This window comes from Rhizobium sp. RU36D, assembly GCF_900176345.1.
Taxonomy (GTDB): Bacteria; Pseudomonadota; Alphaproteobacteria; order Rhizobiales; family Rhizobiaceae; genus Allorhizobium.
This window is the reverse complement of the sequence record NZ_FWXU01000032.1, coordinates 1-56255: the sequence shown is the minus strand read 5'-3', so window position 1 is coordinate 56255 and position 56255 is coordinate 1. Positions and strand designations below refer to the sequence as shown.

The window sequence follows — 56255 nt, the reverse complement described above, 5'->3', positions numbered from 1 at the left end:
GGGCTTTTCGGCTACTTCTTGGAGATCGTGAGGAATTTGGTGCCGCGCACGCGCACGGTCATTTCGCAGGGCTTGCTGTCGGTACGCTCGCAATATTTCGGATGCATCTGCATGACGAAGACCATGTTGCCGAAGCGCTGGATGAAGTCGTAGGCATACATATGCGCGGTGGCGATCATGAAGTAACCGCCTTCCTTGACCTGCAGGTAGAAATTATAAGGGCAACCCTCTTCCGTGCAGTCCGGTCCGCGTTCCCCATCGCAGACGACGTCACCCTGGTTGACGATCGCATCGACAATGCCGTCATTGTTGATGTCGATGCGGCGAATGAAGTCCGCGTCATATTGGGGAATGTTGCAGCGGCCGGCGAAGTATTTCTTCTCGTATATTTCCGGATCGCTCAGCAGTTCCTGCTGGGCAGTGGCGGGAAACGCCAGGCACCCGAAGAGCAGGGCCTGCAGTGCAAGCAGCGGAAAATATTTCACGGCGAGAGCCTCCTGTCGACCAGATTGCCGGACACGCAAATCTTGCAGGAGAATACACATCGCCCCTTGCCACGCCCTTAACGAGCAAGGTCCGTAAAGACGGGACAGTGGTTGGCTTAGGCGCTCTTGGGGCGCAAACGGATCACGACATCGACATGGGCGATTTCCATGCCTTCGGGGGCAGGGGGAAGATTGCCGATCTCGATATTGCTGATCGGGATATCCAAAACCCGGTTCTCACCCTCGATGAAGAAGTGATGATGATCCGAAACATTGGTGTCGAAATAGGTCTTGGCGCTTTCGACAGCGAGCACGCGGATCAGGCCGGCTTCGGTGAATTGATGCAGGGTGTTGTATACGGTGGCAAGCGATACCGGCACGCCGGCATCGGTCGCTTCCTCGTGAAGCTCCTCGACGGTGAGGTGCCGGTCACCCTTGGCAAACAGCAGGCTTGCGAGCGCGATACGCTGACGAGTCGGCCGCAGGCCAAAGCGCCGCAGCTTCACCTCAGCATCAATGCTCATGTCTTTGCCCATGCCAGCGTTCTCCGATCCGTCGTTATACTGGACGGCACTTGTCCGCATATAACTTTAAAGACGGGTCCTTTCAATAGTTTCCGTGGAGCAATGGCCTCATGATCGTGCTTTTTGGCCCATTCCTTGCGTTTGCCTCTGGTCCGGGCGCCGGGCTTCCTGTATGCGACTGCGATTCAACAGGGGATCAAGACCGGGGCTGGCGCCCGCCACAAAATCTGAGGCCTATTGTTAGACTTCATTTTGTCCCTATCTTGGTCTAAAGCTCCGAGACTGCCTGGCCTAGGGGGAAACAGAATAAAATGGAAAAAAGACAGTCCAGCTACAATTACGAAGAAATCATCGCCTGCGCCAACGGCGAGCTCTTCGGTCAGGGCAATGCTCAGCTGCCGCTCCCGCCGATGCTGATGGTTCATCGCATTACGGATATCTCCGAGACAGGCGGCGTATTCGACAAGGGCTATATTCGCGCTGAATATGATGTGCGCCCAGATGACTGGTATTTTCCCGTTCACTTCAAGGGCAACCCCATCATGCCGGGCTGCTTGGGGCTCGACGGCATGTGGCAGTTGACCGGCTTTTTCCTTGGCTGGCTCGGTGAGCCCGGCCGCGGCATGGCGCTGTCCACCGGCGAGGTGAAGTTCAAGGGCATGGTGCGTCCCGAGACCAAGCTTCTTGAATACGGCATCGACTTCAAGCGCGTGATGCGCGGCCGCCTGGTGCTTGGCACGGCCGATGGCTGGCTGAAGGCGGATGGCGAAACCATTTACCAGGCGACGGATCTGCGTGTCGGCCTGTCGAAAGACAAGACGGCCTGAGCGGCCGCCTGTCCAACTCACTTTATCTAGAAGGTCTTCGAAATGAGACGGGTAGTCGTAACAGGTCTGGGCATCGTATCGTCAATCGGAAGCGATGCCGCTGAAGTCACCGAATCGCTGCGTCAGGCAAAGTCCGGCATTTCCTTTTCCAGCGATTTTGCCGAGCATGGCTTCAAATGCCAGGTCTGGGGCAAGCCCACTCTCGACCCGACCGACCTCGTTGACCGCCGCGCCATGCGGTTCCTGTCCCAGGGCGGCGCCTGGAACCACGTGGCCATGAAGCAGGCCATTGCCGATTCCGGTCTGGTCGAAAAAGATTATTCCGAGAATGAGCGCGCCGGCATCATCATGGGTTCGGGCGGTCCGTCCACCCGCCAGGTTGTCGAAGCGGCCGAAATTACGCTCAAGAACAACAGCCCCAAGCGCATCGGTCCGTTTGCCGTGCCGAAGGCCATGTCGTCGACGGCCTCGGCCACGCTGGCGACCTGGTTCAAGATCCACGGCGTCAACTACTCCATCTCGTCGGCCTGCTCGACATCAGCCCATTGCATCGGCAATGCGGCCGAGATGATCCAGTGGGGCAAGCAGGACATCATGTTCGCCGGTGGCCACGAGGATCTGGATTGGACCATGTCCAACCTGTTCGATGCCATGGGCGCCATGTCGTCGAAATACAACGACACGCCTTCCAGCGCATCGCGCGCCTATGACGTCTCGCGTGACGGCTTCGTCATCGCCGGCGGCGCGGGCGTGCTGGTGCTCGAGGAACTGGAACACGCCAAGGCCCGCGGCGCCAAGATCTATGCCGAGATCGTCGGTTATGGCGCGACCTCTGACGGCTACGACATGGTGGCCCCCTCGGGCGAAGGCGCGATCCGCTGCATGCGGCAGGCGCTCGCCACGGTGAAGGGCGATGTCGACTACATCAACACCCATGGAACCTCCACTCCGGTGGGCGACAGCAAGGAAATCGGTGCGATTCGCGAAGTCTTCGGCGACAAGATCCCGCATATCCAGTCGACCAAGTCGCTGACCGGCCATTCGCTCGGTGCTGCCGGCGTCCAGGAGTCCATTTACGGCCTCCTGATGATGCAGTCCGGCTTCATCGGCGAGAGCGCCCATATCGCCACGCTCGATCCGGAATTCGAGGGCGTTCCGATCGTCCGCAAGCGTATCGACAATGCCAAGATCGATACGGTGCTGTCCAATTCCTTCGGTTTTGGCGGAACCAACGCCACGCTGGTCTTCCAGCGCTTCAATGGATGACACCATGACCTCCATCATGCAGGGCAAGCGCGGGCTCATTATGGGCGTCGCCAACAAGAATTCGATTGCCTGGGGCATTGCCAAGGCTCTCGCCGGCGAGGGCGCTGAACTGGCCTTCACCTATCAGGGAGAGGCGCTCGGCAAGCGGGTCAAGCCGCTGGCCGAAGAACTCGGTTCGGATTTCCTGCTGCCATGCGATGTCGAGGATATCGCTTCGGTCGACGCCGTCATCGAGGAAATCAAGGCGCGCTGGGGCAAGCTGGATTTTGTCGTGCATGCCATCGGCTTCTCCGACAAGAACGAGCTGAAGGGCCTCTATGCCGACACCACGAGGGACAACTTCGTCCGCACGATGGTGATCTCCTGCTTCTCCTTCACGGAAATCGCGCGCCGTGCTGCGGAATTGATGGAAGAGGGCGGCTCGATGCTGACGCTCACCTATGGTGGCTCCGTCCGCATCATGCCGAACTACAACGTCATGGGCGTCGCCAAGGCCGGCCTGGAAGCCTCGGTGCGTTACCTGGCCAATGACTACGGTCCGCGCGGCATCCGCGTGAACGCGATTTCCGCAGGGCCTATTCGCACGCTCGCGGGTGCTGGCATTTCGGATGCGCGGGCCATGCTGTCCTGGCAGCAGAAGAATGCTCCCCTGCGCCGCACCGTGACCATCGAAGATGTTGGCGCCTCCGCGCTCTACCTGCTGTCGGGCATGTCGCGCGGCGTGACCGGCGAAATCCACTACGTCGATGCCGGCTACAACATCACCTCAATGCCGACGCTGGAGCACCTGAACAAGGCCGACACGGCTGAGTGAGCGGATACCCGCTATTGAAATGAAATAGCCCGACGCGAATGGGAGTTCGTGTCGGGCTTTGTAACCGGAACAGTGGTCCGCCAACCGGGCTTTCGCCGGTCCGCTCCGATTTTATTCAGGCACGTCCTCGATCAGGCCAAGCCTTATGGCCATGATGATCGCGTGAAGCCGGTTGCGAGCACCCAGCCTGATTTCCGCTGACGTGATCGCGGACAAGGCAGCCTCAGGCGTCAACGACAAAGCCAGGCACAACTCATCAACCGAATGCCCCTGCGCCAGATGGTGAAGGCATGCGAGTTCGATCGATGAAAACTGATCGGCAGACACGGTGATGTCGACCGACTGATGCTTGATCTGCATATTGACACGCGGGGGTCCAGGTTTTTCGGCAAGTCCGAGACAACACCAGCCGAGCCCTCGGGCTCTGGGACTTCAATCACCGGACGAGCGGGGCTTATATATCAGGAGATTCCACGGGTAATTCACCCTGCGCGCCAAATTCTTGACCACGCGCACGCATCTTGGATAAAGCCAAGATCAAAGCGGTTTGAGACACTCAATTTTTCCGCTTTGCCGGGTCCTGTCAAGGCCCCTTAGCCAGTCTTCGTCTCCCGCATGCTCTTCGGCGTCTGGCCGAACCAGCGCGACACCGAGCGCGTGAACGCGCTGGGCGCGGAATAGCCCAGGCGGAAGCAGATCTCCGAAATCGACAGGTCGCTATTGGTCAGGAGATCATGGCTGATGTCGCGGCGAACCTCGTCACGCAGCTCGGCCAGGCTGGTGCCGCGGTCCGCCAGCCGCCGCTGGAACGTGCGCTCGGAGACCCCGAAGTAACCGGATATGTCGCTGAGGGAAAGCTCCTGCTCGCTGATGCGCAGGCCAAGATAGTGGCGGACCTGGTCAACGAAGTCCCGCTCGTTTGGATCGTTTTCCGGCCTCATGGCCTGGCACTGAAGATCCATCAGTGTGAACAGACGGTGATCCCCCTTGGGGTTGCGCACGTCGAGCAGGCTTCGCGGCACATGTATCGCATTGATTTTGCAGCCGAAGCTGACCTGTCGGTTAAGGTGGTCGCGAAAGACCTGCAGGTTGCGCGGCTTGGGCCGCTCCAACTCGATCGAGATCATGTCGATCTTGTCGCCGATGATATCGCGCAGGCGCTGGATCAGCAGCCCCATGGACATGTCGATATACTGGTCCCGCTTGATGATCGCCGGCGCAAATGCCCATTCAATGCGAATGCCCCGGGCATCGGGATGGGACTTCACATAGCTGGTATGGGTCGCATATTGCGAATGCGCCTCCAGAAAGCGCAGGAAGTCGTTCACGTCAGGCGCGCAGATCAGGCCATAGCCGAAGGGACCCGAGGCGCCGGCGACGAAGCGGGCCGTGCATTTTAGCCCGAAGGCTTCGTCGTTTGCCAGAAGGGCGCAGGCTTCGAGCAGCCGACACAGGCGATCAAGACTGACCCTGCCGGTCATGCTTTGAAACAGCTCCGGATCAAGATCCAGTGCCTGACAGATCGGGTTTATATCGATGCCATAGGATTGCGCATGGCGAGCCACGGCGGACGCAAGTCCCGCCACCACCGTATAGTGATCGGCAATGCTGCTGCTATGCATAGTCCGATGGCGCCTGAAGATAATTAATTGACGCCAAAAGTAAAAGCCTAAAGCCGGCAGTTGTCGAGTGTGATCTGTCACTGCAAACGGAAAATTGATGCTGCAATGCACTCGAAACACCTTGTGCAGGCGCGCGCCAACACACTCTTATTTATAGGAAATTTTTTACTATTTCCGGCCGGTCAACAGCTTGAAACGCGCGTTGCGGCAGACCTCCGTATGCTCCCTCAGGCCTTCCGCCAGGAGGGGCTCATAGGGCAAGCCGCGATTGGCGACCAGCATCAGTCTGCCGCCGCCTTTCAGCGCTGAAATGGCGGCGCGCACGAAAGCCTGACCCAGCCCGGGCTCGGCCGCATGGCCTTCGTGGAACGGCGGGTTCATGATGATCAGATCGTATTTTTCCTTGACCGGCTCGGCCGCAATGTCCTGCCAGAAGAAGCGCGCATTCAGGCGAGGGCATATCTCCGCCAGATTGCGCTTGGCATGCTCAAGCGCATTATAATCGGCTTCAAACAGGTCGATGCGGGCTGTCCGAGGTGAACGTTCGGCCAGCATGACGGAGAGATAACCCCAGCCCGCTCCAAAGTCTGCGGCATTGCCGTCGAAGTCGGTAGGCAGCCGCTCGGCCAACATCTGCGAGCCCGGATCGGGCCTATCATGGGAGAACAGTCCAGGCAGGGTGTGAAAGCGATCCTCGACCAAAACAGGTTTTGCTTCGAGCGCGGCAATGGCCGCCGCCACGTCGTCAGGGCGATAAAGCCAGATGGCCCACCCATGATATTTCGGCAGCGCCTCGACCGACAGGCCGAGCTGCGTCAGTCGCTTGCGCAGCGGCTGGATGCCATCCTCCTTGCCACCAGCGATGACCACAAGGCCGCCCGCAGGAACCTGCTGGAGCGCCTTTGCGATGCGGTCCTCATTCTCGCCTCGGTGTTTGCCGCACAGCACCAGAGCCCCCGTATAGGCAGCTTCTGGGAGGGTCGGCGTCGGCTCCCGGCCGCTTGCCTCAAGACGACGGTATTCCGGCCTCAGCGACTGCACGCAATCCAGCGCCGCGGCGAAGTCCGCAGGCAAGGCAAAGCCCGCTTCGGCGCCCAGGAAGAGAAAGCGACCGCCATCCGGCGCGGCGATATCGCCGGAGTGGAAGGGATGAAACAGGGTCTTGATGCTGTCGCGGCTCATGGCGTGTCTTTCGGTCGATCGGCGGGCTGTGCCGAGAGGGAGTCGGGAGCCGTAACGTCGGCGTCCATCAACGAAAAAAGGCGCGGATCGATCTCCGCGCCTTCGGTGTCGGGAAGAGACCGATTACTCGGCGGCGGCTTCGCCGTCTTCCTTCTTCTTTTCAGCAACGACTTCCTTGCCGGTGGCCTGGTCGACAGCCTTCATGGACAGACGAACCTTGCCGCGCTCGTCGAAGCCCATCAGCTTGACCCAGACCTTGTCGCCTTCCTTGACGACGTCGGAGGTCTTGGCAACCCGCTCGGAAGCAAGCTGCGAGATGTGAACCAGACCGTCACGCGAGCCGAAGAAGTTGACGAAGGCGCCGAAATCGGCGGTCTTCACCACAGTGCCTTCGTAGATCACGCCGACTTCCGGCTCGGCCACAATCGAATGGATCCACTTGCGGGCCGCTTCGATTTCCTTGCCGGAGGCAGAGGCGATCTTGACGGTGCCGTCATCCTCGATGTTGATCTTGGCGCCGGTCTTCTCGACGATTTCGCGGATGACCTTGCCGCCGGAGCCGATGACTTCGCGGATCTTGTCGACCGGGATGTTCATTACTTCGATGCGCGGGGCGAATTCGCCAAGCTGGCCACGGCTTTCGGTGATCGCCTTGGACATTTCGCCGAGGATGTGCTTGCGGCCACCCTGTGCCTGGTTCAGCGCGACCTTCATGATCTCTTCGGTGATACCGGCGATCTTGATGTCCATCTGCAGCGAGGTAATGCCATCGGCAGTACCGGCAACCTTGAAGTCCATGTCGCCGAGGTGGTCTTCGTCACCGAGGATGTCGGAGAGAACGGCGAAACGGTCACCTTCGAGGATCAGGCCCATGGCGATACCGGCAACCGGCTTTGCCAGCGGAACGCCCGCATCCATCAGCGCAAGCGAAGTGCCGCAGACGGTTGCCATCGAGGACGAGCCGTTGGACTCGGTGATCTCGGAGACGACACGCAGCGTGTAGGGGAACTGCTCTGCAGCCGGCAGCATCGGATGAATGGCGCGCCATGCAAGCTTACCATGGCCGATTTCGCGACGGCCCGGGGAGCCCATGCGACCGGTTTCACCGACCGAGTAGGGCGGGAAGTTGTAGTGCAGCAGGAAGCGTTCCTTGTACATGCCGGTGAGGCTGTCGACATACTGCTCGTCTTCGCCGGTGCCGAGCGTGGCAACCACGATCGCCTGGGTCTCGCCGCGGGTAAACAGCGCCGAACCATGGGTACGCGGCAGGATACCGACTTCCGAAACGATCGGACGAACGGTTTCCAGGTCACGGCCGTCGATGCGGCTCTTGGTGTCCAGGATGTTCCAGCGAACGATCTTCGCCTGCAGGTGCTTGAAGACAGCGCCGACTTCTTCGGCAGAATACTTCGCTTCGCCTTCCTCGGGCAGGAAATGCGCCTTCACCTTGGCCTTGACGGCGTCGACGGCGGCGTAGCGGTCAGCCTTCTGGGTGATCTTGTAGGCTTCGCGAAGCTCAGCTTCGGCAATGCCGAGCATTTCCGTCTCAAGGGCGGAATGATCTTCCGGCGTAAAGTCGCGCGGTTCCTTGGCGGCAACTTCCGCCAGTTTGATGATCGCGTCGATGACAGGCTGGAAGCCGCGATGGCCGAACATGACGGCGCCGAGCATCACGTCTTCGTTCAGTTCCTTGGCTTCGGATTCAACCATCAGGACGGCATCCTGCGTGCCGGCCACGACCAGGTCGAGAACCGACTCGTCCATCTCGTCGAGATGCGGGTTCAGTACATATTCGCCGTTGATGTAGCCGACGCGGGCGCCGCCAACCGGGCCCATGAACGGAACGCCGGAAAGGGTCAGGGCAGCCGAGGTGGCAACCATCGACAGGATGTCAGGGTTGTTTTCGAGGTCATGCTGGATGACGGTGACGACGACCTGCGTGTCGTTCTTGTAGCCTTCCGGGAAAAGCGGGCGGATCGGGCGGTCGATGAGGCGCGACACCAGGGTCTCGTTCTCGCTCGGGCGTCCCTCGCGCTTGAAATAGCCGCCCGGGATACGACCGGCGGCATAGGTCTTTTCCTGGTAGTTGACCGTGAGCGGGAAGAAGTCCTGGCCCGGCTTCGGCGACTTGGCCGAAACAACGGTCGCGAGAACCACGGTCTCACCATAGGTAGCCAGAACGGCGCCGTCGGCCTGACGGGCGATCTTGCCCGTTTCCAGCTTCAGCGGCCGGCCGGCCCATTCAATTTCAACGCTGTGAGTATCAAACATATCTTGTCCTTCTTCCACGAATCCCGGAACGCGCCATTGAAGGCGCAGGCCGGTTCACCGCGGAGATAGTGACGCATCACGGGCAAGACAGCGGGAGGCTTCGAAACGTGCAGCCCGTCCAACAGACGGTGCGTGGCTGTTTCCCGCACGAGGGAGCCCTGTCGGGCTTTTCGCGCTTGCCGAAACCCATTCGGCAAAAGCATCCGGCAATCCTGCCCCATGACAGGTCATCGGTTGTTCATGGCAGCACCGGCCCATCCGGCCTGCCCTTGATTGGTTCTGCGGAGCCTGGCTCCCGGAACCGTTGCGGGACATGGTCCCGAAAAACGACCGGCGGACTTTCGCAATCGAAAGTCCGCCGGATGTGATTAGCGGCGAATGCCCAGGGCAGCAATGATCTTGCTGTAGCGGGCTTCATCCTTCTTCTTGAGGTAGTCAAGAAGCGAACGGCGCGTTGAAACCATCGTCAAAAGGCCACGGCGGGAGTGGTTGTCCTTCTTGTGGCCCTTGAAGTGTTCGGTCAGGTTGTTGATCCGCTCGGTCAGGATCGCAACCTGGACCTCCGGCGAACCGGTGTCGCCTTCGTTGGTTGCGTATTCCTTGATGAGGGCAGCCTTGCGCTCTGCAGTGATCGACATCGTGTGATCCTTTCCATGACAGGAGAAATAAGTCGCCACGCACCGGGATGTCGTCCAGGACGGGCCGCGAAAGCAGGCGCATCAGCGCCATGCTGGCGTCGCTATACATGATCCGTCCAGCGAAGGGAAGAGCGGAGTTTGGCGGCCAAAATGCGTACTCCAACGGCACGAAATCGCCGGTACCAACATGCGGTGACCTAAAAACCAAATGATCTGCCTATCCTCTTTAGGTCGCTGGAGGCGAACCAATCACGATACTACACAATATCCAACCAACCACAGGTCGCATTGACATGCTCCCTTCGAATCGGATTAGTATACCTGATGTTGAAGTAGACCAATTTGGAACAACTTATATTAGAAGGATACGTGATATTGGGTCTGTTGTTATGCCATGCAAAATATTTCGCCGATCAGTGCCGAAAGCACAATATAAGCGGTAGCGTCATCAGCCTTGGCCGTCTCGATTTCTTTGTAACTGTTCCTGAGTTTTTCAGGATAATGGTGGACGCGGGATATGCCGACGAGACTGACAATGGTCCAATTTTCCGCGATCCTGAAACTCAAGAACGGGTTGCGAAAATTTTCGCGGAGGAGCGGCACATCAATGCCCAGTTCCGCTATCCCAAGATCATCGCTCAGCCCGTTGTAAGCGACGAACTGTTTTACACAGCGCTCGGATTTCGGGAGGTCTTCAGCCTTGAGATCGCCGATCGCGATGGGCCGCTAACCTATCGTTTCGATCTCAACGACAGTGACGTTCTCTCGGTGACCGGGCGGAGTTTCGATCTTGTGCTTGACGCGGGTGTGATGGAACATGTGTTCGACGTGCGTCAGGTGATGATCAACATCGGCGATCTCACCAAGGTCGGCGGTCATGTCATACATATCATGCCGGGCAACAACACCTATGACCACGGCTTCTACCAATTCAGTCCAACCATGTTCCGCGACTACTATCGTGCCAACAAGTTCGATATTCACGACATCTCGGTGATGCGGATTACGGAAGATCCGTTCATGTCCCGGTCGGCGAGCTTCAGTGAACGGTGGTCTGCGGCCAGCATTTGGCCCTACGATCCGGTGGAGTTCTGCCGCAAATCATTCGGCGGCTTGAATGAGGGCGTCTATTATACCTGCGCCTGCGTTCGAAAGGACGAGGCCTCGACGGTAGGCGTCAATCCCATGCAATACCTTTTCGATAAGCCCAATCCGCCTCTCATCACCCCGTGGTGAGGCGAGGCGTGCCGTCATGTGGCTGTGACATCCTACCAGTCCGGCGATGCCACAGCCATGATGAGCTCGATCGCTAGGCTCAGTTAAACACCCGCCGAGGCCGGAACTCGCCTTCGCCGATTTCGCCGATGGCGATCAGCTTGCCGCCAGCGGTGGCAACAGCGTCCGGTTCGGCCACCGGGGCATTGCGGCCCCGCAGCAGGATCGGATTTCCCATGCGCAGGCGATGTGCCTGGTCCTCGGTAATGGCGATCTGCGGCAGATTCGACAACGCCTCGCCGGTATCGATCAGGAACGCGTCCAAAGCCGCAATCCGCTCGTCTCGATCTTCGATAGATTCCAGTGCTGTCAGCGTTGCCAGCGGCACCATCGTCTCCTCCGCGAAGGGAGCGACGAAGCTGCGGCGCAGCGATGAGATATGGCCGAAGCAGCCGAGTTCGCGGCCAAAGTCGCGCGCCAGCGAGCGGACATAGGTGCCCTTGCCGCATTCCACTTCGAAATGCGCCTTGTCGGTCTCGACCTTCAACAGCGTGATGCGGAAGATCTCGACCTCGCGGGAGGGGATCTCGACCGCCTCACCCTCACGGGCGAGATCATAGGCGCGCTCTCCTGCGATCTTGATGGCAGAGAATTGCGGGGGTACCTGCTGGATCACGCCGGTATAGGCGGGAAGCAGCGCCCGGATGGCTTCTTCCGTCGGGCGCGCGTCGGAGCGTTCGGTGACCTCGCCTTCCAGGTCGTCGGTGGAGCGCTCTTCGCCCCAGGTCACGGTGAATTCGTAGATCTTGCGGCCGTCCATGACATAGGGAACGGTCTTTGTGGCGTCACCAAGCGCAATCGGCAGCATGCCGGAGGCGAGCGGATCAAGCGTACCGGCATGGCCGGCCTTCTGGGCGTTGAACAGCCATTTGATCTTGGAAACGGCCTCGGTAGAGCCGAAATCGACCGGCTTGTCGAGGATCAGCCAGCCCGAAATCGGACGGCCCTTGGGTTTGCGTGGCTTGGACATCAGTCTCTATTCTTGGTCTTCGTTGTCGGCTGCGGGTCCGAGATCGCGCTGGACTTCCGGCGAGCGCAGCAATTCGTCGATCTTGCGGTAGTTGTCGAAGCTAGTGTCGTCGCGGAACCGCACTTCGGGCATATATTTCATCTGCCTGAGCTGCGGGCCGAGCCTGCCCCGGATGTATTTCGCATGATGGTTCAGGGCATCGATCACGGACTGATGGTCCGAAACCCCGAGCGGAGAGACATAGGCGGTCGCGATCTTCAGGTCGGGCGACATGCGCACTTCCGAAATCGAGATCACGGTCTTCTCGATGATGTCATCGCGCACTTCGCCACGCTGCAGAACCTGCGTGATCGCGGCGCGCACCTGCTCGCCAACGCGCAGCATGCGCTGGGAGGGGGCGGATGAGGTTGGTCTTGTCATGGTCTTCTCGATTTTTGTCTGAATTTGAGAGCGACGACTGCGGCCCCAACTGCCAGAGGGATGGTGGATGAGAGCAATAAAGCCATGCGGTCCATTTCGTGTCTGCAGCCCTCAGCAATCATGGACCGAATGATCGGATCAGCCGGATCCTCTGAAAATCCTGCCCATACCATGACGATGAGAACGCAGCAGACCAAACACGTAAACACGCGCCATCGCTTCATAACGCCAAGCAACAGAATCGATGTTGCAATGGCGGTAAAGCAGATGCCCCCGATCAACACGTCCGCAAGCGTCGTGCGGCCATCTTCCGGTACCCAGCCTGCCTTGTCGCAAATTTCCGCAACTGCACCCGGCGCATTAAACAAACAGACGATGGCTGTTGCCACCGCCTGTTCGAAGAGTTTGCCACCGAAGGCAGTCACGTGGATCAGAGCGTGCGCGTGATATGCTCGACGCGGAAGCACTCGATCGTGTCGCCGGCGCGGATGTCTTCGTAGTTCTCGAAGGCCATGCCGCATTCCTGACCCATCGGCACTTCGGACACTTCGTCCTTGAAGCGCTTGAGCGTCTTGAGCTTGCCTTCGTGGATGACGACGTTGTCGCGGATGAGGCGCACGCCTGCACCACGCTCCACCTTGCCATCGACGACGCGGCAACCCGCGACCTTGCCGACCTTGGTGATGTTGAACACCTCCAGGATCTCGGCATTGCCGAGGAAGGTCTCGCGACGCTCCGGAGAGAGCAGGCCCGACATCGCTGCCTTCACGTCATCCACCAGATCGTAGATGATGTTGTAGTAGCGGATCTCGATGCCCGAACGATCAGCCGCGGCCTTCGCCTGGGCATTGGCGCGAACGTTGAAGCCGATGATGGCTGCGTTCGACGCTTCTGCCAGCGAAATATCCGACTCGGTGATGGCGCCAGCGCCCGAATGGACGATGCGGGCCCGGACTTCGTCGGTTCCGAGCTTGTCGAGTGCGCCTGCAATGGCTTCGATCGAGCCCTGCACGTCGCCCTTGATAACAAGCGGGAATTCCTTGAAGCCGGTATCCTGCAGCTTGCTCATCATCTGCTCGAGCGAGCCACGCTGACCGGACTGGCGTGCAGCCGCCTTGTCGCGGGCCAGACGCTGGCGATATTCCGAGATCTCGCGGGCACGGGCTTCGTTCTCGACGACGGCGAACTTGTCACCGGCAGCAGGCGTACCCGACAGGCCGAGGATTTCGACCGGCATGGCCGGACCCGCTTCCTTGACGTGTTCGCCCTTGTCGTTGACGAGCGCGCGAACGCGGCCCCACTGGTCGCCGGCCACGATGATCTGACCAGGCTTCAGCGTGCCCTTCTGGACGAGGACGGTGGCAACCGCACCGCGGCCGCGATCGAGCTGGGCTTCGATGACGGTGCCTTCGGCGGTTCGGGTCGGATCGGCCTTCAGGTCGAGAATTTCGGCCTGCAGCAGCACCGCTTCGAGCAGCTTGTCGAGGTTGAGCTTGTTCTTCGCCGAAACCTCGACATCGAGAACTTCACCACCCATGGATTCCACGAAGACTTCGTGCTGCAGCAGCTGCTGGCGCACCTTCTCCGGGTTTGCCTCGTGCTTGTCGATCTTGTTGATCGCCACGATGATCGGCACGCCGGCCGCCTTCGCGTGGTTGATCGATTCGATCGTCTGCGGCATCACGCTGTCGTCTGCGGCAACCACGAGGATCGCGATGTCGGTCGCCTGCGCACCACGGGCACGCATGGCGGTAAACGCGGCGTGGCCTGGCGTATCGATGAACGTGATCTTGTGACCGTTCTGTTCGACCTGATAGGCGCCGATATGCTGGGTAATGCCACCGGCTTCGCCTGAAACAACGCTGGTCTTGCGGATGGCATCCAGCAGCGAGGTCTTGCCGTGGTCGACGTGACCCATGATGGTCACGACAGGCGGACGCGACGTCATTTCGCCTTCGTCGTCCTTGATGTTGAAGATGCCTTCTTCAACGTCGGATTCCGAAACGCGCTTGACGGTATGGCCGAATTCGCTGGCGATGAGTTCTGCGAGGTCGGCGTCGATGACGTCGCCCGGCTTCATCATCTGGCCTTCCTTCATCAGGTACTTGATCACGTCGACGGCCCGTTCGGACATACGCTGCGACAGTTCCTGAATGGTGATGGTTTCCGGCAGGATGACCTCGCGCATGACCTTTTCGCGGGTTTCCTGCATCTGGCTGCGGCGGAACTTTTCCTGTCGGCGGCGCATCGCCGACAACGAGCGGCCGCGGGCCGAGCCGTCCTCGTCGTCGCCGACGGTGGTGATGGTCAGCTTACCCTGGCGGCGGCCATCGTCAGCCTTAGGACGAGCGGGAACCTTAGCCGGCTCAGGACGAACGACCTTGCCGCGGACGGGACCGCCACGGCTTGCGCCGCGGTCATCATCCTCATCATCGGCCTTGCGGCCACGAACGGCGCCTGCCGGTGCAGCGGGCTGAGCGGCTGCGGGGCGGGTGGTTGTACCCGGGCGGGCGTCATTGGAGCGGGGGGCAGCGGCTGGTGCCGCAGCAGCAGGGGCTGCTGCGGGTGCAGCGGCGACCGGCGCCGGCTCCACAACCGGTTCGGCCGGTGCCGGCTCGTTTGCACGGCGCAGGGCTTCCTCGGCTTCCGCCTTGCGACGTGCCTCCTCTTCAGCCTGACGACGGGCCTCGGCCTCGGCGCGCTGCTTGGCTTCCTCGATATCCCGTGCCTGGGCTTCCATCAGGGCGCGACGACGCGCCTCCATCTCGCCGGCAGACAGATCGTGCAACACGTTGCCGCGCGGACGATCCCGGTCGGGCTGACGCGAGGGCTGCGACGGACGCTGCTGGTGATGGGAATTCGATGGCTGGTGAATGCGCGGTGCCGGAGCCGAGGGCTGTGCCGGACGCGCTACCGGTGCTGCAACCGGCGCAGGTTCCTGCGCACGTGGAGCAGAAGGAGCGGCAGCGACGGGCGCTGCTACTGTTGGCTTTTCGTCTTCCGGGCGCAGTGGGCGGCGCTTGCGCGTCTCCACCACCACGGCCTTCGTGCGACCGCGACCCATATCCTGGCGCACGGTACCCTGGCTTACCCCTGACGGCTTCAGGGTGAGGGTCTTCTTCACGCCGAGTGTCTTGTCGTCTTTGTTGTCGGTCATTCCGTTCCGTTCCTTGGGACAAGGAAGGATGCGGTGACATCAGACCTCGTCGTTCAATTCCTACTAGTCTTTATGCGTCCGGCTGAAGCCGGTGACCGCGTCATTGCTTCGGCATGTCAGAGACATCCTTTTGCTGGGACAGGCCGCCATTGCGGTACTGTTCAAGTAGCTTTGCGCGCTTCACTACACCCTCACCCGCCTGCCCCGCAAGCGCACAAGCATGGATAAAAGCATTCTGGCCCAAGAGTTCGTCCATTTCACTCCCGCTCAGGAGATGAAAAGCGGGAATTTCCGCTTCCGCTCCCGTTCCGAGGTGCCAGGCCTTGCGGGCCTGGTCGATCTTTCGCACGCCGTCCGCCGCCGCATCGGTCGAATGGAACACAGCGAGGGCTTCCCCGCTGCGCACCGCAAGCTCGACCTTGCCAGCCCCGTTGATGAACTGGCCGGCCTTGCGCGCCATGTTCATCATGCCGGCAAGCTGTGCCGCCAGAAGCCTGTCGACCACGGCGCCAAGCGCCGGATCGGCCTTCACATCCGTCTTCAGCGCCCTGGCGAAGAGCTTCTTCGCCACGGCCTTGTCCACTGCCTCGCGGCTTAACGACACCCAGCAGCCTCGTCCCGGCAATTGCCGCTTGAGGTCTGGAACCACGCTGCCGTCAGGCCCCTTGACGAAGCGGATCAAGCTGTCGGGCGACCCGCTTTCACGGGTCACGATGCACATGCGGCCGTTCATTTCGTCGGTTCCCAGATCCTGGTCATCGGACTCTTGTTCGGGCCGCAGGATATCGCTCATGCCTCCTGCTCTTGCTCGGCGTCTGCGTCACCTTCGGCGCTGTTCGCCAGGTCTTCCTCGGTGATCCAGCCGGCCGCCAGACGCGCCTGCACGATCATGTTCTCGACCTCGGGCCGCGAGATGTCGAACTTGGAGAACAGGCCTTCGAACTTCTTCGTCTCGCCGTTCTTGCGCTCGCTCCAGCCGACCAGGTCGTCCGCGGCGCAGCCTGCGAAGTCCTCGATCGTCTTGATGCCGTCTTCGCCGAGAGCGACCATCATCTGGGCGGTCATGCCGTCGATCTGGCGCAGGTCGTCGGAGACGCCGAGCTGCTTGCGCTTGGCATCCATCTCCGCTTCCAGCTTTTCCAGGTATTCGCGGGCGCGGGTCTGGATTTCGGTCGCGGTGTCCTCGTCGAAACCGTCGATCGACGAGATTTCGTCGAGCTCGACATAGGCCAGCTCCTCGACGGCGGCAAAGCCTTCGGAGGCGAGCACCTGGCCAACCATTTCGTCAACGTCAAGCGCATCCATGAACAGGTTGGTGCGCTCGTTGAATTCCTTCTGGCGGCGCTCGGACTCTTCCTGCTCCGTCATGATGTCGATGTCCCAGCCGGTCAGCTGCGAGGCGAGACGCACGTTCTGGCCGCGACGACCGATGGCGAGCGACAGCTGCTCGTCAGGCACCACGACTTCGATGCGCTCTGCATCCTCGTCCAGAACCACCTTGGCGACTTCGGCCGGCTGAAGGGCGTTGACGATGAAAGAGGCCGGGTCGGCAGACCACGGAATGATGTCGATCTTCTCGCCCTGAAGCTCGCCGACGACGGCCTGGACGCGCGAACCGCGCATACCGACGCAGGCGCCGACCGGATCGATCGAGCTATCGTTCGAGATGACGGCGATCTTGGCGCGCGAACCCGGATCGCGGGCAACCGACTTGATCTGGATGATGCCGTCGTAAATCTCGGGCACTTCCATGGTGAACAGCTTCACCATGAACTGCGGATGGGTGCGCGACAGGAAGATCTGCGGGCCGCGCTGCTCGCGGCGCACGTCGTAGACGAAGGCGCGCACGCGGTCGCCATAGCGGAAGGCTTCGCGCGGAATCATCTCGTCGCGACGGATGATGCCTTCGCCGCGGCCGAGATCGACGATCACATTGCCATATTCCACGCGCTTGACAGTGCCGTTGACGATTTCGCCCACACGGTCCTTGAACTCGTCGAACTGGCGGTCGCGCTCGGCCTCGCGCACCTTCTGCACGATCACCTGCTTGGCGGACTGGGCGGCGATACGGCCGAAATCCATCGGCGGCAGCGGATCGGCGATGAAGTCGCCGAGCTTGGCGTCGACATTGCGGTCGCGCGCCAGTTCGAGCGCGATCTGGGTCGAATAATCCTCGACCTTCTCGACCACTTCCAGCAGGCGCTGCAGGCGGATTTCGCCGGTCTTGGAATTGATGTCGGCGCGGATATTGGTCTCGGTGCCGTAGCGCGAGCGGGCTGCCTTCTGGATCGCATCGGCCATCGCAGCCAGGACGATCTCGCGGTCGATGACCTTCTCGCGCGCGACGGCGTCTGCGATCTGAAGAAGCTCGAGCCGATTAGCAGTGACTGCCATTGTCTTAAATCTCCGTCTTCCTGCCGGGGTCGCCTGACCCTTCTGGCGATGGTTCTAGGTCTGTGGTTACTCGTCTTCGCCGTCGTTCTGGTTGGCGGCTTCGCGCGCCAGCTTGTCAGCCTTCAGCGCATCGCGAATAAGGTCATCGGTCAAAATAAGCTTCGCCTCCGCCAGAGCGGAAAACGGCACCGTCACACGCGGTTCCTCGCCATAGGCGATCTGGTCACGCTCCAGCGTGAAGTCATCCTTGGTCACGGCTACGATCTTCCCGCGGAAGCGCTTGCGGTTCTCGACAAGAACAGACGTCTCGCATTTGACGATATGGCCCTGCCAACGTTCGAAATCCGAAACGCGAACCATGGGCCGGTCGATGCCAGGCGAAGAAACCTCCAGATGATAGGCCTTGTCGACGGGATCCTCGACATCGAGAACTGGCGAGATCGCCATCGACACTTCTTCGCAATCCTGGACGGTCATTGTGCCGTCGTTGCGTTCCGTCATGATCTGCAGCGTGAGCCCATTCTGGTTCATCAACCGGACCCTGACAAGCCTGAATCCCATCGATATCAGCACGGGCTCGATGATATCGGCAACGCGACGGTCAAGGCCGGTCTCGACGATAAGGCGGGGTTCGTTTTCGTGGTCGGTCTGCATGCGCTCCGGAAATCCTGTGACGCTCCGGCATCTGCCGGCAAGGCTCGACCGCCTAAACAAAAAAGAGCGGGTCCTTGCGGCCCCACCCTTCATCTGACGATCAAGAATTTCCTCTCATATACGCTGCCGGCCGCACAATTGCAAGCTTTCCGCGTTCACATGGTTCGAGCGTCCGGCCGGGGATGCCATTACCGATGGCCACCGGTGAAAGCCTGGGCGTATAGTGTGACGAATCGCAAGAACGGATGATGAGACGTGCCGGACAACAGATCCCTTTTGGCGCCGCTGTCGAACGAATTTTATCGTAATATCTGGTTTGCCAGCCTGGCCTCCAATATGGGCGGCCTGATCCAGGCGGTCGGTGCGGCCTGGATGATGGCCTCCATCTCCACCTCGGAAAACATGGTGGCCCTGGTGCAGGCCTCGACCACCCTGCCGATCATGCTGTTTTCCGTCATCTCCGGCGCGGTGGCCGACAGTTTCGACCGGCGCAAGGTCATGCTGGCCTCGCAATTCTTTATGATCTGCGTCTCTGCCGGCCTTTCGCTCTGCGCCTATCTCGGCGTGTTGACCCCCTGGCTGCTTCTCTCCTTCACCTTCCTGATCGGATGCGGCACGGCACTCAACAACCCGTCCTGGCAGGCCTCCGTCGGCGATATGGTCCCGCGCGAGGTCCTGCCGGGCGCCGTGGCGCTCAACAGCATGGGCTTCAACATCACCCGCAGCGTTGGCCCGGCCATAGGCGGCATGATCGTCGCCGGCGCTGGAGCGGCGGCGGCATTCATGGTCAATACGCTCAGCTATTTCGCCCTGATCTACGCGCTTTTCCGCTGGAAGCCTGACCTGCCCAAGCCGGCGCTGCCGCGGGAACACCTCGTGGATGCGATCAGCGCCGGGCTGCGCTATGTCGCCATGTCGCCCAATATCGGCAAGGTGCTGTTTCGCGGCTTCGCCTTCGGCCTGACGGCAGTGGCCATACTGGCCCTGTTGCCGATCGTCGCCCGCGATCTCGTCGCCGGAGGACCGCTCACCTATGGCGCCCTGCTTGGCGCCTTCGGTGCCGGTGCGATCGGCGGTGCCCTGGCCAGCCGGCGCGCGCGGGAGATCATGTCGAGCGAAGACATCGTCCGCTGTTCGTTTGCCGGCTTCGCGGTAAGCGCCGCCGTAACCGGCATCAGCACATCCGCCCTACTGACGGGGCTCGCCATGATGATCGCCGGCGCCTCCTGGGTGCTGGCGCTTTCGCTCTTCAACACTGTCGTGCAGCTGTCGACGCCCCGCTGGGTGGTCGGCCGGGCGCTGTCGCTTTACCAGATGGCGACATTCGGCGGCATGGCCTGCGGCAGCTGGCTGTGGGGCCATCTGGCGGAAACGCAAGGCGTTGGCCATGCGCTGATCGCGTCGAGCGTGCTGATGATGGTGGGCGTGGCCATCGGCTTCTGGCTGCCGATGCCGGCCTTCGGAACGCTCGACCTCGATCCGCTCAACCGCTTCAACGAACCGGCGCTGCGCCTCGATATCCGTCCGCGCAGCGGACCCATCGTCATCCTGATCGACTACGAGATCCGCGACCAGGATCTGCCGGAATTCCTCAAGGTCATGGTCGAGCGCCGGCGCATCCGTATCCGCGATGGTGCACGCAACTGGACGCTGATGCGCGACCTCGAAAACCCGGATATCTGGACAGAGACCTACCACACCCCCACCTGGCTGGACTATGTCCGGCACAACCACCGCCGCACCAAGGCGGATGCCGAAAACTTCGACCGGCTGCTGGCCCTGCACCAGGGACCCGATCGCCCGCGCGTCCATCGCATGATCGAACGGCAAGCGATACCGCCGGCGGATGACGTGTTCCACCAGACCAATATCGAGCCGCATTGAGCAATTCCAGCAAAGGTGGGAACCGGTTTTGCGTCCGGAATTGCGTTCGGTAAAAACGCGCTGCTGAAATGGTGAACGCTATTTCAGCTTCGCCTTCAGCGAGGCATCCGGATAGCAGGTGACCGGAAGACCGCTCTTCGCCTGCCAATCGCCAAGGGACCGACGGGTCTTGAAGCCCGGCAGGCCATCCACATTGCCGACGTCATAGCCCTTGGCGACCAGCGCCTTCTGCATGGCCAGCACGTCGGAGCGCAACATCTTGCCGACATCGCCCCAGGGCGCCGAGAAGGCTCCGCCGCCATGGGCGATCCGATCAGCGAGGTTGCCGATGAACAGAGCGTAGAGATCGGAGTTGTTGTATTCCTTCAGCACGTAGAAGTTCGGCGTGACGATGAATTCCGGCCCGTGCGTTCCGGCCGGCACCAGCATCATGCCTTGCGCCTTCAGGTCGGCGGCCGGAAAGGGCTTGCCGGATACTCGGGCAATACCCGTCGTGGACCACTGCGAAATCGGCTGGGCACGATCTGGCCCTTCCTGGGCGCAGCTGACGCCAGCGGGAATCCGAACTTCAAAGCCCCAGTCCCGGCCCTTCTGCCATCCGCTCTTCACCAGATAATTGGCGATCGATGCCAGGCTGTCCGGTACCGATTGCCAGATATCGCGCTTGCCATCGCCGTCAAAATCCACGGCATATTTCAGGAAGCTGGTCGGCATGAACTGCGGCTGACCGAGCGCACCTGCCCAGGAGCCGCGCATGGCGGCGGCAGAGAGCTCGCCGCCATCGACCATATGCAGCGCCGAGATCAGCTCACGCCGGAACATGTCCTTGCGGGTCGACATGAAGGCCTTGGTCGCTAGTACCTCGATGGCCGAATAGGGAAGCTTCGCACTGCCGAAGCCGGATTCCCGGCCCCAGATGGCGACAATGATTTCTCCGGGCACGCCATAGGTAGTCTCGATCCGGCGCAGCGTCGCGGCATGCTTGGCGGTAAGCGTGCGCCCGGTCGCCGCAAGCCCCTGCAACCGCTTCTCCGAGAAATAGGCGCCCGGAGAGGAAAACTCCGCCTGGCTCTGCTTCTGATCCTTGGGCGGCGCTGACCCCGGCGGCACGAGGTCCGGCAGTTCCCAGTTGAGTTTCACCCCGGCAACGGCGCTGTCGAAACTCCCGCGGGTAATCCCGCTCTTCTGGGCTTCGGGCCACAGGCTGGTCTGTAGCCAGCTCTGGAACTGCTGCTCGACCTGGGGTCGGGACTGGGCGTGCGCGGGTTGGGAGAGGCCGAGGATGAGGGATGCCAGCAGCAACGTTTTCGCCAGGATACCCCCCTCTGGCAAGATACCCCCCTCTGTCCTGCCGGACATCTCCCCCTCAAGGGGGGAGATCGATATGCAGCGCCCGCTCGCTCCAAAACGGGCGTGGTCGCCATGGATGTTACCAGAGGACAGCGGCTCTTGCCGATCTCCCCCCTTGAGGGGGAGATGGCCGGCAGGCCAGAGGGGGGTATTCTTGCGCAACAGGAGCCTCCCTTTAAGGACGATTAGATTGCAGTCCGTGCCCTCAGCGCGGCCGAAAGCGTGCCCTCGTCGAGATAGTCGAGCTCGCCGCCCACAGGCACGCCATGCGCCAGCCGGGTGATCTTCACGCCGAGGCCATCGAGATGATCGGTGATATAATGGGCGGTAGTTTGTCCTTCGACCGTCGCATTGACGGCAATGATGATTTCCTTGATTCCGCCGGCCTCGACGCGGTTGATCAGGCCGCGGATATTAAGGTCATCAGGACCGACCCCGTCGAGCGGCGACAGCGTACCGCCGAGCACGTGATAGGCGACATTCATCGCGCCGGCCCGCTCCAGCGCCCAAAGGTCGGAAACATCCTCCACCACAATCACGGTCGACTGGTCGCGGCGCTCGTCCGTGCAGACGGTGCAGGGATCGATCGTATCGACATTGCCGCAGCAGGAGCAGATCTTCACCTTGTCATGGGCCTCGCCCATGGCATTCGCCAAAGGGCCTAGCAACTGCTCCTTCTTCTTGATGAGGTGCAGCGCCGCCCGCCTTGCGGATCGGGGGCCAAGACCGGGCACCTTTGCCAGAAGCTGGATCAGTTTTTCAATTTCGGGACCGGTGACTCGCTTTGCCATTGGCGGCTTTTAGCCCATATCTTCCGGGAACGGAATCGCCGGAAAGGTCAGATCCATGAAAATTGCCGCCATATGCCTGGGCCAGGCCGAGCCGCTTCCGGGCAAGAGCTACAAAACCGGCATCTTCAAGATCCCGGTGTCGCGGCCAGTCCAGGTCGATCAGCAAGGCCTTGTCGGCGACCGCATCTGCAATCGCAAGCATCATGGCGGGCCTGACCAAGCTGTCTATATCGAGGGTGGTGCAACGCTGGACTGGTGGTCGCAGGAACTGGGGCATAAGGTCGAACCCGGCACCTTCGGCGAAAACCTCGTGATATCAGGGCTAGACAATCGCGATGTCGCAGTGGGCGATCGCTTCGTCATCGACGACGTGATCCTCGAGGCGACGGCGCCGCGCAGCCCCTGCGCCACGTTCGCGGCGCGCATGCAGGCCCCGAAATTCGTGAAGCGCTATACCCAGGCTGCGCGTCCCGGCATCTATTGTCGGGTGCTGTCAGCGGGTTTTCTCGAAGCCGGCCAAGCCGTCGGGTTCGAACAGTATGGCGCCGACCGCGTGACCATTCCCGAGCTGCTGGCGTCTTACGGCCGCAAGGTGCAGGCGCAGGAGATTGAGCGCTACCTGTCAGTCCCGCTCGCCAGCAGGATCCGGGAGCACTTCACGGCGAAGGTCAGCGCCGGCCCGTGACGATGCATGCGCAATCAGCGACCTGGCCGCAGCACCTGCGGACTGCATATAGCTTGCATCCCGATGCAGCATGGCGACCGAAAAGCAGCCATCGAGCAACAGCATGATCTGCCGTGCGAGAAGCACCGGCTGTTCCAGGCCGTCCGCTGCAATCACGTCGGCAAGCCAGGATTCGAAAGCCTTCTTGTGCGCCCGGCCAACCTGTAAGGCGGGATGCCCCGGCAAGTTGGCAAGCTCCGCCGATGTCCGCAGAAAACCGCAGCCTTTCCAGTCGGCCCGGGCCGCTGCCTTCGCGAGGTGGTCGAAGATCGCGTAGATCCTGTCGCCAAGGTCGCCATCGGCCTGCGCAAACCATTTGCGATAGGCCGCAAGATTGGGTTGGTCCCGATGGGACAGATAGGCCGCGATCAGGTCGTCCTTGCTCTTGAAATGGTAATAGAGGGATTTCTTGGTGATACCGGCCTCATCGGCGACGGCATCGACGCTGACCGCCCGGATGCCCTCCCGATAGAAGAGCCGGTTTGCAGCGACCACGATCCGCTCACGGGTAGGGATGTCGTTCATTCAATCAAGGTATACTGACCAGTGAGTATACACAAGTCTTTCAATGTCTCACCCTTCCTCCGACAGTAACCTGAGGAGAGGTGGCATGACAGAGGAGCGAATCGACATCGTCTGCGCCGATGGCGTGGAACTGGGCGGTCATTGGTGGCCGAACCGGAGCCCTCAGTGCCATGGCGCAGTCGTCGTGACCTCAGCGACGGGCGTGCGTTCCCGCTATTACCACCGCTACGCAGCCTTTCTGAGCAGCCATGGTTTCCATGTGCTGACCTTCGACTATCGCGGAATCGGCCTTTCCCGCCCGGTAGAGCTGGAAACCTGCCGCTACGACTGGACCCAATGGGGAGAACGAGACATCGATGCCGCCCTCGGCTTTGCCGCCGCCCGTGCAGGCGGTCTACCGCTGCTGATGGTGGGCCACAGCATCGGCGGGTTTCTGCCCGGCTATGCCCGGACCGCCGGCAGTATCAAGCGCATGCTGACGGTTGGCGCACAATATGCCTATTGGCGCGACTACGCGGCGGATCACCGATGCGCCATGCTGCTAAAATGGCATCTTGCGATGCCGCTCCTGGCGCTGTTGCGGGGCTATTTTCCGGGAGAACGCCTCGGCTGGCTGGAAGATCTGCCGGCGGGCGTCGCCTATGAATGGGCCTTTCGCCGGTCCCGCATCGAAGCCCGGCTCGGGGCTGCCGCCAAACGCGATCTGGTGACGCGCTTCAAGGCCGTTTCCGCACCGATCCTCGCTGTCAGCCTCACGGATGATCCGTTCGCGACGCGGAAGGCTGTTTCACGGGCGCTGAGCTATTACGGCTCGGCGAGGCACACCAAAGTCATGCTGGAGCCCGCGGATTTCGGACAGAGCCAAATCGGGCATTTCGGCCTGTTTCATGACCGCCATGCCGCCGGCTTCTGGCTCGATACGCTGCTTTGGCTTCGCGATGGCATCAATCCGTGGCCGCAGCGGGTCTATGCCTGATCAGAACGGTAGCTTCATGCCGGGCGGGATCGGCAGGCCGGCGGTCATTTCCTTGGTCTTCTCGGCCATCACGGCTTCCGCCTTGTCCTTGGCGTCCTTGTGGGCGGCAACGATCAGGTCTTCGAGGATTTCGACCTCGTCTTCCTTGAACAGCGAGGGGTCGATCTTGAGGCCCTTCAAATCGCCCTTGCCGGTCATCCTGACAATGACCAGCCCGCCGCCGGAACGGCCCTCGACTTCGAGAGCGGCGATTTCCGCCTGCATCTTCTCCATCTTGGCCTGCATTTCCTTGACCTTGCCCATCATGCCCATGATGTCGCGCATCTCGTGTTCTCCTGGATGTGATTGGTCTTTGATATAGGGTCTCAGTCGTCGATGTCATCGCCGGGCAGGATATCGCCCTCGGCGGATTCGGCCGTCGCGGGGCGATGCAGCTCTTCCTCGACGCTGTCACCCTCGCCTTCGCGCACCCGCACGTCGATCACCTTGGCGCCTGGAAAACGGCTGAGAATGGCGGCGACATCAGGATCCGACCGGGCATCGGTGAGCCGCGCCTCGCGGGTCGAGCTTTCCGCTTCGGCAAGCGTCGGCTGTCCGGCCTCGCGGCTCACGATCACCATCCAGCGGATACTGCTCCATTCCTCCAGCCGGCGCTGAAGATCGCCGGCCAATGTCTTGGGCGCTTCCGCCGGCAGGTTGATTTCAAGCCTGCCGGGCTCGAGCTTGACAAGCCGAACATAGGTCCGCAGCAGGGCCTTGAGCTTGGGATCGCGGTTTTTCGAGCAGAGATCGGAAATGTCATCCAGGGAGCGAACCGGCACGCTTGGCACCGGCTTGTCCTGTGGCTCACTTTCCGTCCGGCCCAAAGCCATCGGCTCCGGCGCTGCAGCCGGGCGGCTGTCGGGAACCACCTGCAGGCGGGCTGTCGGCTGGGCCGCGGGCTGCGCGCGTGCGATGGTCTCACGAACGGGCGCCGCCGCAAGTTGGGAGGCAGCAGAGGCCTGGGGCGCTGACGAAGCGCTGCCGCGCCCGCCGCCAACAGGTCCGCCGGCGCGTTCCTCGCTCGACATTTCCAGGAGCCGTCGCGCGGCATCCTCGGGGGAGGGAAGGCTTGCCGCATGGGTAAGCCGGATCAACACCATCTCGGCCGCACCCGCCGGACGGGCCGCCGTTTCCGCTTCCGTAATGCCCTTGAGCAGCATCTGCCAGATGCGCGACAGCGTCGAGACGGCGACGGCATTGGCGAATTCCGCGCCGCGAACCCGTTCGGCTTCCGTCAGCGAGGGGTCTTCCACTGCTGTCGGAATATATTTGAGGCGCGTCACCAGATGGGTGAAGTCGGCGAGGTCGGTCAGCACGACAGTCGGGTTGGCGCCTGCCTCATACTGGCTGTTGAACTCGCTGAGTGCCGCCGACACATCACCGCCGATGATATGGTCGAACAGGTCGACGATGCGGGCGCGGTCGGCAAGCCCGAGCATGGCGCGGACAGCTTCGCTGCGCACCACGCCGGCACCATGGGCGATGGCCTGGTCCAGCAACGACAACCCGTCACGGGCCGAGCCTTCGGCCGCACGTGCGATGAGCGACAGCGCCTCGTCCTCGGCCGTAATGCCTTCCTTGGCGGCGATGGTCGAAAACAGGCCGACCAGATCGGCAGCGCTGATGCGGCGCAGATCGAATCGCTGGCAGCGCGAGAGAACCGTGATCGGGACCTTGCGGATTTCCGTGGTGGCGAAGATGAACTTGACGTGCTCCGGCGGCTCTTCGAGCGTCTTCAGTAGGCCGTTGAAAGCCTGCGTCGAGAGCATGTGCACTTCGTCGATGATATAGACCTTGTAGCGGGCAGAAACCGGGCGGTAGCGCACCTGCTCGATGATCTCTCTGATATCATCGATCCCCGTATGGGAGGCGGCGTCCATCTCGATCACATCGACATGCCGGCCTTCCATGATCGCCTGGCAATGAATGCCGGGGATCTTCAGGTCGATGGTCGGGCGGTCGATTTCATCCGTCTTGTAGTTTAGCGCGCGGGCGAGAATGCGCGCGGTGGTCGTCTTTCCCACTCCGCGAACGCCGGTCAGCATATAGGCCTGGGCGATGCGGCCGGTCTCGAAGGCATTGGTGAGCGTGCGGACCATCGGCTCCTGGCCGACCATGAGGTCCGAAAAATCCTTGGGACGGTATTTGCGGGCCAGCACCCGGTAGCCGTTTCCGGCATTGGCTATGGTCGGTGCTGTCGGCTCGGATTCGCTCATGCCCCTGCCAGCGTCTGGTTCGGCCCGCAGGACGGGCATTGCATGGCCCCGCCAGGCGGAAGCCGAAGGAATGAAGGTGGGAGGCTGGCACGATGACCCGTGCCGTGCTCGTTGGGGCTGCTTCCTTCCGGACCTGACCCGGTTGGCGAGTGGCTCGTCCACCACCAACCTCCCGACGCCACATATCGTCAATTGCGCACACAATTGCAAGCGACGCTTCCAAAAAACTGTTATGACCGGAAAAACGACAGGGCCATGAGCTCAAAAGGACGGGAGGACGCCGGTGGCTGAATTCGAACTGGACGAGCGGCTCGCTCGCGACAGTGTTTCGCTGACGAAACTCGGGCTCTGTGATCTCCGATTGTCACGCGACAGCCGCTGGCCCTGGCTGATCCTGGTGCCGCAACGTCCCGGATTGACGGAACTTTTCGAAATGACACCGCTCGATCAGGCCATGCTGACCTTCGAGCAGACACTGGTTGCCAGCGCCCTGAAAAAGGCAACGGGCGCCGACAAGATCAATATCGCCGCTATTGGAAATATTGTGCGTCAGGTCCATGTTCATGTCGTCGCCCGGTTCGAGGCCGATGCCAACTGGCCTGGACCGATATGGGGTTTTGGCCAGTCGGTCGCCTATGAAGACGATCGCCAGCGCGAATTCACGACATCCTTTCTCGAAGCACTCAACACATGACGAAATCTCTTTTCGACAGCCGCGTTCCCCATCCAGAACCCAGCACCCTCTCAGCCTTCGCCAGGAACGGACTTTCGCGACTGGCCGAGGGCCGCGCAGAAGATTGCCTGGAAACCGCTTTTGCGGTCGAGGGCGCTCATATCCTGGCCTTCGCCGGCAACAAGTTGATCCTGAAGCATGACAGCCAGGTGCTCGATCCGCTGTTTGCGCCCTATGAACTGCCTGAGTTGAAGCCCGATCTCGAGAATGCCGTGCTGCTCGGCCACCAGCCAAGCGGCGAGCCGCGCATTGCGGTTCCCGTCACCTGCGCGCTCGAAGAACTGGCCAGCCATTTCAAGGCGGAGGATGCCCGCACCCTCTATCGCGAGGAGCTTCTGGGGGAAGAACTCCTAGGCGAGGTGGCCCAGGCGGTCAGCCTGCTGCACTGGAACAGCACCCACAAATTCTGCGGCCGCTGCGGCTCTGCGACCGAAAGCCGGATCGGCGGCTACAAACGCGTCTGCCCCAGCTGCGACAACCAGCTTTTTCCGCGCACGGACCCTGTCGTCATCATGCTGGCGGTCGACGAAGCAAATGACCGTGTACTGATGGGCCGAAGCCATCGTTTCCCGGAGGGCATGTATTCCTGCCTCGCAGGCTTCGTGGAACCCGGAGAGACGATCGAGGACGCCGTCCGGCGTGAAACGCTGGAGGAGTCCGGTATCCAGATCGGGCGGGTACGCTATCACGCGTCCCAGCCCTGGCCCATGCCGCATTCCCTGATGATCGGCTGTTTTGCCGAAGCTGTAACGCTCGACATCGCGCGGGACGAATCAGAACTTGCCGACTGCCGCTGGTTCACCCGCGAGCAGGCTGAGGCCATGGCGGAAAACCGATCCACCGACGGAACGACCGCACCGCTGAAGGGCGCGATCGCCTATCGCCTGCTCAGGGATTGGCTCGACTGGGTTGATTGAAGGCGTCAAGCGCCGTCAGAACTTGCCGCGCATGGCGTGGGCCTTATAGACGCCGAGGATGCGGACCTTCTCCGAGAAGAAGCGCAGTTCTTCCAGGGCGCGCTTCACCGGCGCGTCGTCCGGATGGCCTTCAATATCCGCATAGAACTGGGTGGCGATGAACTTGCCACCGATCTGATAGCTCTCCAGCTTGGTCATGTTGACGCCATTGGTGGCAAAGCCGCCCATGGCCTTGTAAAGCGCTGCCGGCAGGTTGCGAACATTGAAGACGAAGGTGGTGATGAAGGCCTCATCGTCGCTCTTGCGTTTTGGTTCCGCCTGGTCACGGGAGAGCACGACGAAGCGGGTGACGTTATTTTCCGAGTCTTCCACATTCTCGGCAATGATGTCGAGACCGTAGAGCGAGGCGGCCAGGCGCGGCGCAAGGGCCGCCATGGAACGATCCTTGGCTTCCGCCACCTGCTTGGCAGCACCAGCCGTATCGCCGGCAACCACGGCCTTCCAGCCATGGCTGCGGATGATCTTGCGGCATTGGCCGAGCGCATGAATATGGCTGTGCACGGTCCGGATTTCATCGAGCTTCACGCCCGGCAGCGCCATCAACTGGAACCGGATCGGCATGAAATACTCGCCGACGATATGCAGTCGCGACAGCGGCAGCAGATAATGGATATCCGCCACGCGGCCGGCGAGCGTGTTTTCGATCGGGATCATCGCGAGGTCGGCATCGCCGTTTTCCAGCGCGACGAAGGCATCCTCGAATGTGGGGCAGGGCAGTGGCTCCATGGAGGGGAACATGTCCCGGCAGGCCATGTCGGAATTGGCGCCGAAATCGCCTTGGAACGAGATCTTGTTGGTGGGAGCCACGGTCTTATCCTTGTCTGGCAGAGAGAATGGCCCGCGCCTTTTCCAGGTCTGCGGGGGTATCGACACCGAGCGGCACGGTCTTTACGATCTCCACATCGATCCGCATGCCCGCCTCAAGCGCGCGCAACTGCTCAAGCGATTCGCGCTTTTCCAGCACTGAGGGCTTGAGGGTGACGAACCGGTCGAGTGCCGCGCGCCGGTAGGCGTAGAGGCCGATATGGTGGTAGAGCGGCCCCGGCCCATACGGTGCCGTGACGCGCGTGAAATATAAGGCGTGCAGTCGGGTTTCGCTGACCGGCGAGCCGATGACCTTGACGATGCTCGGATTGACCTTGTCTTCCTCGCTCTCGATCTCCACCGTCAGAGTGGCGATGTCGGTCCTGGGATCCTCGAGCGCGCGCAGCGCCGCATGGATCACCTCCGGCTCGATCGTCGGCAGGTCGCCCTGCACATTGATGATGATCTCCGCCTTGGCGTCGGGATCGATCAGCAGCATGGCTTCGTGGATGCGGTCGGAACCCGACTGATGGTCGCTGCGCGTCATCACCACCTCGAAGCCCGCTGACTGCACCGCGTCAAAGACCCTCTGGTCATCCACGGCCACGACGACCCGTCCGACATTGGCTTCCTGCGCCCGTTTTGCTACCTGGACGATCATCGGCAGCCCGCAAATATCGGCCAGCGGCTTGCCCGGAAGACGCACCGAAGCCATGCGTGCCGGGATCAGGACCAGCGTCCTGGACAAATCGGTGTGGTTCATGGCTCGCCCTTCTAAATGGCTGCGAAAAGTGTCAAAAAGTCTCAGTCGGGGGATCACAACAGTGTTGCAACTGTCAAGCAAAAGACATAGGTTCCGCCCGATTTCAAGATCGTCCGGTTCGTGATCCGCCGGCTGCAACGGGAGCGTTTCAGATGAATTCATATGTGAACATGGGCGTCGGCGCACTGCTCGGCACCGTTTTTGTTCTCATGTCGGTGTCGATTGCATCGGAAGGCATCTTCCACGCTGAGACCCCGGAAAAGGAAGGCTTCGCCATTGTCGCCGAAGCACCGGCCGCTGCCGAAGGTGGCGAAGCTGCTGCCGCTGCTGCCGTGCCGATCGCCACGCTGCTGGCCAGCGCTGACGCTGCTGCCGGCGAAGCTGCATTCAAGAAGTGTTCGAGCTGTCATACCGTGGATAAGGGAGGCGCCAACAAGGTTGGCCCTAACCTCTGGGGTGTTGTCGATCGTCCGATCGCCTCGCATGAGGGCTTCTCTTATTCGGCTGCTATGAAGGAATTCTCCAAGGGTGGTGCCGAGCACTGGACCTTCGATCACCTGAACGAATTCCTGCTTGCTCCGAAGAAGCATATCCCGGGCACCGCCATGGGCTTTGCAGGCATCAAGAAGGATGAAGAGCGCGCCAGCCTCATCCTGTATCTGCACAATCAGGCCGATTCGCCGGTGGCGCTGCCAACCAACTGAGTCGCGCCACCAGCGACATACCTCTAGAAATGCCCGGCTTCGTCCGGGCATTATTCGTTTGTGCGACGATATGTCATAGGCGCCGAACGGCGTTCCTTCAGAGCAGCAGCCAGGCCCAGAATGTGACCGTCAGCGCTCCGACGGCCGTGGTCAGGGTGATGGTCGAAGCCGCAAGTCCGTGACCGACGCCGAAGCGATTGGCGATCAACCAGGCGTTGATCCCGGTCGGCACTGATGAGGTCAGCACCATCGCCGCCGTCCACTCGTCGCTGAGGCCCAGCAATTGGCTGGCGACCCAGACACAGCCCGGCAGCAGCGCAAGCTTCAGCACCGACATCACAGTCGCAATCCCGACATTGCCGGAGAGCCCGTATTTGTTGAGTGCCATGCCAAGCGATATCAGCGCCGCCGGTGCCGCCATGCCTGCGACCTGGTCGATCAACCCACCGACAAGGGCAGGCGTCGGCAGCCCGGAAAGATGCATCAACAGGCCGGCGGCCAGCCCGATGACGAGGGGATTGCGAACGAGATTGCCGCCGACCTGGCGGATGATGGCCAGCAATCCCCGCGCTTCTCCGCCGCTCACGCTGCGCTCGGCCTGTTCCATCAGCACGGTGCCGATGACCATCATCAGCGGCAGGTGAACGGCAAGCAGGATCGAGAGCGCGACGATCCCATCCTCGCCCACGGTGCGGCTGACCAGAGGCAGGCCGATAAAGACGTTGTTTGCAAATGCGGAGGAGACCCCGCCCAAGACGCCGACCCGGGCATCCCGGCCGAAGACGCGGGTGGCGACCAGATGGCCAACAGTCCACGTCACCGCCACGCCTGCGAAATAGGCGACCCAAAGCTTGAAAGGAGAGGCGCCATGGAAATCCGCCTGCGAGATCGTGCGGAACAACAGCACCGGCACGGCCACCTTGAAGACGAATTCACTCAAGGCATCGCCGATTTCCATTTTCAGGAAGCCCAGCTTCACCATCGCCCAGCCGATCAGGATCAGGATGAAGATCGGCAGGACATCGAGGGCAATCGCAAACATGGGGGAACTTTCGGCGGAAACGACTGGAGCAGGCGACAGCACGCGGTGAAGCCGCCTGCGGAAGGTCTAGAGGCTTTCGCCTGACATGGAAACACGCACGCCATGAGATGGTTGCACAAATGAAAAAAGCGGGACTGTGCCCGCTCTTTCCGCCAGCCTGAAACCGGCTGGCCGGGATCGCATGCCCGCCAGTTCATCCGTGGTCGGTTGCAATCCTCTATGCGGGACCTTTCATGGTCCCCGCCGCGAGCGACATGGTGGCATGTCGTCCGTCGGCTTCACGATGAAGGGTGTACCGCGATAACGTAACAAATACATGACTTGGCGGGCTTGTCTCTTCGATGCCGCGGCTTCCAAAACATGGAAAAACCTTTATGAGGGGGAAAGCTTTCAGAACCCCTGGGGATCCCTTATGTTGAAGTTCGATGTGCTCACAGTGGGCAATGCGATTGTCGATATCATCTCGCGCTGTGAGGATAGCTTCCTTGAAGACAATGCGATCACCAAGGCGGCCATGAACCTGATCGACGCCGAGCGCGCCGAAAAGCTCTATTCGCTGATGGGCCCGGCCATCGAAGCATCGGGCGGCAGCGCCGGCAACACTGCAGCCGGCATTGCAAGCCTCGGCGGCAAGGCGGCCTATTTTGGCAAGGTGGCCAATGACCAGCTGGGCAAGATCTTCGAGCACGACATTCGCGCCCAGGGCGTACATTACCAGACCAAGGCCGGCGGAAACAATCCGCCGACGGCGCGCAGCATGATCTTCGTGACGCCCGATGGCGAGCGTTCCATGAACACCTATCTGGGTGCCTGCGTCGAACTTGGGCCCGAGGATGTCGAGGCAGACGTCGTGGCCGCCTCCAAGGTCACCTATTTCGAAGGCTATCTCTGGGATCCGCCGCGTGCTAAGCAGGCCATCCGCGAATGCGCCCGCATTGCCCATGAAAACGGCCGCGAAGTGTCGATGACGTTGTCCGACAGCTTCTGCGTCGGCCGCTATCGCGACGAGTTCCTGGAACTGATGCAGTCCGGCACGATCGATATCGTCTTCGCCAACAAGAGCGAGGTTCTGGCGCTGTATGAAACCGAGGACTTCGAACAGGCGCTTGATAACATTGCCCGTGACAGCAAGCTCGCGGCGGTCACCATGAGCGAAGAGGGCGCCGTCATCGTCAAGGGCGAGGAGCGCATTCGCGTCGAGGCGACCGAGATCCGCGAACTTGTCGATACCACCGGTGCCGGCGATCTGTTCGCTGCGGGTTTCCTCTTTGGCTATACCCAGGGCCGTAGCCTGTTCGATTGCGGCCGTCTCGGCTGCTTTGCGGCCGGGCTCGTGATCCAGCAGATCGGGCCGCGTCCGAACCTCTCGCTCGAAAAAGCAGCGCGGGAAGCAGGGCTTATTTGAAGGCTTCGCCCGGATAGGCGCCCCAGATTTCCCCTTGGGAGACCCAGCCGGAGGTGCCGTCGACCGTGGCGCGGCACCAGTTTCCGGTGCATTCCTGCAGGGAGAGAACGACGCCCGGCTCCAGTTTTGCCACGATGGCGGCATTCGCCATCGAATCCCGACGCAGGTTGACGAAGACATCATCGCCCCCCTGAGCGCGCATCCACGGAGCGGCGACGGCGGTCCGGTCGCCAGACAGCAAGGATTGGCTGACCCAGCCTTCCGTGCCGTCGGCATCGCGGATGCGCCGCCAGTTCTCGTATTCCTGGATGATTTCCACCGGCAGCCCTGCCTTGGTGTAAAGCCAGGAGACCGCATAGTCCGTGCTGGGACCGATTCTGAGATTGACGCGGGCCGCCTTCAGGCTGACGAATCGCGGCAGGGGCAGGCCACTTGCGCCCTTGTCCGTCGACTGGGCCTGTGCCGGTTGACTTTGGAACGAGATTACTGCCAGACAAATCCCTGCGATAAAGCCTATCTGACGCAATGAATTAATCATGGTTGTTCCGTTCGCCGATTTCAGGCCAGGTATCGTCATCGCACGGGGCTGGCGATAAAACGTCGCGGACGATAATTCCCGCCCGCGTCGGTCGAGTTTCGTTTGTCTTCGCCGGCGGGTTTGGTAGAAAATGCCCTGACGGGGGAATGATCGCCCAACTTGGTTAAGGACCTCTCAACAAGGCATTGAAAGTCTCCATGACGAGCAAGAAAAAACCCAAGGTCTACATCACCCGGAAGTTGCCCGATGCCGTGGAAACGCGCATGCGCGAACTGTTCGATGCCGAGCTGAACATCGACGACACGCCGCGCACGCTTCCCGAACTGGTTGCGGCCGTGCAGACCGCCGATGTTCTGGTACCGACGGTGACTGATCGCATCGACCAGGCGCTGATCGAGCAGGCTGGGCCGCAGTTGAAGCTCATTGCCAGCTTTTCCAACGGGTTCGACCATATCGACGTGGATGCCGCTGCCCGTCGCGGAATCACCGTCACCAACACGCCGAATGTCCTGACCGAGGACACGGCCGACATGACCATGGCGCTGATCCTGGCGGTGCCGCGCCGGCTGGCGGAAGGTTCGCGAATCCTGACGGACAATCCCGGCGAATGGGCAGGCTGGTCGCCGATCTGGATGCTGGGACGCCGCATCTGGGGCAAGCGCATCGGCATTGTCGGCATGGGCCGTATCGGCACAGCGGTTGCCCGCCGCGCCAAGGCCTTCGGTCTGTCGATCCATTATCACAACCGCAAGCGCGTCAGTCCGGCCACTGAGGACGAGTTGGAGGCGACCTATTGGGACAGCCTCGACCAGATGCTGGCCCGCGTCGACATCGTCTCGGTCAATTGTCCCTCGACGCCGGCCACCTATCACCTGCTGTCGGCGCGCCGGCTGGCCCTGATGCAGCCCACGAGCTATATCGTCAACACGGCCCGCGGCGGCATCATTGACGAGGCCGCGCTGATCCAGTGCCTGCGCGAAGGCAAGATCGCCGGCGCCGGGCTTGACGTGTTTGAGAACGAGCCGCTGGTCAATCCGAAGTTCCTGAAGCTCTCGAAGGAGGGCAAGGTGGTGCTGCTGCCGCATATGAGCTCGGCCACCATCGAAGGCCGCATCGACATGGGCGACAAGGTCATCATCAATATCAGGACCTATTTTGACGGCCATCGCCCGCCGAATCGCGTCCTGCCCGGCCGGAGCTGATCCGGAAGGCTTATCCGTCGAGGCGCTTGCGCATCTCGATGAAGGTAATCCGCTCAAATCCGGGATGGCTCTTTTCTGCCGTGCGGACAAAACCCCATCCGGCAAAGCGCCGGTGATTTCCCGTCAGCTCGATCCGGGTTTCCAGCCTGAGGTTCCCCAGGCCACGGCTGCGAGCCTCTTCTTCGGCCGCCATCAACAATTGGCGGCCGATGCCGCGCCCCTGCGCTTGGGGATGGACGGCGAACTTGCCGATGTAAAGGCTGTCGGGTTCCGGCTTGCAGAACATGCAACCCAGCAGTTTCCCACCATCCGTCACCACGAATCCCAGTTCCTGCGCCGCCTTGTCCTTTAAAAGCGGAGCCGTCAGCCGCTTGGCCGAGGACGGCGGATCGATGATCGGATCCATATAGGCAAAGGACTGGAGAATCAGCTCCAGCAAGTCGTCCCAGCGGTCGAAGGCGGCATTGATGGGGCGAAGCTCAGGCATGGTTCTCCGGCGTCGTCTTGCGTCGGTAGCGGATCGTGTCGAAACGCGTGGACAGCGCGTCGTAGAGCAGCAGGCGGCCGATCAGCGGCTCGCCCGTTCCCGTAATCACCTTGATCGCCTCCATGGCCATCAGTGTGCCAATGACCCCCGTCAACGCACCGACGATTCCGGCTTCGGCGCAAGAAGGTATGAGCCCCTGCCGCGGCGGCTCGGGAAAGAGATCGCGGTAGCGGGGATTGGCCACCCCGTTGGCATCCGTCAGATGCGGCGCCAGCACCGTGACTGAGCCATCGAATCGCCCGACCGCGCCCGTGACGAGGGGGATGCGGGCCGCTTCGGCAGCATCGGCAGCCGCATAGCGCGTGTCGAAATTGTCCGATCCGTCGATCAGCAGCGTGAAGCGGCCGAGATGATCCGCTGCAAAGCGGGCGTCGAAGCGGTCCTCGTAATGCAGCAGCCGGACATGGGGATTGAGACGGGTCAAGGCCGCCATCGCGCTTTGGGTCTTCAACTCGCCAACGGTTCCGGTGTCGTGCACCACCTGCCGCTGCAGGTTGGAGAGCGAGACGCGGTCGTCATCGACGATGCCGAGCGTGCCGACGCCGGCGGCCGCCAGGTATTGCAGCACGGGCGAGCCAAGCCCACCGGCCCCGATCACCAGCACCCGGGCGGCCTTCAAGGCCTGTTGTCCCGCGCCGCCGATCTCAGGCAGGAGGATGTGACGGTGATAGCGGGCGATTTCTTCGGAAGAGAGAGGATCCATGATGTCCATGTTCGCATGCTTTTCGGCGGCGCGCAAAGCCGCTCACTCCGGGATCAACGCCCCATCCTGAACGGTGATGAACTGCGCGCGATCGCCAAGGGCTGAAAACATCGCCCGGTCGGTGCCGGTCATGAAGGCCTGTCCGCCGATCGCATCGATTCGGTCGAACAGCGCCGCGCGCCGGCCTTCGTCCAGATGGGCGGCGATCTCGTCCAGCAGCAGCACCGGCGCGTGGCCGGTCATATTGGCGACCAGCCGCGCATGGGCGAGGATCAGCCCCACCAGCAACGCCTTCTGCTCGCCCGTGGAGCACCGTTCGGCCTCCATGTCCTTCTCCCGATGACGGACGATCAGATCGACCCGATGCGGCCCCTCAAGCGTCCGCCCGGCGCTTGCATCCAGCCCACGGCTGTCCGCCAGCATGGCGGCATAGCGATCCTCAAGGTCGATCGCCGGCGCATCCTCGACGTCATCAAGGAAGCCGGTGAGGGCCAGTGTCGCCGAAGGGAAGGCGCTGTCCCGGTCGCGCTCGATCAGCGCGGTCAGCAGGCCCAGCATCTCCCGCCGTGCCAGCGCCATGGCGATGCCGAGTGCTGCCATCTGCTGCTCGATGCCGGAGAGCCATGTTCGATCAAAGCGCCCCTCGGACAGCAGCCGGTTGCGGCCGCGCATGGCCTTTTCGAAATCGCTGGCACGCCTCCCATGGGCAGGATCGAGCGAGAGCACCAGCCGGTCCAGAAATCGTCGCCGATCCGCCGATGGCCCGGTAAAGAGCCCGTCCATGGCAGGTGTCAGCCACAGTACCCGCAGATGGTCGGCCAGTTCGTCCACCGATTTGGCCTGCGTGCCATTCAGCCTGAGGCGCCTGACCGGGCCTTCGTCGCCGCCTTGTACGCCGGTGCCGATCTCGACGCTGCCATCCATGCCCTCCACCTCGGCAAAGATGGAGAAGCCACCGGATGCGCCAACGCGCGCGACATCGGCCAGCTGTGCGCGGCGCAGCCCGCGGCCCGGCGACAGAAAGGACACGGCCTCCAGCAGATTGGTCTTTCCGGCCCCGTTATTGCCGGTGAAAACCACATGCTGGGCTGAAAGCTTCAGGGAGACGCTGTCATAATTGCGAAAATCGTTGAGCAGCAGCCTGGTGAGATGGACCTTGTGTGTCATGGAATCCGTTTGGTCAGCAGCCATGAACTAGGCTGAAAGGGTAACAGAGGCAAGTCTGGCGATGGTTTTTCGGATTGGCGACCGCGCCCATGACTTTTGGTCCCATGGACCCGGTCCCTGACCTGCGCTAGACTTCGGAGTATGAGGGAAGCGAGGCATGCCATGCATCGGCACGACGAGGATCTGACCCCGGAAGAGGCCCGGCAGGACCACTGGGACATGCTGCGCTTCCTGGGGCTCAATGCGCTTGTTGGCATGGGCCTTGGGCTGGCAGTGGCGGGTGCTTTGATCTGGCTGGATATCGGCGGCCTGGCCAAGCACCTCAGTCGCAGCAGCGCCCCGATCCTTCCGGCCCTGATGATCGCCCTGCCGCTCGCACTCACCTTCGCCGCCGCGGTCACGGCCTCAGCCGTCATGCTGATGCCCTATAAAAAGAAGAAGCAGCGTTAGATTTAGAGCCTTTCAGGGTTAAATAGAAGCATTCTGCTGGCTCAAACGGAGTCGGATGGTCGACCGACCGGCGCGCGTCGTAGCCAGGCTCTACGGCCAAGCCGGTCGGTCGACCAGGCGGCCCGTTTCAGCCAGCCCGAAGGGCCGGGCATCTTTCCGCCAGGATCAGAGGCGATCGGCTCGGACTTGACCCAAGGGTATGCCCGTCGCCAATCGCCTCTGCCCTGACGAAAACCTGCTCCGGCAGAACGCTTCTAGTTAACCCTGAAAGACTCTAAGCGACGGGTTTTGCCTCCGCAATTGCGGCAGGCACAGAGCGTTGGGCGCTGAGGCCATTGACCCCGCGAGGGGCTTTGGGCATGGAACTGCTGTCATCAACGGGAATGAACGCATGGCTGACCAGGACGACCGCATCACCCGGCTGGAGGAGACCGTGGCGCATCAGGCCAGGATCATCGAAGACCTTTCCGACCAGCTTGCGGACCAATGGAAGGTGGTGGACCAGACACGTGCCAAGCTGGAATGGCTTCTCGTTCGTTTTGCCACGTTCGAGGAAATGGCCGGCGAAGCGCCGCCCATTACCAAACCGCCGCATTATTGAGCTTTTGCTATTCCCGACAGGATGGCATCGACCAGCTTGGCGATGTCTTCCTCGCGGCAATCCAGTCGACCGGTCAACAGCCGTGCCCAGGCGAAGCTCGACAGCATCTCCGTGATCAGTTCGACATCGACATCCGCCCGGATCTCGCCGCGCTCTTTGGCCCGAACCAGCATCTGTGAACTCTGGCGGCGCCGATCTGCATAATATTGCGACAGGGCGTCCAGTGCGGCCGGATCGCTTTGCGCCTCGGCGACCACGGATCGGAAGATCGCACCGCCCGCTTCCTGCTGCCAGAAGGTCAGTAGGCCCGAAACGAACTGCTCCATGTCGCCGCGGATGCTGCCGGTGTCCGGATGCGGTACGTTCTTTTGCCGGTGGTAGACATCGAGCAGCAAGGCCGCCTTCGATGGCCACCAGCGATAAATCGTCGGCTTGCCGGCCTTGGCGAGCTTTGCCACCTTTTCGATCGAAAAGGCGCCCAGCCCACCGTCACGCAGGATCTGCTCGGCAGCGGTCAATATTGCCTCCTCGCTTGCGGGATTGCGCTGCGATCCAATCGACGTGCGGCGTGTCGGCTCGTCTGTCTCCATCGTCATCGATTTGCCTCCAGAATTTTTTTGCAGGATAGCACGAATGGAGCTTGAACGAAACGTATCGTTTCGATATAAACGAAACGTACCGTTCTTATGGAGCTATCCCATGTCCCCTATCGCCTCCCGTCCGCAACCCTCGAAATTGCGTCTCTCCCTGATCATGCTCGCTGTCGTCTATCCCTTTGTCACCGCCATTCTTTACATCCTGATGCCGCTGACCGAGGGCTGGCCGCTGTGGGAGCGCACGCTGCTGCTGGCGCCGATCATGGTCTTCAGCATCGTCTATTTCATCGCCCCGACCATCCAGAAGCATTTCGGCTGGTTCATCGTCCGCGCGCCGCGCCCTGCCATCGCCTGACCCGCATCAAACGCAAAAGGGCCGGACATTGCTGCCCGGCCCTTTGATTTTTCCTATAGCGATCGTTCAATCAGTCGCTGAGCGTGTCGAAGAAGTCCTTCATGCGGGCAAAGAAGCCCGTCGACTGCGGATTGTTTTCCTTCGATGACAACTGCTCGAACTCCTGCAGCAGCTCGCGCTGGCGCTTCGTCAGCTTTTGCGGCGTCTCGATCTGGATCTGGATATAGAGATCGCCCGTCTGCGCCGAGCGCAGCACCGGCATGCCCTTGTTCTTCAGGCGGAACTGCTTGCCCGGCTGCGTGCCTTCTGGGACGCTGACGCGCGACTTGGTCCCGTCCAGCGTTACCACGTCGAAGGTGCCGCCGAGCGCTGCCGTCGTCATCGAGATCGGCACGGAGCAATAGAGATCCGCCCCGTCACGCTGGAAGAACTCGTGCGGCTTGACCGACAGGAAGATGTAGAGGTCGCCAGCGGGTCCGCCACGCAGGCCGGCTTCGCCCTCGCCCTGCAGGCGAATGCGCGTGCCGTCCTCGATGCCAGAGGGAATGCTGACCGACAGCGAGCGCTCTTCCGTGACGCGACCATGGCCGTGGCACTTGGTGCAGGGATCAGCAATCGTCTGGCCGCGGCCGTGGCAGGTCGGACAGGTCCGCTCGATCGAGAAGAAGCCTTGCGCCGCGCGCACCCGACCGGAGCCCTGGCAGGTTGCGCAGGTGGTCGGCTTGGTGCCCGGCTTGGCGCCGGTACCGGTGCAGAGATCGCAGGTGATCGAGGTCGGTACACGGATCTGCGCCGTCTTGCCGGTAAAGGCTTCCTCGAGCGTAATTTCCATGTTGTAGCGCAGGTCGGCGCCGCGTTCGCGGCCACCCGTCGAGCGCTGGCGTCCGCCGCCGCGACCGCCCATCATTTCGCCGAAGATATCTTCGAAGATGTCGGAGAAGCCGCCGGACTGGAAGCCGCCGCCACCGCCACCCATGCCGCCCTGTTCGAAGGCCGCGTGACCGAAGCGGTCATAGGCCGCCCGCTTCTGCGGGTCCTTCAGGGTCTCATAGGCTTCGTTGATTTCCTTGAACTTCTTCTCGGCTTCCGCGTCGCCCGGATTCTTGTCGGGATGCAGTTTCATAGCCAGCTTGCGGAAGGCGCTCTTCAGCTCCTTCTCGTCTGCTGTCCGGCTGACCCCCAGGGTCTCGTAAAAATCAGCTTTTGCCATGGTCCTACAAAGCTCTCAGGGCTTTTTCCACGCTGGTGTGGTTACCCGATTTTTGGCCAACATAGCCTTCGCAGGCGATCACGTCAGTCTTGAAATTGCTTGCCGCGGTCCGGGCATCGCCCAGGAGCAGGCGTTTTGCCTCGCCGGTATAAGTGAGGCTACCCGCCGCCGAGACAGCCAGGAAGGCAAGGGAATGGGCCGCCAGTTCGCAGCTGGAAGCCTTTTGCCCGGCTTTCTGCCGCGCCATTGCCCCTTCGATGATGGGGCCGAGCCCATCGGCGACGGCGGCAATCGCCCGTCCGTCCTTCGCAGTCAGCGCCTTGGCCAGCTTCGTTTCCGCGTCAATGACCTTGCGGTACACCTGTTCGGCCTGGCGCATATCCGCTGCCGCTGGAGCAGCCGTAGCCACCCCGCCTAGCGCAAGCACAAGAGAGACCGGCCCGAGGGCCAGTCTCGTTATGACGTGAGTGGCGAAGCGCTGCTTCGGCCTGTTCATCAGGCCGACTTCTTCGCGTCTTCGTCCTTCACTTCTTCATAGTCTGCGTCAACGACGTCGTCCTTGCCGCCTGCGCCTGCTCCGCCTTCGCCGCCTTCAGCCTGCTGGGCTTCGTAGATCGCCTGACCAAGCTTCATGGATACTTCCATCAGCGTCTGGGTCTTGGCCTGGATGTCCTCGGCATTGGGCTCGGAGGCTTCAACCGCGGTCTTCAGGCTGGCAATGGCATCCTCGATCGCCTTGCGGTCGGCCTCGGAAACCTTGTCACCATATTCCTTGACCGACTTCTCGGTCGAGTGAATGAGGCTTTCGGCCTGGTTCTTGGCTTCCACCGCTGCGCGACGCTTCTTGTCTGCCTCGGCATTGGCTTCGGCATCCTTGACCATCTTCTCGATGTCGGCGTCGGAGAGGCCACCGGAGGCCTGGATGCGGATCTGCTGCTCCTTGCCGGTGCCCTTGTCCTTGGCCGAAACCTGCACGATACCGTTAGCGTCGATGTCGAAGGTCACTTCGATCTGCGGAACGCCGCGCGGTGCAGGCGGCAAGCCAACCAGGTCGAACTGGCCGAGCAGCTTGTTGTCCTGTGCCATTTCGCGCTCGCCCTGCGATACGCGGATCGTCACGGCGTTCTGGTTGTCTTCGGCCGTCGAGAAGGTCTGGCTCTTCTTGGTCGGGATCGTCGTGTTGCGGTCGATCAGACGGGTGAAGACGCCACCCAGCGTTTCGATGCCAAGCGACAGCGGGGTCACGTCGAGCAGCAGAACGTCCTTGACGTCGCCCTGCAGAACGCCGGCCTGGATCGCTGCACCCATGGCAACGACTTCATCCGGGTTCACGCCCTTGTGCGGCTCCTTGCCGAACAGCTGCTTGACGATTTCCTGGACCTTCGGCATGCGGCTCATGCCGCCGACGAGAACCACTTCCTCAATGTCGCTGGCGGTCACGCCGGCGTCCTTGAGGGCGGCCTTGCAAGGCGCTACGGTGCGCTGGATCAGGTCGTCGACCAGGCTTTCGAACTTGGCGCGGGTCAGCTTCATCGTCAGATGCTTCGGACCGGTCGCATCTGCCGTGATGAAGGGCAGGTTGATTTCGGTCTGCTGCGAAGACGAGAGCTCGATCTTGGCCTTTTCGGCGGCTTCCTTCAGGCGCTGCAGGGCCAGCTTGTCGCCCTTCAGGTCGATGCCCTGGTCCTTCTTGAACTCGGCTGCGAGATATTCGACGAGACGCATGTCGAAGTCTTCACCGCCGAGGAAGGTGTCGCCGTTGGTCGACTTCACTTCGAAGACGCCATCGCCGATTTCGAGGACCGAGATATCGAAGGTACCACCGCCAAGGTCGTAGACGGCAATGGTCTTGCCTTCCTTCTTGTCCATGCCATAGGCCAGCGCTGCGGCGGTCGGCTCGTTGATGATGCGCAGGACTTCCAGACCCGCGATGCGGCCGGCATCCTTGGTTGCCTGGCGCTGCGCGTCATTGAAGTAGGCGGGAACGGTGATGACGGCCTTTTCGACCTTTTCGCCCAGATAGGCTTCCGCCGTTTCCTTCATCTTCTGGAGAATCATGGCGGAGATCTGTGCGGGGGAGTAGGGCTTGCCCTGGGCTTCGACCCATGCATCGCCATTGTCACCCTTTGCGATCTTGAAGGGAACGAGGCCCTTGTCCTTTTCCACGGTCGGGTCGTCGTAACGGCGACCGATCAGGCGCTTGACGGCGAACAGCGTGTTGGTCGGGTTGGTGACGGCCTGGCGCTTTGCCGGCTGGCCAACGAGGCGCTCGCCATCGTCGGAAAATGCCACCATGGAAGGCGTTGTGCGTGCGCCTTCGGAATTCTCGATGACCTTCGCGTCTTTGCCGTCCATGACGGAAACGCAGGAGTTGGTCGTTCCAAGGTCGATACCGATTACTTTAGCCATGTCATTCTCTCCTTGAAGCAGGCTGTCGGAACCCCAACCGGGCATTTCCCTGACAGCCCCTCGACGTGGATGGTCACTGGTTTACGCAGCCGGGCTGCGTCTATGCGGCGTATATAAGAAGCGGATTTTCCGACTGCAAGGCGGTAAATCCATGCAAAGCGAGTAAAAAGAACGGATTGGGCGCCCGTCTCCCTGGCCATTCTCAGGCGGCAGACGGCCCCGGCTGGCCGTGGAGCTACCACCCCGGCCTTGCGCAGGGCATGCTTGCCTATCCCGGCGCCTCGATCGGCTCAATTGCCCATGATCACATCAAGAAGCGTGGTGCGGTGCGGCGTGGGGACAGGGGCGCTGGAACCCACATCCATGGGCGGAACAGGACCGGTGGACGACGTCACGGGATCGTCGGCCGGGCGGTTCCCCACGGGGGCAGGCGGGGCCGGATAGCTGGTGCGGCCTTTGGTTTCGCCGCTTCCGCCGTTCAACACATTGGAGATCAGCGTCATCAGCGGATCGTCATTGGCCGAATCGGTTGCCGGAGGGGCGGGGAAGGCATCGCCGCCCTTGAGCGGTGTGGGCGAAACACCCTTGAGCGCGGCCGTCATATAGCCATGCCAGGCCTTTGCCGGCAGGCCGCCACCCGTCACCTTCTTCATCGATTGCCCGTCGTCATTGCCGAACCAGACTCCGGTCGCGAGATTGGCGGTGTAGCCAACGAACAGGGCGTCGCGGAACGACTGCGTCGTACCGGTTTTGCCGGCCGCCTGCCATCCGGCAATGCGGGCGTTATGACCGGTGCCATCTGTCAAGACACGGGACAGCATCTGGTTCATGGCGCCCACCACGGTCGGATTGAGCACTCTCGGCGGATTGGCGAAGTCGCCGTCATAGAGAATCTTGCCTTCGGGCGTCTTGATGCGCCGCACCACGTGAGGCGTTGCCTTGTAGCCGCCATTCATGAAGGGCGCATAGGCCGAGGTCAGTTCCAGCAGGGACACTTCCGACGTGCCAAGCGCAATCGACGCATTGGATTGAAGCTCTGATTCGATCCCCAGCCGATGGGCGACCTTGATCACATGGTCCGGCCCGACCTCCATCACCAGCTGCGCCGCAATGGTGTTCAGGGAATTGGCCAGCGCATCGGACAGCGTCACCGGGCCGCGATACTTCTCGTCATAGTTCTCCGGCGTCCATTTGCCGATCCGGATCGGCGCATCGTTGCGCACGGAGCCAGGTGTCGCTCCGTTTTCGAGGGCAGCGGCATAGACGAAGGGCTTGAAGGCCGAGCCCGGCTGCCGCTTGGCCTTGACCGCCCGGTTGAACTGGCTGGTGGCATAATCGCCGCCACCCACCAGGGCGCGGATTGCCCCCGTGCCGTCGATCGACACCAGCGCGGCCTGGGAGGCGTTGAGCTTGCGGCCTTCGCCGGAGAGCACCTCGACCAGCGCGGTTTCCGCCTTTTTCTCCAGGTCGAGATCAATGGTCGTCTCGACGATCAGGTCTGTCTCGATCTTGCCGATCAGCGACTTGACGTCATCCATCACCATGTCGGCCACATATTGGCCGGCACCGGACCAGTAGCTCTTGGCGCGGGTGGGCGGCTGCGACATGGCGGTCTTGATCTCGGCAGCGGAGATGAACCCCTCCTCGCTCATCGCCGTCAGCACCACCTGTGCCCGGTCCTGCGCGGCCTGAGGATCACGCGCCGGCGAGAGCCGCGAGGGTGCCTTGAGCAAACCTGCGAGAAGGGCGGCCTCGCCCAGATTGACCTCGCGCGCCGACTTGTTGAAGTAGCGCCGCGATGCCGCCTCCACGCCATAGGCATTCGAACCGAAATAGACCCGGTTCAAATACATGGCCAGGATTTGGTCTTTGCTGAACTTGTGCTCCAGCCAGAAGGACAGGAGCACCTCCTGCACCTTGCGCTCCAGGGTGCGGTCGGGAGAAAGGAATAGGTTCTTCGCCAGCTGCTGGGTGATGGTCGAGCCGCCCTGCGTGGCATTGCCCTTGGTCACATTGTTGATCAGGGCGCGCGCAAGCCCCAGCGGATCGACGCCGAAATGAGAATAGAAGCGCCTGTCTTCGATGGCGATCACGGCTTCCGGAAGGAAGGGTGACATCTCGTCAAGCGACAGAGCTTCGCCGCCGGTAATCCCCCTGTTGGCGATGATATCGCCTTCCATCGAGACGATGCGCACATTCGGCGGGCGCTCGGGGATCGCCCAGGTGCTGGCATTGGGCATCTGTGCGCCATAGAACAGCACCACGCCGCCCAAGCCGATGCCGACCCAGATGGACAGAACCAGGCTCCAATAAACCAGGGAGCCGATAAAGCTTCGGCCGCTTTTTTTGCGCCCACGCTTGGCCTTGGAGCCAGATTTGCCCATGCTCGCCCCGCCGCCTTTTGCCGAAGTACGCTTGGCCTTTCCGTATCCCGCCACGCGATCGTCGGCATCGAGCCGAAAATCGGAATCGTCCCGCCTTCCGTCGAAGGTGGGCTCGACCCTTTCGCGTGGTCTGGCTCGTGTCGCCATCGCGCTGCTCTCTTGTCCCGTCCGCATTGTCGGGCGCCAGGATGGCACACCGGATTGTCGGTCCTAGAAGGCGCGCAGTCCGCGCCGCTCCGGCTGGCCGGAGCTTCACCTGAACTCTAAATGCGGCGATTTAAGGGGGCGTTAACAAGGGCTTAAGAATTCGTGTAGGCTTTCGCCCATCAGGCCGCGACGCGCACCGCTCTGGAACATTCGCGAGGCCCGCAGGTTGTTTCCCCGAAATCTCGTAACCAGCAAGGAGACTGTCATGGACGAGGCAAGAGAAACGAGAATCCGCGAACGCGCTTATGCGATGTGGCAAGCTGCGGGCTCGCCTGACGGCCAGCACGACACCCATTGGGCAGACGCTGAGCGAGAGATCGGCGGCGATGACGTTCCAAATCTCGACGCGATCCGGGAAGCGGCGCGGCAGCACACCGACGCCTTTCTGGTCAAGTCTGACATGGAAGACGCCGATCAGCGCGAAGCGTCCCCGGGCACGCGCGAACAGCCCTGACGCCTTATTGGCAGACATCGACCCAGGTGGCGCCGGTCAGTTCCGCCATGCGCTGCGGACTGATGCGCACGGCCGAGTTCGTCGCACCGGCGGCCGGCACCACCTCGTCAAAGGCCTTCAGCGACACATCGCAATAGATGGGAAGCGGCGAGGGCAGGCCGAAGGGGCAGACGCCGCCGACCGGATGGCTGGTTAGCGCCACCACCTCGTCGCCGCCCAGCATGCGGGGCTTGGCGCCGAACTGGTCCTTGAATTTCCTGTTGTCCAGCCGTCGCGTTCCCGCCGTGACCACAAGCATCACGGTATCGCCCACCCTCGCGCAGATCGTCTTGGCGATCTGATCGGGCTCCACGCCATGGGCTTCTGCCGCAAGGCTGACCGTCGCCGAAGAGGCTTCGGTTTCAATGACGGTGATGTCTGGCGCTCTCGCGGCGAAGTAGGCTTGGACGGACTGAAGGCTCATGGAAGCACTCTGGGGTTACTGCTGTCGATGTCAGGGTGCACTGCGTCAAACCGGCACAAAAATGGCCGATGAGGCCATTGAATGCACCCGCAGCCACCCCCATATGGTGCACAGGCGATGAAATATCGCAACTCTCGCGCAAGGTTTAACGTTATATTAACCCTTGCGTATGAAGATCGATCCATCAGCTGCACGGGAACTCAGGTTCCAGGTTGCAGCAGTCGATCACTCGGTTCCCCTCTGACCACGGATGTACTGGCAGAGGTGTCGAACCGGGGAGAAAAAGGTCGGGTTTCCCCGGCCTTTTTGTTTTCAAGCCTTAATATCAGCGCGACAGCGCATCCATGATGCGGATCCACGAGCGAATGCCCTTGTGGAACGACATCAGGTCATATTTCTCGTTGGGCGAATGGATGCGGTCATCCGTCAGGCCATAGCCGACGAGCAGCGAGTCCATGCCCAGCATCTTCTGGAAATCGCCGACGATCGGGATCGAGCCGCCCATGCCGATCACGACGGCGGGCTTCGGCCATTCATCCGAGAGGGCATTCTTGGCCTTGGTCAGAACGGGTGAATCGTAGGACAGCTGGATGGCGGGCGAACCGCCATGGGCGTGAAACTCCACGGAGCAATCCGCCGGGATCTTCGATTGGACATAGGCGCGGAAGCTCTCGCGGATCTTGGCGGGATCCTGATCGCCGACCAGCCGGAACGACACCTTGGCGGATGCCTTGGCGGCAATGACCGTCTTGAAGCCTTCGCCCGTATAGCCGCCGATGATGCCGTTGATCTCGGCGGTCGGCCTTGCCCAGGTCAGTTCAAGCACGGAGCGGCCTTTCTCGCCCGAGGGCAAGGAGAGGCCGACTTCGCCCAAAAAGCTCTCTGCCGTGCGGCCAAGCGTGTCCCAGGATGCCTTGATATTGGCGGGTGTTTCTTCCACGCCATCGTAGAAACCCGGCAGGGTGATGCGGCCCGTCTCATCATGCAGCCCGGCCAGGATGCGGGTGAGGATGGTGATCGGATTGGCCGCCGCGCCGCCGAACAGGCCGGAATGCAGGTCCCGGTCGGCAGCGGTCACGACGATCTCCTCGCCGACTAAACCACGCAGGGCGGCCGCGATGGCCGGCGTCTCGCGATCCCACATGCTGGTGTCGCAGACCAGCGCATAGTCGGCCTTCAATTCCGCGGCATTGGCTTCCAGGAAGGGTTTGAGCGATGGCGAGCCGGACTCTTCTTCGCCTTCGAACAGGATCGTTACCTTGATCGGCAGGCCGCCCTTGACCGCCTTGTAGGCGCGGCAGGCCTCCAGGAAGGTCAACAACTGGCCCTTGTCGTCAGAGGTGCCCCGGCCGGTGATCACCTTGCGCCCCGGTGCAAGCTCCTTGATCTTCGGGTCGAAGGGGTCGTCCTCCCAGAGCTCTATCGGATCGACAGGCTGGACGTCGTAGTGACCGTAAAACAGCACATGGGGTGCCTCGGCAGTGGCCGCAGCGTGATGGGCCACGACCATGGGATGACCAGGCGTGTCGCGGACGGAGGCATCAAAGCCGAGGGAGTTGAGCTCACCCACCAGCCACTCGGCCGCCTTTCGGCACTCCGCCTTGTAGGCCGGATCGGTGGAAATCGACTTGATCTTGACGAGGTTGAAAAGCCGCTCGAGGCTTGTATCCAGCGCCTGATCGGCACTGGCGAGTACGGCGGAAATATCTGTCATCTCATAATCCCAGGCTGCACTGATTTGCGCGGACGATAGTTCAAAGCTGTCCGAGATGCGAGGGAGGGGCATGAGAATCTGCTGGCTGAAGCTTCAGAGCTTGCGGGCGTTCTCGATCGCCCAGCGGATATATTCCAGCATCAGTTCCTTTTCGAACCGGCGAAAGCCCTGGAACAGCGACTGGTCGGCCTCTGCGGCGGCGGCCAGCGCTTCGTCCTTCATGGAGCGCGCCTTGTCGGTCAGATAAACCAGTTGCGCCCGCTTGTCCTTGGGATGCGGCTTGCGCTCGATGAGGCCGTCGCGCTCCATCCGGGCCAGCGTATTGGCCATGGTCGCCTGCTCGACGTCGACGCGTTCCAGAAGCTGCTTTTGCGTGAGGCCTTCCTCGGTCCAAAGCTCCAGCAGGATGGGAAACTGGCCGGGAGAAAAGCCAAGCCGCGCCGCGCGCATCTGCAGCGCCCGGGAGAAGCCCCGCGCCAGCTGACTGGCTAGATAAGTCGGCGAATCCGTGCGGTTGAAGCTCATGTTAACTGGATAAGCCGATTTGGCCCCTCGAACAATATTCAACTGCTAGCGATGCAATTTTCAGCCTGCCTTTTTTTGTACGGGGCGGGCGCATTTGGCGGTCGGAAGGGTGCCGCCCAAAAACAGCAAGGCCGCCATGGCCTGGGGGCGGGCCATGACGGCTTGCAATAGCAGAACAAAGGCCCGGAGAGGGGGGATTAGGCCTTTGTCCATGTTTGATGTCGGCGGGGGACGAGCCTTCATCAAACCGCGGCGTGATCAGGCGCCGGTGACTATGAAATGAGCGGCGAAATGTGTTTTTTCAAGGGAAACACGGATTACAAATTCGTAACGTTGCTGTGATAGCGGCCGCTGTGGGCTACAGCGCCGTGCGCCAGGTATGGCGCACAAAGGTTCACTGTAGGACTTTATATCTGCTGCATAATTCACCTTGTATCGATTCCGATTTGAGGAATTATGCAGCAACCAAGTTTAGATGGACGTTCGTGATCGCCCGCGCTATCCATTGCCCATGAAAAAAGGCGATCATCTCTTCCTCGTGGACGGCTCCGGTTTCATCTTCCGTGCCTTCCATGCCATCCCGCCGCTGAACCGCAAGTCCGACGGCCTGCCCGTCAATGCGGTCTCTGGCTTTTGCAACATGTTGTGGAAGCTGTTGCGGGATGCCCGCAATACCGACGTGGGCGTGACGCCGACCCATTTCGCTGTCATCTTCGACTATTCCTCGAAGACGTTCCGCAATGAGCTTTACGACCTCTACAAGGCGAACCGCTCGGCGCCGCCGGAAGATCTTATCCCGCAATTCGGCCTGATCCGCCATGCGACCCGCGCCTTCAACCTGCCCTGCATCGAAACCGAGGGTTTCGAGGCCGACGATATCATCGCAACCTATGCCCGCGCCGCCGAGGCGATCGGCGCGGACGTCACCATCATCTCCTCCGACAAGGACCTGATGCAGCTCGTCACGCCGAATGTGCATATGTACGACGCGATGAAGGACAAGCAGATCGGCATTCCCGATGTCATCGAGAAATGGGGCGTGCCGCCGGAAAAGATGATCGACCTTCAGGCCATGGTCGGCGATTCCGTCGACAATGTGCCCGGCATTCCCGGTATTGGCCCCAAGACCGCAGCCCAGCTGCTGGAAGAATTCGGCGACTTGGAAACACTCCTGGCCCGCGCCGGCGAGATCAAGCAGCAGAAGCGCCGCGAAAACATCATCGCCAATGCGGAACTCGCGCGCATTTCGCGCAAGCTGGTGGAACTGCGCACCGACGTGCCGCTGGACATGGCTCTTGATGCCCTGACGCTGGAGCCGCAGGATGGGCCGAAGCTGATCGCCTTCCTCAAGGCCATGGAATTCACGACCCTGACCCGCCGCGTTGCCGAGGCAACGGGTGCCGATGCCAGCGCCGTCGAGGCGGCGGATGTGCCGGTCGAGCGCGCCGATACCGCCCATGGTCCCGATCTCGATGCTGCCGGGACAGGAGTGCCTGTCGCCAAGGCCGGTGATGTCGCCGTCGTGGCTTCCGAGGCCCAAGAGAAGGGCGGCGATGACGGACTGACGCCGGCGGATCTCGCCAAGGCGCGCGCCGAGGCCTTCGGCAGCCAGCCGATCGATGTTACCTCCTATGCCACGATCCGTGACCTGGAAACGCTGAAGCTCTGGATCACCCTGGCGTCCGAGGCTGGGGTCGTGGCTTTCGATACCGAAACCACCTCCCTGGATCCGATGCAGGCGGAACTGGTGGGCTTCTCGCTGGCGCTGGTAGACAACACCGTGCCGGCCAGCAAGACCAGCATCAAGGCGGCTTATGTGCCCCTGCTGCACAAGACCGGACATGGAGACCTGCTCGGCGGCGGTCTGGCCGAGGGACAGATCCCCCTTGGCGATGCGCTCGCCGAGCTGAAGGGGCTGCTGGAAGACAAATCCGTCCTGAAGATCGCCCAGAACCTGAAATACGACTACCTGCTGATGCTGCGCTACGGCATCACGATCGAAAGCTTCGACGACACCATGCTCATGTCCTATGTGGTGGAAGCCGGCAAGGGCACCCATGGCATGGACAGCCTGTCCGAACGCTGGCTCGGCCACAAGCCGATCGCCTACAAGGACGTCGCCGGCACGGGCAAGTCCTCGGTCACTTTCGATCTCGTCGATATCGACCGGGCGACAGCCTATGCCGCCGAGGATGCCGATGTGACGCTACGGCTTTGGCTGGTGCTGAAGCCGCAATTGGCGGCGAACCGATTGACCACTGTCTATGAACGGCTGGAGCGGCCGCTGGTGCCGGTGCTGGCGCGCATGGAGGAGCGCGGGATCACCGTCGATCGGCAGATCCTGTCGCGCTTGTCAGGCGAGCTTGCCCAGAAGGCAGCCGCCGTCGAGGACGAGGTCTATGGTCTGGCCGGCGAACGCTTCAACATCGGCTCGCCCAAGCAGCTCGGCGACATCCTGTTCGGCAAGATGGGGCTGCCGGGCGGATCGAAAACCAAGACCGGGCAATGGTCCACCTCGGCTTCCGTGCTGGAGGATCTCGCCGCTGAGGGAATGCCGCTGCCGCGCAAGATCGTCGACTGGCGCCAGCTGACCAAGCTCAAATCCACCTATACCGATGCGCTACCGGGCTATGTGCATCCGCAGACCAAGCGGGTCCATACCTCCTATGCGCTGGCCTCGACCACGACAGGCCGTCTGTCCTCGTCAGAGCCGAACCTGCAGAACATCCCGATTCGCACGGCGGAAGGCCGCAAGATCAGGACGGCTTTCATATCTACGCCGGGCCACAAGCTGCTCTCTGCCGACTACAGCCAGATCGAACTGCGCGTGCTCGCCCATGTCGCCGACATTCCGCAGCTTCGCCAGGCCTTTGCCGATGGTATCGACATTCATGCCATGACGGCATCGGAAATGTTCGGCGTACCGGTTGAAGGCATGCCGTCGGAAGTCCGACGCCGGGCCAAGGCGATCAATTTCGGCATCATCTACGGCATTTCGGCCTTCGGCCTCGCCAACCAATTGTCGATTGAGCGGTCGGAAGCCGGGGACTACATCAAGAAATATTTCGAGCGCTTCCCAGGAATCAAGGACTACATGGAGCAGACCAAGGCCTTTGCACGGGACAAGGGCTATGTCGAAACGATCTTCGGCCGCCGGGCGCATTACCCGGAAATCCGCTCCTCCAATCCTTCTGTCAGAGCGTTCAACGAGCGTGCGGCGATCAATGCGCCGATCCAGGGCTCGGCCGCCGATATCATTCGCCGCGCCATGATCCGCGTCGAGCCGGCGCTGGTCGAGGCCGGTCTTGCAGAGCGTGCGCGCATGCTGCTGCAGGTCCATGACGAACTGATCTTCGAAGTCGAGGACGAGGCGATCGAGGCGACACTGCCGCTCGTGGTCCAGGTCATGGAGCATGCCGCCATGCCGGCCATTTTCATGAAGGTACCGCTGAAGGTCGATGCCCGCGCGGCGCACAATTGGGATGAGGCCCACTGACGGCAGGCCCGACGCCGTCAGAAGCGGCCGGAGCGGGCCGCGACTTGGTCGCGGATCACCTGTCGCATCAGCGCAAGCGAAGGGCTTGGCTCCAGGCCGGCCCGGATGGTCAGGCCGACCGCGCCGCGCGTTTCGCTCATGTCGACGGGCAGCGCGACGAAACGTCCCTCCGCAAGGTCGTTCTCCACCACGCCGCGCGAGATGATCCAGGCGGCGTCGTGCCTGGCAATGAAGGCGCGTCCGAACGGGTCCGATACCGTCTCGATGGTGCGCGGCAATTCCGGAATGCCGTGAGTCAGCAACAGCCGGTCCACGAACGGCCGGATGACCGAGCCATGGGGCGGCATCAGGACGGTATAGTCGGCAAGCGCGCTTAGCGTGAAATTGCGACGCGCCACCAGCGGATGATGAAGGCCGACGACGATCGCGACTTCCTCGCTGTAAAGCGGCTCGAAGGTCAGCCCCGCCATGCGCTCAGGCGCCCCCAGGCGCCCCACGACCATGTCCAGGTCTCCGGTCCTCAATCCATCCAGCAACACCTTGTTATCGCCGGAGACGATGGTCACCTGGCTGCCGGTGCCAGCGGCGAGGAACTGCGCGACGACATCGGGCATGAAGGTGGCAGAGGCCGTCGGCAGCGTCCCGATCCGGACCGGCGGCCCCTCCGTGCGCTGCGCGAGCGCCACCGAATCCAGTCCGCGCCGCACGGCCGCCAGGCTTTCCGCCGCATGGCGCAGGAAAATCTCCCCGAGATGGGACAGGCGGATGCCGCGCCCGTCCTTTTCGAAAAGCGGAGCACCCAGGATCTCCTCCAGTTCGCGTAGCGTGCGCGACACCGCGGGCTGGGTGATGGCGAGCGCATCCGCCGCCTTGCCGACACTGCGCTGCCGGGCTACCTCAAGAAAGGTCTGAAGATGTCTGAACTTGACCCTAGAATCCACAATTCATGCCAGTTTGGTTATGGGTTTGGGCATAAATATCATTTTACCGATCAAAATGCATCGAATAACGTCCTGATCAGGAGAGGAAAAACCCATGGCATTCGCTGAAATCAACGGTATCACCGTCCATTACGAACTGATCGGCGAGCCTAACGCCAGGAATCTCCTGGTCTTCTCGAACTCGCTCGGAACCGATTTTCGCATCTGGCTGCCGCTGTTCGATGAGTTGAGCGACGATGTCTCGGTCCTGCTCTATGATAGCCGCGGCCATGGCCTGACAGGTCTGGGCGATGGTCCCTTCACCATGGATGACCTGGTCGATGATCTGATCGGCATCGTCGACTATCTCGAAATCAAGAAGGCAACCTTTGTCGGCCTGTCCGTTGGGGGCCTCATCGTCCAGGGTCTCTGGAAGAAGCGTCCCGAACTGGTGAAGAAGCTCGTGCTCTCCAATACAGCGCCGAAGATCGGCACGGCCGATACCTGGAATGCGCGTATCGAGGCCGTCGAAAAGGGTGGCTTGGCCAGCATTGGCGAAAGCGTCATGCAGCGCTGGTTCACGCCTGATTTCCATGAGGAGCGGCCGGATGAACTGGGCGGCTATCGCCTTATGATGGAGCGGCAGCCGGCTCAGGGTTACATCAGCACCTGCGCCTCCATCCGGGATACGGATTACTCCGATGGCGCCGCCACCATCACCGTGCCGGTGCTGTGCATCGGCGGCGACCAGGATGGTGCCACCCCGCCGGACCTGATCCGTGCAACAGCTGCGGCCATTCCGGGGGCAAAGCTGGAGATCATTGAAGGCTGCGGCCACATTCCCTGCGTCGAGCAGCCGGAAAAGCTGGCCGCACTGCTGCAAACATTCATCAAGAAGGGATAAAAGCCGGCATGGGTGATCAGGAAAAATCCGCACGATACGTTGAAGGCATGGCAACGCGCCGCAGCGTCCTCGGCGAAAGCTATGTGGACCAGGCGCAGAAGAACAAGACGCCGTTCGACGAGCCGTTCCAGGACCTGATCACCGAGGCGGCCTGGGGCCATGTCTGGTCCCGGCCCCACTGGACCAAGCGGGAGCGGTCCATGGTGACGATCGCGCTGCTGGCGGCCCTTGGGCATCACGACGAGGTGGCCATGCATGTCAGGGCCACCGCAAATACCGGCGCGACGAAGGAAGACATCATGGAGGCCATGCTGCATGTGGCCATCTATGCGGGTGTCCCGGCCGCCAACCACGCCATCAAGATCGCCAAGGCTACCCTGCAGCAGATGGAGCAGGAACAGAACGTGGAGGAGACACGATGAAGAATACGATGCCCGAGACGGGCGGCTTCTTTCAGCGCGACCGGGATATGCATCCCGCCGCCTATACCCCCTGGTACAAGACCTCGGTGCTGCGCTCGCCGCAGCGCGCCCTGCTCTCGCTCGACGGCACCAAGAGCGAGATCACCGGCCCGGTCTTCGGCCACAACATGCTGAACGAGTTGGACAACGACCTGATCCTGAACTACGCCAAGCCCGGCGAAATGCCTGTTGGTCCGCGTATCCTGGTGCATGGTCGCGTGCTGGACGAGCGCGGTAAGGGCGTTGATGGCGCTCTAGTGGAGTTCTGGCAGGCCAATGCCGGCGGCCGCTATCGCCACAAGAAGGAAACCTATCTGGCACCGCTCGACCCGAATTTCGGTGGCGTCGGCCGCACCATCACGGATGAAAACGGCTATTACTGGTTCAAGACCATCCAGCCCGGTCCTTATCCCTGGCCGAACGGTGTGAATGACTGGCGCCCGGCCCATATCCACTTCTCGGTCTTCGGCCATGGTTTTGCCCAGCGCCTGATCACCCAGATGTATTTCGAGGGCGATCCGCTGATCTGGATTTGTCCCATCGTCAAGACGATCCCGGACGAGGAGGCGATCAAGCGCCTGATCGCGCCGCTGGACATGAACAACACCATCCCGCACGACATGCGCGCCTACAAGTTCGACATCGTGCTGCGCGGCCGCCGCTCGACATTCTTCGAAAACCGCAAGGAGGGCAACTGACATGGTCCAACCGCTCGGCTATCTCAAGGAATCGGCCTCCCAGACCGCTGGTCCCTACGTCCATATCGGCTGCACGCCGAATTTCTCGGGCATCCATGGCATTTTCGAAACCGATCTCGGTTCCGGCCCGCTCTATAACGACAAGACCAAGGGCGAGCGCATCACGGTCCGCGGCTACGTCTTCGACGGCACCGGAACGGCGCTGAAGGACGCGCTGATTGAGATCTGGCAGGCCGATGCCGATGGTTTCTACCAGAGCCCCTCGGAGACCCGCGGCAAGGCCGATCCCGAATTCTTCGGCTGGGCCCGCTGCCCCGGCGACATGGCGACCGGCGAGTTTGTTTTCGAAACGATCAAGCCCGGCCGCGTGCCCTTCCGCGACGGCCGCCTGATGGCGCCCCACATCACCTTCTGGGTGGTCGCCCGCGGCATCAATATCGGTCTTCAGACCCGCATGTATTTCGGTGACGAAGAAGCGGCTAATGCCGAGGACCCGATCCTGACGCGCATTGAGCACAAGGTTCGCGTGCCCACGCTGATCGCTCAAAGGGAAGGCAAGACCTATACGTTCAACATTCACCTTCAGGGTGAGAACGAGACGGTGTTCTTCGACATCTGAGGTGCGGAAAAGTGCTAGTGGTGTCTTGAAGACAGTGCCGGTTCTTGGGTCCCTGTCGATCGCTGTCGGGCACCCCATTCACGACGTCATGGTCGGGCTTGACCCACTGCTGTCCGGTTTAATTTCCGGTCCATTTGAAGACCAACTGGTTGTGGTTTTTGGGTTTGTCTGGCGGGGGTCTGAGGAGGTGATCGGTG

Annotated in this window: 55 protein-coding genes, 1 other RNA gene and 1 pseudogene; 21 read left to right on the top strand and 36 right to left on the bottom strand. The window is 61.5% G+C overall.

The annotated features are described in order from the left end of the window. Positions 1-11: 11 nt before the first annotated feature. A complete protein-coding gene (locus B9A97_RS26310) occupies positions 12-545 on the bottom strand; it encodes a hypothetical protein (RefSeq protein WP_244564365.1) in 534 nt (177 codons plus the stop codon). Between the two features lie 56 nt (positions 546-601). After that, complete coding sequence (gene irrA / locus B9A97_RS26305) at positions 602-1009, bottom strand: iron response transcriptional regulator IrrA (RefSeq protein WP_348532427.1); 408 nt, start codon at positions 1007-1009, stop codon at positions 602-604. Positions 1010-1320: 311 nt separating this feature from the next. On the opposite strand from irrA, the gene fabA reads away from it, so the two are divergent. From fabA to fabI, 3 genes are read left to right on the top strand one after another with little or no spacing between them, the layout of a single operon-like run. Then, positions 1321-1836 carry a 3-hydroxyacyl-[acyl-carrier-protein] dehydratase FabA gene (fabA, locus tag B9A97_RS26300; protein ID WP_084368797.1) on the top strand — a complete coding sequence of 172 codons (516 nt, stop codon included), beginning with the start codon at positions 1321-1323 and terminating at the stop codon, positions 1834-1836. A 42-nt stretch (positions 1837-1878) separates the two neighbouring features. Next, on the top strand, positions 1879-3102 hold the full coding sequence (gene fabB / locus B9A97_RS26295) for a beta-ketoacyl-ACP synthase I (protein WP_084368796.1): 1224 nt from the start codon (positions 1879-1881) through the stop codon (positions 3100-3102). A 4-nt stretch (positions 3103-3106) separates the two neighbouring features. Continuing rightward, complete coding sequence (fabI, locus tag B9A97_RS26290) at positions 3107-3916, top strand: enoyl-ACP reductase FabI (RefSeq protein ID WP_084368810.1); 810 nt, start codon at positions 3107-3109, stop codon at positions 3914-3916. A gap of 111 nt (positions 3917-4027) precedes the next feature. On the opposite strand, the gene B9A97_RS26285 is transcribed toward fabI, so the two are convergent. From B9A97_RS26285 to rpsO, 5 genes are all read right to left on the bottom strand, one after another. Beyond that, positions 4028-4276 (bottom strand): helix-turn-helix domain-containing protein, encoded by a 249-nt coding sequence (locus B9A97_RS26285; RefSeq protein ID WP_084368795.1) that lies wholly within the window; start codon positions 4274-4276, stop codon positions 4028-4030. A 233-nt stretch (positions 4277-4509) separates the two neighbouring features. Then, positions 4510-5538: an AraC family transcriptional regulator gene (locus tag B9A97_RS26280; protein WP_084368794.1), complete on the bottom strand. Its 1029-nt coding sequence runs from the start codon at positions 5536-5538 to the stop codon at positions 4510-4512. Positions 5539-5706: 168 nt separating this feature from the next. Next, positions 5707-6720, bottom strand: a complete 1014-nt coding sequence (locus tag B9A97_RS26275; RefSeq protein WP_084368793.1) for a class I SAM-dependent methyltransferase — start codon at positions 6718-6720, stop codon at positions 5707-5709. Positions 6721-6843: 123 nt separating this feature from the next. Then, positions 6844-8991: a polyribonucleotide nucleotidyltransferase gene (pnp, locus tag B9A97_RS26270; protein ID WP_084368792.1), complete on the bottom strand. Its 2148-nt coding sequence runs from the start codon at positions 8989-8991 to the stop codon at positions 6844-6846. Positions 8992-9359: 368 nt separating this feature from the next. Next, the gene (gene rpsO / locus B9A97_RS26265) at positions 9360-9629 is read right to left on the bottom strand and encodes a 30S ribosomal protein S15 (RefSeq protein WP_084368791.1); all 270 of its coding nucleotides are present in this window, start codon (positions 9627-9629) and stop codon (positions 9360-9362) included. Between the two features lie 369 nt (positions 9630-9998). On the opposite strand from rpsO, the gene B9A97_RS26260 reads away from it, so the two are divergent. Then, complete coding sequence (locus tag B9A97_RS26260; RefSeq protein ID WP_143530720.1) at positions 9999-10865, top strand: class I SAM-dependent methyltransferase; 867 nt, start codon at positions 9999-10001, stop codon at positions 10863-10865. A gap of 79 nt (positions 10866-10944) precedes the next feature. Here the strand turns inward: B9A97_RS26260 and truB are convergent, their stop codons facing one another. From truB to rimP, 7 genes are all read right to left on the bottom strand, one after another. After that, a complete protein-coding gene (gene truB, locus B9A97_RS26255) occupies positions 10945-11874 on the bottom strand; it encodes a tRNA pseudouridine(55) synthase TruB (protein ID WP_084368789.1) in 930 nt (309 codons plus the stop codon). Positions 11875-11880: 6 nt separating this feature from the next. Further along, positions 11881-12294, bottom strand: a complete 414-nt coding sequence (gene rbfA, locus B9A97_RS26250) for a 30S ribosome-binding factor RbfA (protein ID WP_084368788.1) — start codon at positions 12292-12294, stop codon at positions 11881-11883. Next, positions 12291-12719, bottom strand: coding sequence for a hypothetical protein (locus B9A97_RS26245; protein WP_084368787.1), 429 nt, complete (start codon positions 12717-12719; stop codon positions 12291-12293). The genes rbfA and B9A97_RS26245 overlap by 4 nt, the downstream gene beginning before the upstream one ends. 5 nt (positions 12720-12724) lie before the next feature. Next, positions 12725-15451: a translation initiation factor IF-2 gene (gene infB, locus B9A97_RS26240; RefSeq protein ID WP_084368786.1), complete on the bottom strand. Its 2727-nt coding sequence runs from the start codon at positions 15449-15451 to the stop codon at positions 12725-12727. 100 nt (positions 15452-15551) lie between these two features. Then, positions 15552-16244, bottom strand: a complete 693-nt coding sequence (locus B9A97_RS26235; RefSeq protein WP_084368785.1) for an RNA-binding protein — start codon at positions 16242-16244, stop codon at positions 15552-15554. Continuing rightward, positions 16241-17845, bottom strand: coding sequence for a transcription termination factor NusA (nusA, locus tag B9A97_RS26230; RefSeq protein WP_084368784.1), 1605 nt, complete (start codon positions 17843-17845; stop codon positions 16241-16243). The genes B9A97_RS26235 and nusA overlap by 4 nt, the downstream gene beginning before the upstream one ends. Before the next feature lie 66 nt (positions 17846-17911). After that, positions 17912-18499 (bottom strand): ribosome maturation factor RimP, encoded by a 588-nt coding sequence (rimP, locus tag B9A97_RS26225; protein WP_084368783.1) that lies wholly within the window; start codon positions 18497-18499, stop codon positions 17912-17914. Between the two features lie 255 nt (positions 18500-18754). Here rimP and B9A97_RS26220 point away from each other — a divergent pair, with 255 nt between their 5' ends. Next, complete coding sequence (locus tag B9A97_RS26220; protein ID WP_084368782.1) at positions 18755-20383, top strand: MFS transporter; 1629 nt, start codon at positions 18755-18757, stop codon at positions 20381-20383. A gap of 78 nt (positions 20384-20461) precedes the next feature. On the opposite strand, the gene B9A97_RS26215 is transcribed toward B9A97_RS26220, so the two are convergent. Both B9A97_RS26215 and recR read right to left on the bottom strand, forming a co-directional pair. After that, positions 20462-21742 (bottom strand): lytic murein transglycosylase, encoded by a 1281-nt coding sequence (locus tag B9A97_RS26215; protein WP_084368781.1) that lies wholly within the window; start codon positions 21740-21742, stop codon positions 20462-20464. Positions 21743-21918: 176 nt separating this feature from the next. After that, positions 21919-22524, bottom strand: coding sequence for a recombination mediator RecR (gene recR / locus B9A97_RS26205; protein ID WP_084368780.1), 606 nt, complete (start codon positions 22522-22524; stop codon positions 21919-21921). Positions 22525-22579: 55 nt separating this feature from the next. Here recR and B9A97_RS26200 point away from each other — a divergent pair, with 55 nt between their 5' ends. Beyond that, on the top strand, positions 22580-23209 hold the full coding sequence (locus tag B9A97_RS26200; RefSeq protein WP_084368779.1) for an MOSC domain-containing protein: 630 nt from the start codon (positions 22580-22582) through the stop codon (positions 23207-23209). Here B9A97_RS26200 and B9A97_RS26195 read toward each other — a convergent pair. After that, positions 23147-23773 (bottom strand): TetR/AcrR family transcriptional regulator, encoded by a 627-nt coding sequence (locus B9A97_RS26195; RefSeq protein WP_084368778.1) that lies wholly within the window; start codon positions 23771-23773, stop codon positions 23147-23149. The genes B9A97_RS26200 and B9A97_RS26195 overlap by 63 nt on opposite strands. Before the next feature lie 85 nt (positions 23774-23858). Here B9A97_RS26195 and B9A97_RS26190 point away from each other — a divergent pair, with 85 nt between their 5' ends. After that, positions 23859-24749 (top strand): alpha/beta hydrolase family protein, encoded by an 891-nt coding sequence (locus B9A97_RS26190; RefSeq protein ID WP_084368777.1) that lies wholly within the window; start codon positions 23859-23861, stop codon positions 24747-24749. Here B9A97_RS26190 and B9A97_RS26185 read toward each other — a convergent pair whose 3' ends face one another. From B9A97_RS26185 to ffs, 3 genes are all read right to left on the bottom strand, one after another. Then, positions 24750-25073 (bottom strand): YbaB/EbfC family nucleoid-associated protein, encoded by a 324-nt coding sequence (locus B9A97_RS26185; RefSeq protein WP_084368776.1) that lies wholly within the window; start codon positions 25071-25073, stop codon positions 24750-24752. Positions 25074-25114: 41 nt separating this feature from the next. After that, a complete protein-coding gene (locus B9A97_RS26180) occupies positions 25115-27007 on the bottom strand; it encodes a DNA polymerase III subunit gamma/tau (protein WP_084368775.1) in 1893 nt (630 codons plus the stop codon). Between the two features lie 76 nt (positions 27008-27083). Beyond that, positions 27084-27180: signal recognition particle sRNA small type (gene ffs, locus B9A97_RS26175), an RNA gene on the bottom strand. 110 nt (positions 27181-27290) lie between these two features. On the opposite strand from ffs, the gene B9A97_RS26170 reads away from it, so the two are divergent. Continuing rightward, complete coding sequence (locus B9A97_RS26170) at positions 27291-27701, top strand: HIT domain-containing protein (RefSeq protein ID WP_084368774.1); 411 nt, start codon at positions 27291-27293, stop codon at positions 27699-27701. Next, complete coding sequence (gene nudC / locus B9A97_RS26165) at positions 27698-28657, top strand: NAD(+) diphosphatase (RefSeq protein ID WP_084368773.1); 960 nt, start codon at positions 27698-27700, stop codon at positions 28655-28657. Before B9A97_RS26170 ends, nudC begins: the two co-directional genes overlap by 4 nt. Positions 28658-28672: 15 nt before the next feature. On the opposite strand, the gene B9A97_RS26160 is transcribed toward nudC, so the two are convergent. After that, the gene (locus B9A97_RS26160) at positions 28673-29524 is read right to left on the bottom strand and encodes a prephenate dehydratase (protein WP_084368772.1); all 852 of its coding nucleotides are present in this window, start codon (positions 29522-29524) and stop codon (positions 28673-28675) included. 4 nt (positions 29525-29528) lie between these two features. Continuing rightward, a complete protein-coding gene (locus B9A97_RS26155; RefSeq protein ID WP_084368771.1) occupies positions 29529-30284 on the bottom strand; it encodes a 3-deoxy-manno-octulosonate cytidylyltransferase in 756 nt (251 codons plus the stop codon). A 152-nt stretch (positions 30285-30436) separates the two neighbouring features. Between B9A97_RS26155 and B9A97_RS26150 the strand changes: the two genes are divergently transcribed. Beyond that, on the top strand, positions 30437-30988 hold the full coding sequence (locus B9A97_RS26150; RefSeq protein WP_084368770.1) for a c-type cytochrome: 552 nt from the start codon (positions 30437-30439) through the stop codon (positions 30986-30988). A 97-nt stretch (positions 30989-31085) separates the two neighbouring features. Here the strand turns inward: B9A97_RS26150 and B9A97_RS26145 are convergent, their stop codons facing one another. Further along, complete coding sequence (locus B9A97_RS26145) at positions 31086-32030, bottom strand: AEC family transporter (protein WP_084368769.1); 945 nt, start codon at positions 32028-32030, stop codon at positions 31086-31088. 412 nt (positions 32031-32442) lie between these two features. Between B9A97_RS26145 and B9A97_RS26140 the strand changes: the two genes are divergently transcribed. Continuing rightward, positions 32443-33435 (top strand): adenosine kinase, encoded by a 993-nt coding sequence (locus tag B9A97_RS26140; RefSeq protein WP_084368768.1) that lies wholly within the window; start codon positions 32443-32445, stop codon positions 33433-33435. On the opposite strand, the gene B9A97_RS26135 is transcribed toward B9A97_RS26140, so the two are convergent. Beyond that, complete coding sequence (locus B9A97_RS26135) at positions 33428-33973, bottom strand: SH3 domain-containing protein (RefSeq protein WP_084368767.1); 546 nt, start codon at positions 33971-33973, stop codon at positions 33428-33430. The two genes, B9A97_RS26140 and B9A97_RS26135, sit on opposite strands and share 8 nt — an antisense overlap. Positions 33974-34170: 197 nt before the next feature. On the opposite strand from B9A97_RS26135, the gene B9A97_RS26130 reads away from it, so the two are divergent. Then, on the top strand, positions 34171-35175 hold the full coding sequence (locus B9A97_RS26130) for a 2-hydroxyacid dehydrogenase (RefSeq protein WP_084368766.1): 1005 nt from the start codon (positions 34171-34173) through the stop codon (positions 35173-35175). Between the two features lie 10 nt (positions 35176-35185). On the opposite strand, the gene B9A97_RS26125 is transcribed toward B9A97_RS26130, so the two are convergent. The 3 genes from B9A97_RS26125 to recF are packed head-to-tail and all read right to left on the bottom strand — an operon-like array spanning position 35186 to position 37592. Continuing rightward, positions 35186-35662 carry a GNAT family N-acetyltransferase gene (locus B9A97_RS26125; RefSeq protein ID WP_084368765.1) on the bottom strand — a complete coding sequence of 159 codons (477 nt, stop codon included), beginning with the start codon at positions 35660-35662 and terminating at the stop codon, positions 35186-35188. Continuing rightward, entirely contained in the window at positions 35655-36425 is a 771-nt protein-coding gene (locus B9A97_RS26120) for a molybdopterin-synthase adenylyltransferase MoeB (protein WP_084368808.1), read from the bottom strand. Before B9A97_RS26120 ends, B9A97_RS26125 begins: the two co-directional genes overlap by 8 nt. 42 nt (positions 36426-36467) lie before the next feature. After that, positions 36468-37592 carry a DNA replication/repair protein RecF gene (gene recF / locus B9A97_RS26115; protein WP_084368807.1) on the bottom strand — a complete coding sequence of 375 codons (1125 nt, stop codon included), beginning with the start codon at positions 37590-37592 and terminating at the stop codon, positions 36468-36470. A gap of 162 nt (positions 37593-37754) precedes the next feature. Between recF and B9A97_RS26110 the strand changes: the two genes are divergently transcribed. Together B9A97_RS26110 and B9A97_RS26095 are read left to right on the top strand one after the other, a co-directional pair. Next, positions 37755-38042, top strand: coding sequence for a hypothetical protein (locus B9A97_RS26110; protein ID WP_084368764.1), 288 nt, complete (start codon positions 37755-37757; stop codon positions 38040-38042). Between the two features lie 391 nt (positions 38043-38433). Next, a complete protein-coding gene (locus B9A97_RS26095) occupies positions 38434-38643 on the top strand; it encodes a SlyX family protein (protein WP_084368763.1) in 210 nt (69 codons plus the stop codon). On the opposite strand, the gene B9A97_RS26090 is transcribed toward B9A97_RS26095, so the two are convergent. Further along, positions 38637-39239, bottom strand: coding sequence for a TetR/AcrR family transcriptional regulator (locus tag B9A97_RS26090; protein ID WP_084368762.1), 603 nt, complete (start codon positions 39237-39239; stop codon positions 38637-38639). The two genes, B9A97_RS26095 and B9A97_RS26090, sit on opposite strands and share 7 nt — an antisense overlap. Positions 39240-39342: 103 nt before the next feature. On the opposite strand from B9A97_RS26090, the gene B9A97_RS26085 reads away from it, so the two are divergent. After that, positions 39343-39594, top strand: coding sequence for a hypothetical protein (locus B9A97_RS26085; protein ID WP_084368761.1), 252 nt, complete (start codon positions 39343-39345; stop codon positions 39592-39594). A gap of 70 nt (positions 39595-39664) precedes the next feature. On the opposite strand, the gene dnaJ is transcribed toward B9A97_RS26085, so the two are convergent. The 4 genes from dnaJ to B9A97_RS26065 all read right to left on the bottom strand — a co-directional run bounded on the left by dnaJ (position 39665) and on the right by B9A97_RS26065 (position 45744). Beyond that, the gene (gene dnaJ, locus B9A97_RS26080) at positions 39665-40804 is read right to left on the bottom strand and encodes a molecular chaperone DnaJ (protein ID WP_084368760.1); all 1140 of its coding nucleotides are present in this window, start codon (positions 40802-40804) and stop codon (positions 39665-39667) included. 4 nt (positions 40805-40808) lie between these two features. Continuing rightward, the gene (locus tag B9A97_RS26075) at positions 40809-41300 is read right to left on the bottom strand and encodes a hypothetical protein (RefSeq protein ID WP_143530719.1); all 492 of its coding nucleotides are present in this window, start codon (positions 41298-41300) and stop codon (positions 40809-40811) included. Continuing rightward, positions 41300-43213 carry a molecular chaperone DnaK gene (gene dnaK, locus B9A97_RS26070; RefSeq protein ID WP_084368758.1) on the bottom strand — a complete coding sequence of 638 codons (1914 nt, stop codon included), beginning with the start codon at positions 43211-43213 and terminating at the stop codon, positions 41300-41302. The genes B9A97_RS26075 and dnaK overlap by 1 nt, the downstream gene beginning before the upstream one ends. A 290-nt stretch (positions 43214-43503) precedes the next feature. Further along, on the bottom strand, positions 43504-45744 hold the full coding sequence (locus B9A97_RS26065; RefSeq protein WP_084368757.1) for a transglycosylase domain-containing protein: 2241 nt from the start codon (positions 45742-45744) through the stop codon (positions 43504-43506). A 274-nt stretch (positions 45745-46018) separates the two neighbouring features. On the opposite strand from B9A97_RS26065, the pseudogene B9A97_RS26060 reads away from it, so the two are divergent. After that, positions 46019-46258 (top strand): annotated as a pseudogene (locus B9A97_RS26060) (DUF2934 domain-containing protein); the annotation flags it as partial. A 4-nt stretch (positions 46259-46262) separates the two neighbouring features. On the opposite strand, the gene B9A97_RS26055 reads toward B9A97_RS26060, so the two are convergent. From B9A97_RS26055 to B9A97_RS26045, 3 genes are all read right to left on the bottom strand, one after another. Continuing rightward, complete coding sequence (locus tag B9A97_RS26055) at positions 46263-46721, bottom strand: YbaK/EbsC family protein (RefSeq protein ID WP_084368755.1); 459 nt, start codon at positions 46719-46721, stop codon at positions 46263-46265. Positions 46722-47046: 325 nt separating this feature from the next. Next, positions 47047-48435: a M20/M25/M40 family metallo-hydrolase gene (locus B9A97_RS26050; RefSeq protein WP_084368806.1), complete on the bottom strand. Its 1389-nt coding sequence runs from the start codon at positions 48433-48435 to the stop codon at positions 47047-47049. 93 nt (positions 48436-48528) lie between these two features. Next, positions 48529-48960 carry a MarR family winged helix-turn-helix transcriptional regulator gene (locus B9A97_RS26045; RefSeq protein WP_084368754.1) on the bottom strand — a complete coding sequence of 144 codons (432 nt, stop codon included), beginning with the start codon at positions 48958-48960 and terminating at the stop codon, positions 48529-48531. Positions 48961-49471: 511 nt separating this feature from the next. Between B9A97_RS26045 and polA the strand changes: the two genes are divergently transcribed. Beyond that, on the top strand, positions 49472-52456 hold the full coding sequence (gene polA / locus B9A97_RS26040) for a DNA polymerase I (RefSeq protein ID WP_084368805.1): 2985 nt from the start codon (positions 49472-49474) through the stop codon (positions 52454-52456). Between the two features lie 17 nt (positions 52457-52473). On the opposite strand, the gene pcaQ is transcribed toward polA, so the two are convergent. Continuing rightward, on the bottom strand, positions 52474-53400 hold the full coding sequence (gene pcaQ / locus B9A97_RS26035; protein WP_084368753.1) for a pca operon transcription factor PcaQ: 927 nt from the start codon (positions 53398-53400) through the stop codon (positions 52474-52476). Between the two features lie 91 nt (positions 53401-53491). Between pcaQ and pcaD the strand changes: the two genes are divergently transcribed. The 4 genes from pcaD to pcaG are packed head-to-tail and all read left to right on the top strand — an operon-like array spanning position 53492 to position 56058. After that, complete coding sequence (pcaD, locus tag B9A97_RS26030; protein ID WP_084368752.1) at positions 53492-54280, top strand: 3-oxoadipate enol-lactonase; 789 nt, start codon at positions 53492-53494, stop codon at positions 54278-54280. Between the two features lie 8 nt (positions 54281-54288). Continuing rightward, entirely contained in the window at positions 54289-54702 is a 414-nt protein-coding gene (gene pcaC / locus B9A97_RS26025; protein WP_084368751.1) for a 4-carboxymuconolactone decarboxylase, read from the top strand. Further along, positions 54699-55439, top strand: a complete 741-nt coding sequence (pcaH, locus tag B9A97_RS26020; protein ID WP_084368750.1) for a protocatechuate 3,4-dioxygenase subunit beta — start codon at positions 54699-54701, stop codon at positions 55437-55439. The genes pcaC and pcaH overlap by 4 nt, the downstream gene beginning before the upstream one ends. A 1-nt stretch (position 55440) precedes the next feature. After that, complete coding sequence (gene pcaG / locus B9A97_RS26015; RefSeq protein ID WP_084368749.1) at positions 55441-56058, top strand: protocatechuate 3,4-dioxygenase subunit alpha; 618 nt, start codon at positions 55441-55443, stop codon at positions 56056-56058. Positions 56059-56255 lie beyond the last annotated feature (197 nt).

Coding starts and splice junctions, on each gene's coding strand:
- B9A97_RS26085 (WP_084368761.1), top strand. CDS start 39,343: ATGTCCCCTATCGCCTCCCGTCCGCAACCCTCGAAATTGCGTCTCTCC.
- fabI (WP_084368810.1), top strand. CDS start 3,107: ATGACCTCCATCATGCAGGGCAAGCGCGGGCTCATTATGGGCGTCGCC.
- B9A97_RS26215 (WP_084368781.1), bottom strand. CDS start 21,742: ATGTCCGGCAGGACAGAGGGGGGTATCTTGCCAGAGGGGGGTATCCTG.
- nudC (WP_084368773.1), top strand. CDS start 27,698: ATGACGAAATCTCTTTTCGACAGCCGCGTTCCCCATCCAGAACCCAGC.
- B9A97_RS26110 (WP_084368764.1), top strand. CDS start 37,755: ATGCATCGGCACGACGAGGATCTGACCCCGGAAGAGGCCCGGCAGGAC.
- polA (WP_084368805.1), top strand. CDS start 49,472: ATGAAAAAAGGCGATCATCTCTTCCTCGTGGACGGCTCCGGTTTCATC.
- B9A97_RS26280 (WP_084368794.1), bottom strand. CDS start 5,538: ATGCATAGCAGCAGCATTGCCGATCACTATACGGTGGTGGCGGGACTT.
- dnaK (WP_084368758.1), bottom strand. CDS start 43,213: ATGGCTAAAGTAATCGGTATCGACCTTGGAACGACCAACTCCTGCGTT.
- pcaH (WP_084368750.1), top strand. CDS start 54,699: ATGAAGAATACGATGCCCGAGACGGGCGGCTTCTTTCAGCGCGACCGG.
- B9A97_RS26120 (WP_084368808.1), bottom strand. CDS start 36,425: ATGGATCCTCTCTCTTCCGAAGAAATCGCCCGCTATCACCGTCACATC.
- B9A97_RS26310 (WP_244564365.1), bottom strand. CDS start 545: ATGTGTATTCTCCTGCAAGATTTGCGTGTCCGGCAATCTGGTCGACAG.
- pcaD (WP_084368752.1), top strand. CDS start 53,492: ATGGCATTCGCTGAAATCAACGGTATCACCGTCCATTACGAACTGATC.
- pcaG (WP_084368749.1), top strand. CDS start 55,441: ATGGTCCAACCGCTCGGCTATCTCAAGGAATCGGCCTCCCAGACCGCT.
- rbfA (WP_084368788.1), bottom strand. CDS start 12,294: ATGACAAGACCAACCTCATCCGCCCCCTCCCAGCGCATGCTGCGCGTT.
- B9A97_RS26150 (WP_084368770.1), top strand. CDS start 30,437: ATGAATTCATATGTGAACATGGGCGTCGGCGCACTGCTCGGCACCGTT.
- B9A97_RS26185 (WP_084368776.1), bottom strand. CDS start 25,073: ATGCGCGACATCATGGGCATGATGGGCAAGGTCAAGGAAATGCAGGCC.
- B9A97_RS26155 (WP_084368771.1), bottom strand. CDS start 30,284: ATGAACCACACCGATTTGTCCAGGACGCTGGTCCTGATCCCGGCACGC.
- B9A97_RS26195 (WP_084368778.1), bottom strand. CDS start 23,773: ATGAACGACATCCCTACCCGTGAGCGGATCGTGGTCGCTGCAAACCGG.
- B9A97_RS26065 (WP_084368757.1), bottom strand. CDS start 45,744: ATGGCGACACGAGCCAGACCACGCGAAAGGGTCGAGCCCACCTTCGAC.
- infB (WP_084368786.1), bottom strand. CDS start 15,451: ATGACCGACAACAAAGACGACAAGACACTCGGCGTGAAGAAGACCCTC.
- fabB (WP_084368796.1), top strand. CDS start 1,879: ATGAGACGGGTAGTCGTAACAGGTCTGGGCATCGTATCGTCAATCGGA.
- fabA (WP_084368797.1), top strand. CDS start 1,321: ATGGAAAAAAGACAGTCCAGCTACAATTACGAAGAAATCATCGCCTGC.
- nusA (WP_084368784.1), bottom strand. CDS start 17,845: ATGGCAGTCACTGCTAATCGGCTCGAGCTTCTTCAGATCGCAGACGCC.
- B9A97_RS26125 (WP_084368765.1), bottom strand. CDS start 35,662: ATGCCTGAGCTTCGCCCCATCAATGCCGCCTTCGACCGCTGGGACGAC.
- rpsO (WP_084368791.1), bottom strand. CDS start 9,629: ATGTCGATCACTGCAGAGCGCAAGGCTGCCCTCATCAAGGAATACGCA.
- B9A97_RS26130 (WP_084368766.1), top strand. CDS start 34,171: ATGACGAGCAAGAAAAAACCCAAGGTCTACATCACCCGGAAGTTGCCC.
- B9A97_RS26055 (WP_084368755.1), bottom strand. CDS start 46,721: ATGAGCCTTCAGTCCGTCCAAGCCTACTTCGCCGCGAGAGCGCCAGAC.
- B9A97_RS26275 (WP_084368793.1), bottom strand. CDS start 6,720: ATGAGCCGCGACAGCATCAAGACCCTGTTTCATCCCTTCCACTCCGGC.
- dnaJ (WP_084368760.1), bottom strand. CDS start 40,804: ATGGCAAAAGCTGATTTTTACGAGACCCTGGGGGTCAGCCGGACAGCA.
- B9A97_RS26135 (WP_084368767.1), bottom strand. CDS start 33,973: ATGATTAATTCATTGCGTCAGATAGGCTTTATCGCAGGGATTTGTCTG.
- B9A97_RS26090 (WP_084368762.1), bottom strand. CDS start 39,239: ATGACGATGGAGACAGACGAGCCGACACGCCGCACGTCGATTGGATCG.
- irrA (WP_348532427.1), bottom strand. CDS start 1,009: ATGAGCATTGATGCTGAGGTGAAGCTGCGGCGCTTTGGCCTGCGGCCG.
- recF (WP_084368807.1), bottom strand. CDS start 37,592: ATGACACACAAGGTCCATCTCACCAGGCTGCTGCTCAACGATTTTCGC.
- B9A97_RS26285 (WP_084368795.1), bottom strand. CDS start 4,276: ATGCAGATCAAGCATCAGTCGGTCGACATCACCGTGTCTGCCGATCAG.
- B9A97_RS26045 (WP_084368754.1), bottom strand. CDS start 48,960: ATGAGCTTCAACCGCACGGATTCGCCGACTTATCTAGCCAGTCAGCTG.
- pcaC (WP_084368751.1), top strand. CDS start 54,289: ATGGGTGATCAGGAAAAATCCGCACGATACGTTGAAGGCATGGCAACG.
- B9A97_RS26075 (WP_143530719.1), bottom strand. CDS start 41,300: ATGAACAGGCCGAAGCAGCGCTTCGCCACTCACGTCATAACGAGACTG.
- recR (WP_084368780.1), bottom strand. CDS start 22,524: ATGGCAAAGCGAGTCACCGGTCCCGAAATTGAAAAACTGATCCAGCTT.
- B9A97_RS26050 (WP_084368806.1), bottom strand. CDS start 48,435: ATGACAGATATTTCCGCCGTACTCGCCAGTGCCGATCAGGCGCTGGAT.
- B9A97_RS26140 (WP_084368768.1), top strand. CDS start 32,443: ATGTTGAAGTTCGATGTGCTCACAGTGGGCAATGCGATTGTCGATATC.
- B9A97_RS26235 (WP_084368785.1), bottom strand. CDS start 16,244: ATGAGCGATATCCTGCGGCCCGAACAAGAGTCCGATGACCAGGATCTG.
- truB (WP_084368789.1), bottom strand. CDS start 11,874: ATGTCCAAGCCACGCAAACCCAAGGGCCGTCCGATTTCGGGCTGGCTG.
- B9A97_RS26180 (WP_084368775.1), bottom strand. CDS start 27,007: ATGAGCGAATCCGAGCCGACAGCACCGACCATAGCCAATGCCGGAAAC.
- rimP (WP_084368783.1), bottom strand. CDS start 18,499: ATGCAGACCGACCACGAAAACGAACCCCGCCTTATCGTCGAGACCGGC.
- B9A97_RS26190 (WP_084368777.1), top strand. CDS start 23,859: ATGACAGAGGAGCGAATCGACATCGTCTGCGCCGATGGCGTGGAACTG.
- B9A97_RS26145 (WP_084368769.1), bottom strand. CDS start 32,030: ATGTTTGCGATTGCCCTCGATGTCCTGCCGATCTTCATCCTGATCCTG.
- B9A97_RS26095 (WP_084368763.1), top strand. CDS start 38,434: ATGGCTGACCAGGACGACCGCATCACCCGGCTGGAGGAGACCGTGGCG.
- B9A97_RS26200 (WP_084368779.1), top strand. CDS start 22,580: ATGAAAATTGCCGCCATATGCCTGGGCCAGGCCGAGCCGCTTCCGGGC.
- pnp (WP_084368792.1), bottom strand. CDS start 8,991: ATGTTTGATACTCACAGCGTTGAAATTGAATGGGCCGGCCGGCCGCTG.